General features: G+C 57.6%; 50 protein-coding genes and 2 tRNA genes (1 of these 52 running past the window's edge). 14 read left to right on the top strand and 38 right to left on the bottom strand.

The window, feature by feature from the left end:
• The 5 genes from KHU30_RS17730 to KHU30_RS17710 all read left to right on the top strand — a co-directional run.
• Positions 1 to 49, top strand: partial view of a type B 50S ribosomal protein L31 gene (locus KHU30_RS17730; protein WP_038486217.1) — the final stretch only. Its footprint begins 221 nt before the window's first position; the window shows 49 of its 270 coding nt (coding positions 222-270); the start codon falls outside the window, past its left edge; it ends in the stop codon at positions 47 to 49.
• 217 nt (positions 50 to 266) lie between these two features.
• Positions 267 to 1,985 (top strand): ArnT family glycosyltransferase, encoded by a 1,719-nt coding sequence (locus KHU30_RS17725; RefSeq protein ID WP_211443953.1) that lies wholly within the window; start codon positions 267 to 269, stop codon positions 1,983 to 1,985.
• A gap of 112 nt (positions 1,986 to 2,097) precedes the next feature.
• Positions 2,098 to 2,184, top strand: a tRNA-Leu gene (locus KHU30_RS17720).
• 88 nt (positions 2,185 to 2,272) lie between these two features.
• A tRNA-Asn gene (locus KHU30_RS17715) sits at positions 2,273 to 2,348 on the top strand.
• A gap of 179 nt (positions 2,349 to 2,527) precedes the next feature.
• Positions 2,528 to 3,934: a glycerophosphodiester phosphodiesterase family protein gene (locus KHU30_RS17710; RefSeq protein ID WP_407928101.1), complete on the top strand. Its 1,407-nt coding sequence runs from the start codon at positions 2,528 to 2,530 to the stop codon at positions 3,932 to 3,934.
• A 95-nt stretch (positions 3,935 to 4,029) separates the two neighbouring features.
• On the opposite strand, the gene KHU30_RS17705 is transcribed toward KHU30_RS17710, so the two are convergent.
• The 9 genes from KHU30_RS17705 to KHU30_RS17655 all read right to left on the bottom strand — a co-directional run bounded on the left by KHU30_RS17705 (position 4,030) and on the right by KHU30_RS17655 (position 9,147).
• Positions 4,030 to 4,617 carry a DUF6529 family protein gene (locus KHU30_RS17705; RefSeq protein ID WP_211443952.1) on the bottom strand — a complete coding sequence of 196 codons (588 nt, stop codon included), beginning with the start codon at positions 4,615 to 4,617 and terminating at the stop codon, positions 4,030 to 4,032.
• Between the two features lie 9 nt (positions 4,618 to 4,626).
• Positions 4,627 to 5,325 (bottom strand): CDGSH iron-sulfur domain-containing protein, encoded by a 699-nt coding sequence (locus KHU30_RS25780; RefSeq protein ID WP_230427448.1) that lies wholly within the window; start codon positions 5,323 to 5,325, stop codon positions 4,627 to 4,629.
• A gap of 30 nt (positions 5,326 to 5,355) precedes the next feature.
• Positions 5,356 to 5,739: a cupredoxin domain-containing protein gene (locus tag KHU30_RS17685; protein ID WP_211443951.1), complete on the bottom strand. Its 384-nt coding sequence runs from the start codon at positions 5,737 to 5,739 to the stop codon at positions 5,356 to 5,358.
• 3 nt (positions 5,740 to 5,742) lie between these two features.
• A complete protein-coding gene (locus KHU30_RS17680; RefSeq protein WP_211443950.1) occupies positions 5,743 to 6,642 on the bottom strand; it encodes a metallophosphoesterase family protein in 900 nt (299 codons plus the stop codon).
• Between the two features lie 78 nt (positions 6,643 to 6,720).
• Positions 6,721 to 7,110, bottom strand: a complete 390-nt coding sequence (locus tag KHU30_RS17675; RefSeq protein ID WP_230411230.1) for a c-type cytochrome — start codon at positions 7,108 to 7,110, stop codon at positions 6,721 to 6,723.
• Positions 7,111 to 7,217: 107 nt separating this feature from the next.
• A complete protein-coding gene (locus tag KHU30_RS17670; protein ID WP_211443949.1) occupies positions 7,218 to 7,910 on the bottom strand; it encodes an anti-sigma factor family protein in 693 nt (230 codons plus the stop codon).
• Positions 7,910 to 8,539, bottom strand: a complete 630-nt coding sequence (locus tag KHU30_RS17665) for an RNA polymerase sigma factor (protein WP_211443948.1) — start codon at positions 8,537 to 8,539, stop codon at positions 7,910 to 7,912. The genes KHU30_RS17670 and KHU30_RS17665 overlap by 1 nt, the downstream gene beginning before the upstream one ends.
• A gap of 172 nt (positions 8,540 to 8,711) precedes the next feature.
• Complete coding sequence (locus tag KHU30_RS17660) at positions 8,712 to 8,906, bottom strand: hypothetical protein (protein ID WP_211443947.1); 195 nt, start codon at positions 8,904 to 8,906, stop codon at positions 8,712 to 8,714.
• Between the two features lie 103 nt (positions 8,907 to 9,009).
• On the bottom strand, positions 9,010 to 9,147 hold the full coding sequence (locus KHU30_RS17655) for a hypothetical protein (protein ID WP_211443946.1): 138 nt from the start codon (positions 9,145 to 9,147) through the stop codon (positions 9,010 to 9,012).
• A gap of 332 nt (positions 9,148 to 9,479) precedes the next feature.
• On the opposite strand from KHU30_RS17655, the gene KHU30_RS17650 reads away from it, so the two are divergent.
• Entirely contained in the window at positions 9,480 to 9,737 is a 258-nt protein-coding gene (locus KHU30_RS17650) for a GNAT family N-acetyltransferase (protein ID WP_211443945.1), read from the top strand.
• Between the two features lie 82 nt (positions 9,738 to 9,819).
• On the opposite strand, the gene KHU30_RS17645 is transcribed toward KHU30_RS17650, so the two are convergent.
• From KHU30_RS17645 to KHU30_RS17635, 3 genes are all read right to left on the bottom strand, one after another.
• Entirely contained in the window at positions 9,820 to 10,419 is a 600-nt protein-coding gene (locus KHU30_RS17645; RefSeq protein ID WP_211443944.1) for a hypothetical protein, read from the bottom strand.
• A gap of 5 nt (positions 10,420 to 10,424) precedes the next feature.
• Positions 10,425 to 12,530, bottom strand: a complete 2,106-nt coding sequence (locus tag KHU30_RS17640) for a hypothetical protein (RefSeq protein WP_211443943.1) — start codon at positions 12,528 to 12,530, stop codon at positions 10,425 to 10,427.
• 524 nt (positions 12,531 to 13,054) lie between these two features.
• Positions 13,055 to 13,507, bottom strand: a complete 453-nt coding sequence (locus KHU30_RS17635; RefSeq protein ID WP_211443942.1) for an Lrp/AsnC family transcriptional regulator — start codon at positions 13,505 to 13,507, stop codon at positions 13,055 to 13,057.
• A gap of 133 nt (positions 13,508 to 13,640) precedes the next feature.
• On the opposite strand from KHU30_RS17635, the gene KHU30_RS17630 reads away from it, so the two are divergent.
• Complete coding sequence (locus KHU30_RS17630) at positions 13,641 to 14,258, top strand: LysE family translocator (RefSeq protein ID WP_211443941.1); 618 nt, start codon at positions 13,641 to 13,643, stop codon at positions 14,256 to 14,258.
• Between the two features lie 150 nt (positions 14,259 to 14,408).
• Here KHU30_RS17630 and KHU30_RS17625 read toward each other — a convergent pair whose 3' ends face one another.
• The 17 genes from KHU30_RS17625 to KHU30_RS17545 form a co-directional block, all read right to left on the bottom strand.
• Complete coding sequence (locus KHU30_RS17625) at positions 14,409 to 15,101, bottom strand: DUF2968 domain-containing protein (protein ID WP_211443940.1); 693 nt, start codon at positions 15,099 to 15,101, stop codon at positions 14,409 to 14,411.
• Positions 15,102 to 15,336: 235 nt separating this feature from the next.
• Entirely contained in the window at positions 15,337 to 16,704 is a 1,368-nt protein-coding gene (locus KHU30_RS17620; protein ID WP_211443939.1) for a sigma 54-interacting transcriptional regulator, read from the bottom strand.
• 11 nt (positions 16,705 to 16,715) lie between these two features.
• Positions 16,716 to 17,054 (bottom strand): DUF4282 domain-containing protein, encoded by a 339-nt coding sequence (locus KHU30_RS17615; RefSeq protein ID WP_211443938.1) that lies wholly within the window; start codon positions 17,052 to 17,054, stop codon positions 16,716 to 16,718.
• Positions 17,055 to 17,082: 28 nt separating this feature from the next.
• Positions 17,083 to 19,170 carry a TadG family pilus assembly protein gene (locus tag KHU30_RS17610; protein WP_211443937.1) on the bottom strand — a complete coding sequence of 696 codons (2,088 nt, stop codon included), beginning with the start codon at positions 19,168 to 19,170 and terminating at the stop codon, positions 17,083 to 17,085.
• A gap of 45 nt (positions 19,171 to 19,215) precedes the next feature.
• On the bottom strand, positions 19,216 to 19,671 hold the full coding sequence (locus tag KHU30_RS17605; protein WP_230427447.1) for a DUF3613 domain-containing protein: 456 nt from the start codon (positions 19,669 to 19,671) through the stop codon (positions 19,216 to 19,218).
• Positions 19,672 to 19,721: 50 nt separating this feature from the next.
• Entirely contained in the window at positions 19,722 to 20,624 is a 903-nt protein-coding gene (locus KHU30_RS17600) for a tetratricopeptide repeat protein (RefSeq protein ID WP_211443936.1), read from the bottom strand.
• Positions 20,621 to 21,577 (bottom strand): type II secretion system F family protein, encoded by a 957-nt coding sequence (locus tag KHU30_RS17595; RefSeq protein WP_211443935.1) that lies wholly within the window; start codon positions 21,575 to 21,577, stop codon positions 20,621 to 20,623. The genes KHU30_RS17600 and KHU30_RS17595 overlap by 4 nt, the downstream gene beginning before the upstream one ends.
• A gap of 39 nt (positions 21,578 to 21,616) precedes the next feature.
• Complete coding sequence (locus tag KHU30_RS17590) at positions 21,617 to 22,546, bottom strand: type II secretion system F family protein (protein WP_211443934.1); 930 nt, start codon at positions 22,544 to 22,546, stop codon at positions 21,617 to 21,619.
• Between the two features lie 2 nt (positions 22,547 to 22,548).
• On the bottom strand, positions 22,549 to 23,904 hold the full coding sequence (locus KHU30_RS17585) for a CpaF family protein (protein WP_211443933.1): 1,356 nt from the start codon (positions 23,902 to 23,904) through the stop codon (positions 22,549 to 22,551).
• A 119-nt stretch (positions 23,905 to 24,023) separates the two neighbouring features.
• A complete protein-coding gene (locus KHU30_RS17580; protein ID WP_211443932.1) occupies positions 24,024 to 25,328 on the bottom strand; it encodes an AAA family ATPase in 1,305 nt (434 codons plus the stop codon).
• 22 nt (positions 25,329 to 25,350) lie between these two features.
• On the bottom strand, positions 25,351 to 26,652 hold the full coding sequence (locus tag KHU30_RS17575) for a type II and III secretion system protein family protein (protein ID WP_211443931.1): 1,302 nt from the start codon (positions 26,650 to 26,652) through the stop codon (positions 25,351 to 25,353).
• A gap of 56 nt (positions 26,653 to 26,708) precedes the next feature.
• The gene (gene cpaB, locus KHU30_RS17570; RefSeq protein WP_211443930.1) at positions 26,709 to 27,716 is read right to left on the bottom strand and encodes a Flp pilus assembly protein CpaB; all 1,008 of its coding nucleotides are present in this window, start codon (positions 27,714 to 27,716) and stop codon (positions 26,709 to 26,711) included.
• A 152-nt stretch (positions 27,717 to 27,868) separates the two neighbouring features.
• Positions 27,869 to 28,354 carry a TadE/TadG family type IV pilus assembly protein gene (locus tag KHU30_RS17565; protein ID WP_211443929.1) on the bottom strand — a complete coding sequence of 162 codons (486 nt, stop codon included), beginning with the start codon at positions 28,352 to 28,354 and terminating at the stop codon, positions 27,869 to 27,871.
• Between the two features lie 79 nt (positions 28,355 to 28,433).
• Positions 28,434 to 28,976, bottom strand: coding sequence for an A24 family peptidase (locus KHU30_RS17560; RefSeq protein WP_211443928.1), 543 nt, complete (start codon positions 28,974 to 28,976; stop codon positions 28,434 to 28,436).
• Positions 28,977 to 29,047: 71 nt separating this feature from the next.
• Positions 29,048 to 29,236: a Flp family type IVb pilin gene (locus tag KHU30_RS17555; protein ID WP_211443927.1), complete on the bottom strand. Its 189-nt coding sequence runs from the start codon at positions 29,234 to 29,236 to the stop codon at positions 29,048 to 29,050.
• A gap of 549 nt (positions 29,237 to 29,785) precedes the next feature.
• Positions 29,786 to 31,504, bottom strand: a complete 1,719-nt coding sequence (locus tag KHU30_RS17550) for a ShlB/FhaC/HecB family hemolysin secretion/activation protein (RefSeq protein WP_230427446.1) — start codon at positions 31,502 to 31,504, stop codon at positions 29,786 to 29,788.
• 227 nt (positions 31,505 to 31,731) lie between these two features.
• Complete coding sequence (locus KHU30_RS17545) at positions 31,732 to 33,297, bottom strand: collagen-like triple helix repeat-containing protein (protein WP_211443925.1); 1,566 nt, start codon at positions 33,295 to 33,297, stop codon at positions 31,732 to 31,734.
• 360 nt (positions 33,298 to 33,657) lie between these two features.
• Here KHU30_RS17545 and KHU30_RS17540 point away from each other — a divergent pair, with 360 nt between their 5' ends.
• Positions 33,658 to 34,572 carry a 5'-nucleotidase gene (locus KHU30_RS17540; RefSeq protein WP_211443924.1) on the top strand — a complete coding sequence of 305 codons (915 nt, stop codon included), beginning with the start codon at positions 33,658 to 33,660 and terminating at the stop codon, positions 34,570 to 34,572.
• 26 nt (positions 34,573 to 34,598) lie between these two features.
• Here KHU30_RS17540 and KHU30_RS17535 read toward each other — a convergent pair whose 3' ends face one another.
• Together KHU30_RS17535 and KHU30_RS17530 are read right to left on the bottom strand one after the other, a co-directional pair.
• The gene (locus tag KHU30_RS17535; RefSeq protein ID WP_329956693.1) at positions 34,599 to 36,251 is read right to left on the bottom strand and encodes a 3-(methylthio)propionyl-CoA ligase; all 1,653 of its coding nucleotides are present in this window, start codon (positions 36,249 to 36,251) and stop codon (positions 34,599 to 34,601) included.
• Positions 36,252 to 36,427: 176 nt separating this feature from the next.
• On the bottom strand, positions 36,428 to 38,740 hold the full coding sequence (locus tag KHU30_RS17530; RefSeq protein ID WP_211443923.1) for an NADP-dependent malic enzyme: 2,313 nt from the start codon (positions 38,738 to 38,740) through the stop codon (positions 36,428 to 36,430).
• Positions 38,741 to 38,996: 256 nt separating this feature from the next.
• Between KHU30_RS17530 and KHU30_RS17525 the strand changes: the two genes are divergently transcribed.
• The 3 genes from KHU30_RS17525 (at position 38,997) to KHU30_RS17515 (ending at position 41,026) form a co-directional block, all read left to right on the top strand.
• Entirely contained in the window at positions 38,997 to 39,482 is a 486-nt protein-coding gene (locus KHU30_RS17525; RefSeq protein ID WP_211443922.1) for a rubrerythrin family protein, read from the top strand.
• A gap of 89 nt (positions 39,483 to 39,571) precedes the next feature.
• Positions 39,572 to 39,736, top strand: coding sequence for a rubredoxin (locus KHU30_RS17520; RefSeq protein ID WP_038485925.1), 165 nt, complete (start codon positions 39,572 to 39,574; stop codon positions 39,734 to 39,736).
• Positions 39,737 to 39,847: 111 nt separating this feature from the next.
• Positions 39,848 to 41,026 carry an FAD-dependent oxidoreductase gene (locus KHU30_RS17515; protein WP_211443921.1) on the top strand — a complete coding sequence of 393 codons (1,179 nt, stop codon included), beginning with the start codon at positions 39,848 to 39,850 and terminating at the stop codon, positions 41,024 to 41,026.
• A 92-nt stretch (positions 41,027 to 41,118) separates the two neighbouring features.
• Here the strand turns inward: KHU30_RS17515 and recQ are convergent, their stop codons facing one another.
• From recQ to KHU30_RS17490, 5 genes are all read right to left on the bottom strand, one after another.
• Positions 41,119 to 42,954, bottom strand: coding sequence for a DNA helicase RecQ (gene recQ / locus KHU30_RS17510; RefSeq protein WP_211443920.1), 1,836 nt, complete (start codon positions 42,952 to 42,954; stop codon positions 41,119 to 41,121).
• A gap of 28 nt (positions 42,955 to 42,982) precedes the next feature.
• Positions 42,983 to 43,855, bottom strand: coding sequence for an undecaprenyl-diphosphate phosphatase (locus KHU30_RS17505; protein WP_211443919.1), 873 nt, complete (start codon positions 43,853 to 43,855; stop codon positions 42,983 to 42,985).
• A gap of 81 nt (positions 43,856 to 43,936) precedes the next feature.
• Positions 43,937 to 44,794 (bottom strand): undecaprenyl-diphosphate phosphatase, encoded by an 858-nt coding sequence (locus KHU30_RS17500; RefSeq protein WP_211443918.1) that lies wholly within the window; start codon positions 44,792 to 44,794, stop codon positions 43,937 to 43,939.
• A 112-nt stretch (positions 44,795 to 44,906) separates the two neighbouring features.
• Positions 44,907 to 45,461: a DUF1439 domain-containing protein gene (locus KHU30_RS17495; RefSeq protein ID WP_211443917.1), complete on the bottom strand. Its 555-nt coding sequence runs from the start codon at positions 45,459 to 45,461 to the stop codon at positions 44,907 to 44,909.
• Between the two features lie 79 nt (positions 45,462 to 45,540).
• Complete coding sequence (locus KHU30_RS17490) at positions 45,541 to 45,810, bottom strand: YkgJ family cysteine cluster protein (protein WP_230411225.1); 270 nt, start codon at positions 45,808 to 45,810, stop codon at positions 45,541 to 45,543.
• Between the two features lie 227 nt (positions 45,811 to 46,037).
• Between KHU30_RS17490 and KHU30_RS17485 the strand changes: the two genes are divergently transcribed.
• Together KHU30_RS17485 and KHU30_RS17480 are read left to right on the top strand one after the other, a co-directional pair.
• Positions 46,038 to 46,757 carry a lytic polysaccharide monooxygenase gene (locus KHU30_RS17485; RefSeq protein ID WP_211443916.1) on the top strand — a complete coding sequence of 240 codons (720 nt, stop codon included), beginning with the start codon at positions 46,038 to 46,040 and terminating at the stop codon, positions 46,755 to 46,757.
• Positions 46,758 to 46,863: 106 nt separating this feature from the next.
• The gene (locus tag KHU30_RS17480; protein WP_211443915.1) at positions 46,864 to 48,546 is read left to right on the top strand and encodes a BBE domain-containing protein; all 1,683 of its coding nucleotides are present in this window, start codon (positions 46,864 to 46,866) and stop codon (positions 48,544 to 48,546) included.
• Positions 48,547 to 48,599: 53 nt separating this feature from the next.
• Here the strand turns inward: KHU30_RS17480 and KHU30_RS17475 are convergent, their stop codons facing one another.
• Positions 48,600 to 49,079 carry an Lrp/AsnC family transcriptional regulator gene (locus KHU30_RS17475; RefSeq protein ID WP_211443914.1) on the bottom strand — a complete coding sequence of 160 codons (480 nt, stop codon included), beginning with the start codon at positions 49,077 to 49,079 and terminating at the stop codon, positions 48,600 to 48,602.
• A 123-nt stretch (positions 49,080 to 49,202) separates the two neighbouring features.
• Here KHU30_RS17475 and KHU30_RS17470 point away from each other — a divergent pair, with 123 nt between their 5' ends.
• Entirely contained in the window at positions 49,203 to 51,269 is a 2,067-nt protein-coding gene (locus KHU30_RS17470; RefSeq protein WP_211443913.1) for an aminotransferase class V-fold PLP-dependent enzyme, read from the top strand.
• A 569-nt stretch (positions 51,270 to 51,838) separates the two neighbouring features.
• Here KHU30_RS17470 and KHU30_RS17465 read toward each other — a convergent pair.
• Positions 51,839 to 57,574, bottom strand: coding sequence for a putative adhesin (locus KHU30_RS17465; protein ID WP_211443912.1), 5,736 nt, complete (start codon positions 57,572 to 57,574; stop codon positions 51,839 to 51,841).
• Positions 57,575 to 57,671 lie beyond the last annotated feature (97 nt).

Genomic DNA, 57,671 nt, shown 5'->3' with positions numbered 1-57,671 from the left:
CAAGAAATTCGGTACTGTCGGTTCCAAAACAGCGATCGCGAATCAATAATTCGACCGTTTGTTCAAAAAGGCAGCTGCGGCTGCCTTTTTTTATTTATCAGGATTCGCGACGGCTGTCCCCTGCAACAGCTAACGCTTTGATAAATAGTAAATAATTGTATGTACGCTTGAGAACATCAAGAACAAAAATTACTCTCAGCAATAGCGAAGTACCCTGCTATCCGGCACAATACCCAGCAATTCAACATTGATCAAACACCATTGTGATGAAGCCCGTCCGCCTCCCTGCTTCCGCCACCAGCGCACTGCCGCGCTGGGGGCTGTGGGCACTGGGATTGTTGTATATCCTGCCGGGCCTGATCGGGCGCGATCCCTGGAAAAATGAAGATGCTTCCAGTTTCGGCATCGCCTGGACCATGGCCCACGGCGGCCTGGCCGATTGGCTCGCGCCGAACATCGTCGGCTTGCCGATGCCGGCTGAAAGCCCGCTGACCTACTGGATAGGCGCGCTGTTCATCAAACTGTTCGGCTGGCTGCTCAGCGATCCGCTGGCGGCCCGCCTCTCCACCGTGACGTTTTTTCTGGTCGGGTCGCTCTCGGTCTGGTACGCCACCTACCTGCTGGGCCGGCGCACCGAAGCGCAGCCGCTGCGGCTGGCCTTTGGCGGCCAGCCTGAACCGCTCGACTTCGGCCGGACCCTGGCCGACGGCGCTTTCCTGATCTACCTGGGCTGCCTGGGCCTGCTATCGCATAGCCACGAAGCCACCGCCAAGAGCCTGCAGGTTTCGCTGGTAGCGTTTTCCATCTATATCGCGGTGCGCCTGTTTGAAGCGCGCAATATCCGTAGCGCCGCCTTGCTCGGCCTGGCCTTCGGCTTGCTGATCCTGACGCGCGGCTGGGTGCTGCCGCTTGCCCTGCTGTGCGGACTGCTGACGCTGGCCCTGATACGGGAAAAAGCGATCATCAAAGACTTGCTGCTGGTGACCTTGCCGGTGACGCTGCTCGTCGGCGGCATCTGGCTGGCGGCAAGCTGCGCCCTGCTGCCGCACGGCGTCGACCGCAGCGTCGCCTGGGAAGCGTTCAATCTGCAGCAACTGAGCTGGCCGACCTGGACCGCCCTGTCGTATTACTTTAAATACGGCATCTGGTTTGCCTGGCCGGCCTGGCCGTTCGCCGGCTGGGCCGTATACGCCTGGCGCGAACAGCGTTCGACGCTGCATATCGCCTTGCCGCTGGCATTTTTCATCAGCCTGACGATAGTGCTGCTGCTCAATCCGCATCCGGAAGAAGGCATCTTGCTGCCCTTGCTGCCGGCACTGGTGATCCTGGCCGCCTTCGGCCTGCCGACCATGAAGCGCGGCGCCATCAATGCTGTCGACTGGTTCTCGGTGATGACCCTGACCGCCTGCGCCGCCTTCATCTGGCTGGCCTGGATCGCCAAGGAAAGCGGCTGGCCGGCGCAGCTCGCCAAGAACGTCTACAAGCTGGCGCCCGGCTTCAAGCCTGAGTTCAACCTGATAGCGCTGGCGATCGCCATCCTCGGTTCGGTATTCTGGATTTTGCTGGTGAACTGGCGCCTGTCGCGCCGCCCCTCGGTACTGTGGCGCGCCGTGGTGCTGTCGTCCGGCGGCGTGATCCTGTGCTGGCTGCTGCTCACTACATTGTGGCTACCGTGGATCAATTACAGCAAGAGCTATGCCGGCGTCGCCGCGCAGATCGACCAGCATCTGCCGACCGTCAAGCAGTGCGTCGACACCAACGTCGGCCCGGCGCAGCGCGCATCGTTCGCCTATTTCGGCGACATCCCATTCGGCGAATACGGTCAGCCGCACTGCGATTTCCTGCTCTACCAGGACAATATCTCGGTCAAGTCCGACGATGCGATCTGGCGCGAGTTCAAGGGCAACTGGAAACTGCTGTGGACCGGCCGCCGGCCCTCCGACAGGGATGAACGTTTCCGCCTCTACCAGCGCACCGCCAATTAAGGCCTGTTGCCAAGGGAATATCGGCGGTAGGCGGGATATTCCGGGGACAACAGGTTCATATACAAAGGCTATTGATCGCACCGCGGAATTAAGTCATAATAGCGGACGCGTTGCCGAGATGGCGGAATAGGTAGACGCACGGGACTCAAAATCCCGCGCTGGAGACAGCGTGCCGGTTCGATTCCGGCTCTCGGCACCAATGAATATAAGGCTCTCAGACTTGAGGGCCTTTTTTCATTGTTCCGGCAATCTGGTATTTTCCCCTGCAAGAAAATTAGTTGCCCAATTCCCTGATAGCTCAGTTGGTAGAGCGACGGACTGTTAATCCGCAGGTCCCTGGTTCGAGTCCAGGTCGGGGAGCCAGGATACATAAGGGTCAGCTACATGCTGGCCCTTTTCTATTTGCGCCCTCATCCCGTTTTTTCCCACAGGATCTGCTCGAAACCAGGCTCGACGGCCGCACTTGCATCGTCATGATTTTGTCATGTGCTTAGGCTACTATCGGTTGCTAGCCGTTCCCTACCATCTTGAAGAGACGACACATGCACACTCGCCTGGCTCCGCCGCTTGTCACAAAACTCCTTGCCCGCTTTACCCTACTCGGATGCGGCCTGCTAGTGGGCGCTTGCAGCAATATGAACGGGAGTTTCCCTGGCGCCGGGTCGGCCGCATCTGCTTCGTTCAAAACCCTTGACGGTGCGCCCCCCTTGGTTATCGGGCATCGCGGCCTGCCGGGACTGTATCCGGAAGAAACCCGGGCTTCTTACGAGAATGCAGCCGATGCTGGCGCAGATTCGCTCGAACTGGATCTGCACATGACCAAAGACTGCGTATTGGTGGCGCGCCACAACCCCTGGTTGAGCGACAACACCAACATCAGCGAAGTCGCAAAGACGAATGCCAATGTTGCAAGCCGTAAGCGCACTGTTCCAGGCGTATTGATCAATGCCGGATATCCGGCCACAACAGAAAATGGTCCAGCACAGTACCTGAGTGACTTGACCGATCCCAACGATCCAAAATCGGTATTGAAATCATTGGTCGTTGATGGCGAAGACCATACCAACGACTGGTCAATCAGCGATTTCACAATGGCCGAACTGAGGCAATGGATAGGCGGCACCACTTACGATGCCCGCGACCAGCGCCCAACCGAGCTTAACGGCAAGTTGCCGATTCTGAGCTTTCAGGAAGTGATCGACATTGCAAGAGCAAAAAGCGCGGCTACTGGCCGCGTCATTACGACCTATCCAGAAAGCAAAAATCCGATCTGGAATAATGCCCAGGCCATTGCAAACGGTTGCGGCGCACCGGGCAGCCATCCGTTTGAGGAGGCTTTCCTCAAAGCCCTCAAAGACAACGATCTCAATCGCAAGGATGCCCCGGTCTTTGTGCAAAGCTTTGACCCGGCCAGCTTGAAATACCTGCGCTCTATCGGCCTGAAATCCAAAGCGGTTCAGCTAGTCGATGGAAACGGCATGAACTTCAAGACCGGCGAAACCATTTTCATCACTGACAAACCCAACACGTTCGTCAGCGGCCGCCCATATAGCTGGACCGTAGCGGGCGACCCGCGCTCCTTCGGTGCGATGCTTACGCCGGCAGGATTGGCGGAGGTCAAAACCTACGCCGACGGCATCGGTCCGTGGAAGCCGCAGGCAATGTCGCTCACCGCTGCTCCAGCCCAGGATTCGTCGTCCAAAGCCAGCTTGGCCGAGGTCGACACCATCAAGCCAACCAGCCTGATCAGCGACGCTCATAAAGCCGGTTTGTTCGTTCATATATTCACCTTCCGCAACGAAGCGAAATACCTGGCAGGCGCTTATAAGGGGGATCCAACGGCAGAATACCTGGCATTTTACCGAGCCGGCGTTGACGGCGTATTTACCGATTTCACGCCCACCGCATTTGCTGCCCGCAATACCTATCTTAAGGAAGTAGCGCGCTAAGCAATTGAATCTATGCTCATCTGCTTCGTTCCTTAGCGAGAGGGTTGTCGTTGCTGGATAGAGATGCTGCCTGATACCGTATCCGTCGCGGGATTTTATATGCCAGTGCCAAAGGTACTGAAGTACCAGAATGCAGAAGTAAGCCACAGTCCCAGGAGAATGGAGAACAGCGCACTTCCCGCGAGTGGCAGCACCCAGCCACGAAAGCCGTTTGAGCGGACTATGAGAACCTTGGCGAGAACGGTCCCGTAGAGAAATGATCCCAGTAATGAGTGAATGTAGGCGCGGGTATCGTATGTCCCGAAGCCGAGCAGGAAGATGCAGTGATAGGCCACAGGCAGCGTCAGCAGGATGGCCGTACGCCCAGACCAGCGATGCACCACATGGTAGAAGCGCCCCTTCGGCGGGAAGCGCAGCACTTCATAGATACGCGACGCCGTCAGCAACTGGCCCAATGCCAGCAACAGCGACGCTGTTATCAGCCATGCCTTCATATGCAGGGTATCGCTGAAGAAGAGGTGAAAAAAGGGAGTTTCGTAGGGTTGCCTGACGGTCTTGCTTGCCACAAAACCGACGGTGATTGCGACGAATGCGACGAGCGCCAGTGGTAGCACAATACGTACTCGACTGAGAACGGTCTGCCTGGCGGGAGAAGGATTGTCGCCCAGTGTTCTATTAAACATGATGTCGACTCAGTTCTTGTCGCTGAACCCGATCGACGCATGCGTGCCGTCGCAGAAAGGCTTGTTCTGCGACGCACCACAGCGGCACAAGGTCACGCGGTTGCGTACTTCGTATTCGAAACCATCGCCCCCGATCAATTGCACTCCGCCGCGCAGCCATAGCGGCCCGGAGCACCCCTTGGCAGGGTCTTCGATCAGGCATATGGATGGCTCATACATCGGCTCGATCGGTTTGCCGGTCTGCTTGTCCCAAGCCACCAGACGCCCCGAAGGGCAGTCGCAAGCCTGGCTGACGAACTGCTTACTCGCTGCAGGGTCGTCCGTTGCGCTGACGAGATTCCACACCCCGCCATGCGGATCGCAAAAGCGCGCGAACGCGCACAAGCTCTCGACGTCAGTCAATGACATCGTCGGGCCTTGCATTACTTTGGCCTGCTTGAGATACGGCTGGCGGCTCGCGGTTTCGGTGCCGTCAAATCCAGCTTTCGCATGCGAGCCGTCGCAAAACGGCTTGTTCGCGCTATGGCCGCAGCGGCACAGCGCGTACTGCCCCTGAGATGGATATTTCTGTTCCTGCTCCCACTTTACCGACTCGCCATCTTCGTTTGCGCCGATGATCTCCTTACTGAGAGGCACATCGCCCGAGACGATATACGGGCCGTTCGTCGAAATTTGGACTTTCGCGCCTGCGCGTTTCTGCTGGTTCATCTGGGGCCTCCGATCAAGACAGAAAATGTATCAATCTATTACGGTTATTTTTCCACTCATTTCCTCATGGCCGCTGCCACAGAAATTGTCGCATAAAAAATCGTATTCACCGGCCTTGTCAGGTGTCAGCCTGACTTGAGTGACCTTGCCTGGCGGCAGGTCGGCGCGGATATTCATGTCCGGTATCTTGAATCCATGCACGAAATCCACGGAGGTGAACTCAAGCACGACTGGCTCGCCCTTTTTCAGGATAATCTGGTTCGGCGTGTAGACGAATTTCTTGGCCTGGATTTTGACTACCCTTTCTTTCGCAGCCGTCTTTGCCTGCCCCCGCGCGTTGATGGCCGCCCCCGATAGAAGCGCCCCGATGCCGTAGGCGGCACTTAAACATATCTGCCTTCTTGAATGATTCATGGCTTATGTCCTTGTCACAGGCAATTCAACGATCTTGTATTCACTATCCTTGCGTTCAGCTTCCACCTCGCGAAAACCGAGTCCTTTATTCGGCGCAGCGGCATCCCACGGCAAGGGGGTACGCTTATCTTGCGAGCCTGGCGCAGGCAACGGGAAAATGAGCGACTTGGCGGCGTGGTGCGCGATCTGCCCCGTCATGTGGTGATGCTCCTGGTGAATGTGGCCATAGAACACCGTGACATTGCTGTATGGCGTCAGTAACGCAATTGCTTTATCGCCATCGCGGGTGGACCAATCCCATTTAGGTACCAGATCGAACAGGGGCCGATGTGTGAAGACGACAATCCGCGCATCTTTCGCTTGTTTGGCAAGATCGTTTTTAAGCCAGTCCAGTTGGGCATCTCCAATGCTTGCGCCGGGATCGGAAACGTTATCCAAAGCGATGAAATGCACTCCCTTATGATCGAACACGTAATTCGACGGGCCAAAATTTTCCTTGAAGGCCGCGCCGTTATCGAGCGAAGCGTCATGCTCTCCCGGGATAAAACGCACCGTTTTCACCTTTAATCCGGCAGCAATCTCTTTGAACTCGGCCATGCGTTTCCGACGTTCCTTCGGATCATCCGTCGTGTGGGTCAGATCCCCGGTAAAGATAATAAAGTCTGGTTGCACTTCAAGTGCATTGACAGTTGCCACCGTTTTCTTGAATGTATTGAGCGCATCTGGATTGGCTGCGCCGCTATACCCCCAATGAACGTCGGACAACTGAACGAAATAGAAATCGTCGTAAGCGGATGCCGCCTTGTCGGTGGCTGCAGCTTGCACCTGGCCATATAGCCCGGAAATAAATACCGCGCCGCCGCCGACAGCGGTCAGTTTCATGAAACTTCTGCGATCAATCATGATGTTCTCCTTCAAATGGTTGGAATAGCTGCATGGCAGGCTGTTGCGGAACAAGTGTTCAACAGGCCGGTCGAGTGCTCAGGGCTTCTCTTCTCGTCCCGCCTCCTTCTTCAAATAGGCAATCAAGTCAGCGCGATCTTTTGCGGCCGGCACCATGAAACCCATTTTTTGCCCGGGAATCAGTTTCTCGGGATTTGACAGCCATTTATCCAGCGTCTTGTCGGTCCAGACAATGCTCGATGCCTTCACAGCTGGCGAATAAAGGTAATCAGCGTGACTGCCGGCCTTCCTGCCAAACAGGCCCTTGTGTGCCGGGCCAACGCCGTTATAGTCAATCGAGTGACAAGACATGCACATGGCTTGGTAGAGCTCCTGGCCGCGTATCGCATCGCCGGCAGCGGTTGCGGGGCCGCTGAAGCCCATCAGCATGGCTAGGCCCAGGCCAAGGAATAAGCGATTTTGTTTCATGTTGAAGTCCTTTCGATTTTCAAGTTTGCTGGCGTCCGATCAATGCAATCCGTTCTTGTAAACGGTATAACTCGGAATGAGAGGAAAATATTCCCGTCAGTCTCGATTTATTCCCGCAACGGGTTTTCGTCGTGATCTTCCTCTGCCTGCATCGCTTGCTCGAACGCGCGCAGGTGGGTAGATTGGGCATCGGTGATGGCCCAGTAAGTCATGCCGTTGCGCTGCCAGTGAGCCATCGCATAGCCGTCCGAGGCCCGTGCGGCGGAAGCAGGCATACCGCCGGCATCGGGAAATACGTACAGGTCGATGGGGTGCTTCTGGTAGCGATAGATCAGCACCGCGACGGTGCGATGACCCACATAATCGGTTCGTCCGCCGACAAGCGGAAAACCTTGCGCGGCGAGATCGACGACCGGCGGCGTATAGTCGAGCTTGCCATTGAACCACGGCTTGACAGTGTGCTGATCGGTCGACACAACGTCGATCGGGTGCTGCGACAACAACGCGCGCACGTGGCTCGACACAATCTCCTGGCCGATTGAGCCGGTTGGCGTTGGCCGCTGGATCAAGGTGGCCGCACTCAACGCCAGCGCACAGACCGCGATCCCGGTAACACCCCCGTTCAGCCACGCCCGCACGCCATCCGTCGTGAAGCCGCTCCATGCAAAGACAGTCCGGCGGGTAGACTCGCGCGGCAGCTCGGCGAGCACGCGCGCGCGCAGATGAGGTGGCGCGCGATGATAGAGCGATCCGTCGCGCAGCACACTGCCCAGCGAACTTAAGGTTTCTTTCTTGTCCATTACTTCACTCCTTTTTGTGAACCCGGCGCAGGCATCCTGAGCAGGTTGCCGTCTGTCTTGCCGTGCACGGGCGCAAGCTCCGAAGGCATCGCCCCCTGCGCCTTGCGCACTGCCGCACAAAGCAGGCCCCGGCCACGCGCCAGCCGCGACATCACGGTGCCGATCGGCACGCCGGCGACAGTCGCAATGTCGCGGTAGCTCATGTCTTCCAACTCGCGCAGGACCAGCACCTCGCGATATTCGACCGGCAATGCGCCGAGCGCACGATGAATCAAGTCCACATCGTCGCGCCGCACGGCGAGCGCTTCGGGATCGCTGCCGATCTCGTCGACCCATCCCGGGAGTCGCTCGTCGTCGTGCAGTGCGTCGTCATAGGGTGCGTCGTCAGCTGCCTCGCTCCGCCTGCGCCATTCGGTAAACCAGGTGTTCCGAACGATCGCAAGCAGCCAGGCGCGCGCATTGTCGCCGTGGAAACTATCGAAGAACCGGAAGGCGCGCAGGTAAGCATCCTGCACGACGTCGTCGGCATCGCTGGCGCTGCCGGTCAGCCAGCGTGCCAGGTTGTAGGCCGCGTCCAGATGCGGCAACGCCAGCTCTTCGAACCGGCGCGACTTGTCGGCCGCGATCACGATGATCTCCCGCTTTCCCTGAATTGCGCCTTGTCTCTTTGGCGACAGCTGCGCCAATCATATGGGGGGGTCTTGCGTTCGTTTTTCATGAGTTCCTCCATTGCCCGTCCGGTCGGGAGATGCTTGCAGCATCCGAGCGGCGCAAATGCCGACGCTCACATACCCATAACCGTCAGCGACCCGGATTTATTCCCGCGATATTTTTCAATTGCCGCGACAAATCCGGGAATAAAACGGAGAGTTCGGCGGTATACGCGGAGATCCTCACGCCGCTTGGCTTGCGGCAGCGCACCAATGCAGCAGCGGCGACGGGCACGCTGCCGGCGCTCAAGCATTGACCGTACTTCATGGCGCGGATGGGGCCCATGGTTTGCCTCCGACGAATAATCATATGAATGGGATCACGGCTGTCAGGAAAAATAACCGGGCAGCCGTCCTCGGACCGTGCCAACGGACTGTTGCAGCTCGCGTCACTGTCCGGAGTAAATGTTGCCCTGATCTGCCGCCATGCCAGGGGCCGTATTCATGGGATCCATCTGTGCGCATCCGGCAGCGGCAAGAGTGAGGAGCGTGACGCCAATGGCGAGAATGGTTTTTGCGAATTTCATGATGCTCTCCTATAAGGTCGCAATACATGACAAACCGGGAATAGCCTTGGTTTGCCTATCAAATGAACGCCAGGGTGTTATCTGGCGCTAACTGGGGCGGCACTGCACCGTTGCATCTCTTTTGCGCTGTGGGGGCTATCTACGTTTCCTGTTCTGGAAACAGTGGTGCGTGTCGTCACTTGTATAACTGCTTGTGGCCGGAAATTATTCTCACTATATTTTTCTGCCAGCGCCTCATGGCAGGGAATAAAACGAAGCGCGCGCATGTATACCGGCGAAACAAGGAAGCAGGCCGAGAAGCCGTTACGCGATGAACTGGGAGATACAACAGAATGGATATATTGCCGCTGGCGACAGAACGGCTTCTGCTAAGAAGCGTCACCCGGGACGATGCGCCGGTGTCTACCAGCTATCGCAACCAGCCGGAGGTGGCGCGTTATCAAAGCCTGGCCCGCCATTCGGCGGCAGACGCCGCAGCTTTCCTCGAACAGCAGCGCAAGCTGGCGTTCAATATTGACGACACATGGCTCCAGATTGCGACCAAACACAAGGAAGATACGGCGCTGGCGGGCGACGTGGCGGTAGCTTGAAAAATAGGGATTCCGGCGCGAGGCGCACTTTCGGAGATGGACGCCGCATCATATTGATCAACAGGTTTGCCGCACCGCTTCCTCAACATTCAGTATCTGCGCGCAGATACCAGTCGGCGCGCGGCTCGCCTTCCTGAGAGATCCCCTGCATTCCTTGCGGCTGGCGCACGGCAAGCAGACTGAACTGCCAGCAGTGCATGGCGGCATCCTGGAACTTGACGGCCTGGCCTGCCGCCACAGAGATATCGTTTTTCAAGCCGGTGATCCTGACGCCGCCGCCGGCAGCTCCACGCAGACGGATGCCGGGCAGCAGCCCCCAGTTCAATCCACCGTTGGCCACCAGCGTCAGCCATGGCTCCTTGCCTTCCGCTGCACGCAACAGCATCGACTGAACCGGACCGGCCGGATGCGCAATTTGCCTCAGCGTGACGTACTGCGCCTGCAGCTGCCCGGGCAAGGCGCGTGGCCAGGGCGAGATGGTCACCTGCCCTTGCGGGCCAAGATCGAGCGTCAGCCGGCCGGCCGGACTCACCGCGGCATGTTCCAGCAGTGTTTCCGTACTCTCCGGCGGCATGCCATCGAACCGCAGGCGATCGCTGGCCACGCTCTGGCAGGCGCAAGCCGCCAGAGCCGCAGCCGATAGCAGCAGGCCGAAGTGATGCATGGCGATCGTTATTTTCATGCTGCTTATTTCAGGCTGGTGAGTTCTTTCAGCAAATGCACGGATGGCGGCTGCTCCAGGGCGATCATGCCACGTTTCCTGAGTTCGTCCAGGCGCACGCCCGCCTTGGCTTCCACGCCTGCCGTGGCGACTTGATGAGGATTGGCCGCCAGGACCAGCTTGCTCCAGTCGTCATTGTCCCGCATCACAGTCCGGCCGTTGATGTAGTCATAGGCATAGCTCGCCGGATCCTGCATGCCGTTCAGGTTCCAGTCCAGATAGGCGCCATTCACGCTGCCGCGGCCGATGTTATCGGCTTCCAGCAGGTTGGCTTCATCCAGGCTCTTGCCCGAGCCGTTGGAATAGTCAATCTTGAACACCGCATTGCAAGGCCCTTCAGGAAGATCGCAGAGCCTGTAGGAGCCTGCCGTGGCATGGCCCGGGACCGATGAATTGAAATCGTTGTTGAAGGTGTAGTAGTAGCGTTGCAGCGGGTTGCCGCCGCTCGCATTGGCCGGCAGGCCGTTGAGCTGGTACATGTAGTTCATGATGCTGAAATAGTTCGGCTTGTAGTTCTGGTCCTCGAAGCCGCCGTGATGCAATCCCAGGGTGTGGCCGAATTCATGCATGATGGTGCCGCCCTGGAAATTGACCAGGATGGTCTGCAGCCTGGCGTTATTCGGCGCAAAGCCGGAGCCGCCCAGCGTCACCAGGAATTTATTTCCAGGCAGCTCGGCGATGCCGGACGAGCCGCCGGCGCCGCTGGCAAGCTGCGAGCTGGCCATCTGCATGAAGCGGTACACCGGCTTGCGGCGGACATCGAACGATCCGCTCGAATACTTGTAGATGCTGGAACAGCCGGCATCGGGCGTGAAGTCGGAATTGGACGTGGCGGTCGAAGAAAGGATCTGCGTGCACTTCTCAAAGGCGACTTTATGGCTGACGTCTCCCGACAGATTAAAGCTGGCCGGAGAAACCGAGCTGCTGAACAGATTGCCGACATCGAAGTGAATCTTGATGTTATGCGTACTGAACGCATCGACCACCATTTGCAAGGCATTCTTCTGCGGCGTCACCGCAATGTCGGTAGCGCTGCTCATGTAGTTGACGTGAATGAAAATATCGCGCTGGCCCTTGCGCGCGCCGAGGCTGTACAAATCCATGCCGCCGAATGTCCCGCCCTGGACTTTGGCGGAATCGGGGATGCCATCCTTGTCGCTGTCGATCGCATTGGCCGGCACGTCATTCGGTCCGCCCGGCGTCGAAAACGCCACCCTGCTCCAGTCGCTCTTGCTGCCGCTGGCCGTGAAACTGCTGCTCAGCCGTACGATCGAACCATCGTAACTGTCCAGCGGATCGGGCGTGGCTACCGTCACGTAATCGGGCTTGGCGGGAAACGCCGCTACATTGGCGCCGCTCCATGCCGATGTGGTCTGCGGGGTTACCGCAGAAGTGCCAAAGCGGACGAAATCCGCTGTCTTGTCGTCGCTGGCTGTCAGCAGTTCGACAAAGCCTTCCGTATCGCTCCAGTAAGGCAGATAGGTCTTGCTGCTGCCGTTGGCGACGACAGTCGTGGAGACATAGGCCGACTTATCCGTATTCGTCAGGAACGGCATGAATTTCCCGGCGATGACGAAATAGCCGCCGGCGGGAATATCCACCTTCGGCAAATCGAAATTCATCGGCGTCGTACTGATATCTTGCGTGGCGATATTCCAGCCGGTGGCGCGCAGGCGATAGTCGCTCAGATGGATCGCTTGCGGCGAATTATTGAAAACTTCCATCCAGCTGACGCCATCCGTGCGACGGTAGTTGGCCGCTACTTCGCTGATATACAGACCGGGCTTGGCGGCGGCGGGAGACGCGGTAACTGCGGGCGTTGTCGTGGTTGGCGGGATTGGCGTCGTAGCGACAGGCGTTGTAACTGCCGGGATCGGCGCTATCGGCCTTGCAGCCGCTGGGGTTGTAGTTGCCGGCGTCGCGGCCGGCTGCGCAGCGACCGTGGTTGAGGGCGTAATGGTCGACGGCCTGGCTTGCGGCTGCAGTGCCGCGGCCGAAGAAACCGCGCCCTGCAAGCCCGGACCGCCGTCGCTGCAAGCAAGCAGCAGCGTGCCGGAAATGACGATTGCCAAATTCGATGCGGCTTTCTTTAGCCGACGTGTTCGTAACGCATTCTTATCAAGCACAGGCGCCTCCAGGTCAAAGTGTAAAACGCGTCGAACAACGCATTGCCTGATGCGTTGTTTTCAACACGGCCTTACCTAGATGCCCGTCCAAACGAAAAAAGGGGCCATTTTTAATTATCCCCGGGGCGCGCGACGACATCGGCGCCATGAGCAACGCCGTACCTGCAATCGGCATGGAGCTATACGCGAGAGCGAAGGAGTGCCCGCTTTGCCTGCATCATCAGGCTGTGAATTTATACAGTTGACGCAAGCGGCGCGATGAATGTAAAGTAAACCTACCTCTTGAAAGGTAACAGTCGGAATGGGTTATGTCCAAAACGGGACATAGCCCATTTCTTTTTTGGGGTCTTGCATATATAACATCCCAGGCTTGCCGTGCGTATGCATCTGGATGGCTGCAAAGCGCCGCCTCGCGCCATGCGCGCCTTGTTTCCGTCGGCTTGCGCCAGGACGGCAGGCGAAATTTCATTTCACAATTCGGCAGGAAATTGTGCAATCGAACGCTGCTCGATCGGCGCCGACATGACAATCGAAGTCCGCGTTTCACCATAATGGTTGATGCTGCCGACGAAACGCTCAAGATGGCGGATATCCTTGGCGGCCACGCGCAGCAGAAACGAATCCTGCCCTGTCACATGCAGGCATTCGAGCACTTCCGGCATGGACTGCAGCTGCGCGATCAGGCGTGCCTTGTCCGGCTGCGCGGTGGTGATGCCGATCACCGCCATGACACCGTAGCCGACCGCTTCCGCATTGACCACGGCGCGATAGCCGCTAACGATCCCTGCTTCCTCCAGCCGTTTGAGCCGCTCCGATGTAGCCGGCAGCGACAGGCCGCAATGGTCGGCAAGCGCTTTCAGCGAAATGCGGCCGTCGCGCTGGATCGCGGCCAGGATTTTCCAGCCTTTGGCGTCAATTTCCATAATTAAGGAGAAAGGTAGGTTTGGCGAGAATAATAAAGGCAATATAGCAGCTCCGCCTGATTTTGCTTATTCAGCGGCAATGACGATCTTGAGATAATTTCCCTTCCGGAGTCCCTCTTGCAAAGGATCGAAAGTGGATATTGGCTTATTTTTGAAGGCGGCCCTGATCGGCCTGTCGATTGCCGCCCCGGTGGGACCGGTCGGCCTGCTGTGCATCCAGCGCACCATCGCGCACGGACCGCGCATCGGTTTCGCCAGCGGCCTGGGCGCGGCCACTGCAGATGCCGCCTATGGCGCTATCGGCGCCTTCGGACTGGCCACAGTGACCAATTATTTCGTCACACTGACGACACCGCTGGCGCTTTTCGGCGCCTTGTTTCTCGGCTGGATGGGAATCAAGCTTCTGCGCGCCGCGCCGCCTGCCGGCGCCGCCAGCGCAAGCAACGGCATCTTCGCCGGCAAAGCCTTCGTTTCAGTGTTCATACTGACCTTGGCCAACCCCATGACCATCCTCTCCTTCATCGCAGTATTCGCCGCCATCGCCGGCCCCGCGGCAAACGCGCCAAGCGCGGCGGCGATCATGGTGCTCGGGGTATTTTGCGGATCGGCGTTCTGGTGGCTGCTGCTGGCCTGCGGCGTGGCCACGGTGCGTCACAAGATAGAGCCGGGCGCCATGGCCTTGATCAACCGGATTGGCGGCTGCATCCTGCTCGGCTTTGCCGGATGGCAGCTGGTACGCATCGCCGGATGAGCCGCGGTGCAACGCCTGGGATGAGCAATCGCCGCATTTAAGGCCTGCTGCAGGCAAAAAAAATCGGAACACGTCAATTTACGCGTCCCGATTCATTTGCAAGCCGGCGCCAGGAACAATCGCCTGGCGCGAAATTCAAGCCATCACGTCTTACTTGCTGACGGCCTTATCGCTGCTGAAGCCGCTGTTATCCATGACGGTCTGCTGCGATTCCAGCACACGGATACGGTTTTGCAAGGCGCGCAATTCGTTGCGCGCGGCCTGCTGTTTGCTGCTCAGCACTTGCGTTTGCTGGCGCGCCTGTTCCTGTTGCGCATTCACATTCTGTTCCTGCTGCTGCTGCACGACCAGATCGTTCTGCAGCGCGCCGAGGCGCGTTTCCTGGCTGGCGATCTGTTGTTCGGTGTATTGTTTCTCGGCTTCCAGCTGGATCCGGCGGATGTCTATCGCCGCCAGCTTTTCGGTCTGGCCGACGAAGCTCTTGTAGATCTGCTCAGCCTGGATGTCGGAGGTGGTCTTGACCACGCGCCAGAAATTTTTCTGCTGGAACAAGGCGATGTAATAAGTACGGTTGTCAGGCTTGAACAGCAGGCTGGAACCGTAATTGCCGTTGTAGGTGGTACGCAATTCGCTCACGCCCTGGCTTTGCATCAGCTGCTGCAGTTCAGAGATGGTGCTGTTGCCGCTTGGAGCCGCTTTAGCGCTGGCGGCCGGAGTAGGAGCAACAGTTGCCGGCGCCGGGCTGACTGTAGCAGAGGGTTGCGCCAATGCGTTAAGCGACAAGCCGGCAAAGAACAATCCCAGTCCTAAACCGCGAACCGCATTGCGTACAGTTACTTTCATCCCCTGATTCCTTCGCTAACATTAAGTTTTATTGTCGACATGAGCATGCACCATGCAGTCAATTTTATCTGCAATTTTATTGTTGCTGGGCATTGTTTTTACGTAAAACACTATTGTTGCCTATTTTACCATCAGCATCAGGCGCATTGCCCCATGGACAAAGTTCAAAATAGCGTCCAAACAAAGAAAAGCCGGCGCTCGACTCGCCGTCGCGGCCGGTCTGCCTCCCGCTCCCCTATTCAGCCTCGCCGATCGCCTCGGTATCGGCGATCTGGAACTTGCGCATTTTTTCCCACAGCACCTTGCGGCTGATGCCGAGCGCGTGCGCGGTGTCCTGGCGGCGCCAGCCGTTGGCGTCCAGCACCGACAGGATACGGCTGCGTTCCGCCATATCCCATTTCTTGCGGACCGCGCTCAGGTCATTGCCCTCCACCAGCCGCTCCATCGTGCCCAGCGTATCGAACACACGGTCGATGCGTGCCCGGTCCCATACGCCCAGCTGGCGATAGATAATGCCGACCCGCTCGGCGACATTGCGCAGCTCGCGCACATTGCCGGCGAATTTTGCCGCGGCGACCAGCTCCAGCAGCCATTCAGGCGGCTGCGGAATGTCTTCATAGGTCTGCGCCAGCAAGGTGTTGAAAATCGCGATCTTGTCGGCGCTGCCGCGCTCTTCCAGATTCGGCACCCGCAGCTCGATCACCGCCAGCCGGTAATACAGGTCGGCGCGGAACATGTCCTGCTGCACCTGCTCGCGCAGGTTGCGATTGGTCGCCGCCACCAGCCGGAAATCCAGCTTGACCTCGGTTTGCGAACCCAGCCGGGTCACGGTGCTCTGCTCCAGCACGCGCAGCAGCTTGACCTGCTGATACAGGGGCAAGTCGCCGATTTCATCGAGGAACAGGGTGCCGCCGTCGGCCTGTTCAAAGTAACCTTTGTGGGCCAGCAAGGCGCCGGTGAACGCGCCTTTGGCATGGCCGAAAAACAGCGACTCGAACAAGCCGTCCGGAATGGCGCCGCAGTTGACCGCGACGAACGGCCCGTGCCGGTAGCGCCCATGGCGCTGATGCAGCAACTGGGCGATGCGCTCCTTGCCGACGCCGGTCTCGCCCATGATCAGCACGCTTGATTCGCAATCGGCAAACGCTTCGGCTTCCGCCACCAGCGTCTTCATCGATTCCGATTGCGCGATCAGCGGCTGCGGCATCCGATCCGCATCGGCGTTGGCATGCAGCTCGGAGGCCAGGCGGAACACCAGCTTGCGCAATTCGGCGCAAGTGAAATCCAGCATCAGGATATGCGAATACTCGACCGGATAGACGCGCGGATTGGCCGCCCGCCCCACCTCCGCCACCCAGATCACCGGCATGCCATGCGATTTCTGCCAGGCGTCGGCGGAAAACTCGGATTGCTCGATCACGGTCACCGAAATCACGGCTATCGAAGGCCGCGACGACACCTGGTCGCGCGTTACCGGCATGCCGTCGGCACGGATCACCTCGATATCGAAACTCGCCAGGCACAGCGAGATGCGATCGGCAATATCCGAATTGCCTTCCCATATGTAGATATCGAGGCTTTCTTGCAAAGGCTTGTTTTGCATGGTCATATCTTTCAGTCACCGTCGCGCAGTGCCGGCTGGATCACCGCCGGCGTTTGTGTCTGGCGCGCCATCAGGTCGCGGATTTCAACCAGTCGTTCGTAAATATTGAATGCCAGGATCCAGAGTTCGCTGACCAGGCGCCAGATCAACAGGGACAACAGCAATGCAAACAGGGTCAGCAGCATGCGGCCAATACCTTCGCCGCTGGCATTGACGAAACCGGTGGCGCCTGCGATCAGGATCAGCGCCAGCCCGACCCAGTAGATGAGTTTGATCAGGACAGGTGCGATGAGGCGCTCGAATCCCAGCAAATAAAACAGCCTGGCCGCTCCGCGATACTTGTTCGTCATAGTGAAATTATTTTGCATATCCATTTGATTAATAAACCAGCTTGACGCTGGCGCCGCCGCAATTCAAATCTATCAGTTTGACGTCGACCGTACCCAGCTGGACGCCGACGATATTGTTCAAAAGCGTCGCCAGGGCGCTGCCTAAGGTATTCAAGATGGGCTGCAGCAGATTGACCACGATACCCAGCAGCGAGACAAGCGCATTTGACACACTGGTGCCGCCGCTATTCTGGCTTCCTGCCAATTGCGTTGACAAGATGCATTGGCTGTTTCCAAGGCATAGAAGGCCGCTGACAAGTTGCCCGACGCTGGAAAGTACATTGCCGACCAATCCTCCCAAACTGTTAACAAGACCGGCAACCGGATTGGCGGCAAGTGTATTCAGCGCAGTCAAACCGCTGGTGACCGTGCTCTGCGCCACGGCCAAATTTTGGTTCGTGATCGACAATAGATTGCTCGCCAGATTGGTATTATTGACAGTAGCGCCGGTGCTCTGGTTTCCCAGCAAACTGTTGGTTAAAGCCCCGACCAGAGCATTGAACACATTGCTCAGGGTAGTGCCAATTGCTAAATTATTAGCGCCATATGTCACTGTCTGCCCTTTGACCATCGGCTGCCCAGGACTCGAATTCGGCAAACCGTCGATGGCAATTGGAGTATTAATCAAATGCATGCCAAGCACGGTGACCATATTCGGATAAGCGGTCAGATTCTTGCTGCAGGCCCCATTCGTTGAAAAAGCGGTACTGCCATCGACAGTCCCATTGAACTGGCCCGCGCATACGCTCAGTATCGGCGCATTCACTGAAATGACAGCTCTGTCATTGCCACTGGGATCTCTGTCAGCGATATTGCACATTCTCTCTATCTTGCCCAGGCCATTGACAACGTCAACGATGAGAGGCAAATCAATACTGAGCAGCGGCTGTAAATTAGCCTGGATACGGGTATAGAGCCGGACCTGGGAAGTAAAAGCGGTAGTGCCGACGCCTCCAATGCCGATCGATGGCGGCTCCACGATGCCAATCCGGGTATTCAATACGTTGGGCACAGAGACTGTTCCGGATACGGCGTGATAACCGTTGCCGACGGCGATAGCGGTGCTGACAATATCGAGTGCGCTGAGATTCAGATTCAAGGCCGATTGGCCATCCGCGGCGTTAATCATGGTAAACAGTCCGCCCTGCCCGCCGGTGCCGTCCGGGTTGGGGGGAATCGACAGCAGGCGCACAGGCAAACTGAGTTGCCCGGCGGTCAGGCCAAGTGCGCTGATCAGGTTTTGCTGGCTTCCCACAACGGATACGGCGCCAAGCAGCGCCTGCAGCGTGCATACGCCATTGCTGCAACCTGAGGTATTCGCATTCAGTAGTGTCGTAATGGTGCCGACGCTTGCATGCAGGGGGATTTGAAAGCCCAGCGCCTGCAATAAGCCATTCGGTGTCATCGAGACGTTGGCCAAACCGTTATAGGTGACTAGCGATGTCCCTGAAAGATTGAGCCCCAGCGCCGACAGAAAGACTGGCACCGCCCCGCTACTGTTCACTGTCAGCAGATTCGACCCGATCGAAAATGCCGCATAGGGATCGCTGGACGATGCAATTGCCTGGGCATTCAGTGTGCGTGATCCCAATCCAAAAAACGCCGGGACATTCTGCGTCAGAGCGACCTGGACAGCATTCAAGCTCGCCCCCGCGGCCGGCGCGGAAAAAAAGCTGGGCGCCAAGGATGCATTGGCCGCAGGATCCCATCTTCCGCAGGTCACAGTAATTGCATTTGCCATCGGATTCGGCGCTATCGTCGAAAAGCCGTTGATCTGAGCATTGCCGATCGCAGCCAGTACGGGCGCATCGGTCGCACTACAAGTCGTCGGACTGCCGGCCAGCGGCGTACTGACCAATTGCTGGGCTCCTGCCAGCGCAGCCAGGTCAGCGGCCTTTTGCAAATCCCGCTTCATGTAAAACATGTAACCGATGTCAATCGAAGACAGCAATATCACCACGAGCGACAGGAAAATTGCTGCCATCACCGCGACTGATCCACGAGCGCGGCGCCCGCCGTCCCGCCGCCAGGATGGAGCAGGAATCTGCGCTGCAGCGTCGCTCAGGAATAGGGACATGATAGGTTGGCCCGGTTTAGTGTCGCTTGTCGCAGTCCGTATTGATTAGTTTGATGTGCTCTTCGATACCGTATTTTCAAAACGCTCTGGCAATGAGTGCTTGAAACTATCCAGGTAACGCTGCCAGCTGAGGTCGGCGGTTGCGCCTAGCATGGGCAAACGAGGACCGGCGACACGACCGTCGGCTTGCGCCTGCAATAAAGTGCGCGTGACATCGCCGACGCGTATCCTGGACTCGCGCTCCACGGGCGTCTGATGGGCCTGCGGCTGCGCCGCAGCCTGGGTATTCGCTGCCGCCACTTGAACGGCTGTCGATGCAGCGGCCCCAGCAGGCGTCGCCGACGGCACGGATGGACTCGGCGTCGCAGCCACGGGCTCTTGCAGCAACTTGCCGGTAAGCGGTGTCATGCTCTGCGCAGACGCCTCGGAAATACTGCTTGCCATCAGCAGCAATGCGCCAATAAGCAAGATATGCTGCCGGAAAATTGCTCGCACTTCCATGATCTGCCTCGTCAACGATAATTAAATTGCATGGAAAAACCGTCTGGCGCCTAGCCGCCGTTGCCGAACCGGTCCAGCATCGACTGGAATGGCGTCGCGGGCAGCGATACCTGGCCTTTGTTTTTGCCGGCGGGGACGACTGCGCTATTCATCCCCGGCTTAGCCGCCTCGCCGGCTTGCAGCGCAACTACCGCTGGCTGCCGCTGGCCGATTTCCGCCGCCAGGCTATACACCTTGGCCCGGATGTCTGCCGACAAGGCGCCCTTGTCCATGACGGCGCGCGCTTTTTCCGGATCTCCCGAGACCAGCAGGAACAGCGCCAGGTTGCCTATCATCTTGCGATTGTCCGGCGCCAGTTCCGCCGCCTGCGCCAAGGGCACCCGGGCGCCGGCGATATCGCCGCTGCGCAGCAAGGCATAGCCAAGATCGCCCAGCATCACAGGGTTGGTCGGCTCGCGTTTCGCTGCTTCCCGCATTGCGGTGACGGCAGCCGGATAATCCCCGCTTTGGGCCGCCAGCAAACCCAGGCCGTGCCAGGCTGCAGCCGCTTCCGCGGATCCCAGCAGCTTGCGGTAGCTCGCATCCGCGGCTGCGGTCTGCCGGGTTTCACGCAATGCATCGGCGCGCAGGCGTTGTACATCAGGGCTGCTGCCATTTTGCTGTTCATAGGCATCGATATGGGCCAGCGACGCAAAGTACATGCCCTGCTCCTGCATTTGCCGGATCAAACCCAGGTACATGCCTTTGTTGTCAGGCGTCGGCGCTTTTTCCTCGGCTTGCTGGCGCAACTGCGCCGCTTCGTTTTGCTGCGCATAGACCTTTGCCGAATTGCTGGCGCATCCGGCCAGAACTGTCGCGGCAAGCAGCAAAGCCAACGGCAAAAGCCATGCCGTCCTGGTGCATTGCCACTGTCCGCGTGTTCCCGCATCCGGCAGCATCTCAAAACTCATCATGTTCCCGCTCCCATTCTCGACAAGGCGCGGATCACAGCCAGGAAACCCACGCCGCCAGTAATCACCAACAGGCCCGGTAACAAGGTCAGCACCATGACCCCTGTCATCTTGACCGTCAATTTCCCTACTTTCTCCCGCATGTCCAATTTTCGCTGCTCGCGAATCCGTTCGCTGAACTGCTTGAGCGGTTCCTGCACCGCGCCGCCATGATGTTCCACCTGCACCAGAAGACGCGAAACCGCATGCAAATCCTCGTTGTCGAACACCGTGGAAAAGCGCCGCATCGATTGCTCCCGGCTGCGCCCGGTGCTGTATTGACGGCCAGCTATGGCCAACTCTTCACCCAGCACTTGCAAGACGCTTCTGAATTCGTTTTCAATGACATGCAGGCTCTGATCGACCGACAATCCAACGCCCTGCAGCAGGCGCAGCAAATCAATCAGCAAAGGCAGCTCCTCCGCCGCCTGGCGCTGGCGCTTGCGGGCCACTCTCAACATTATCCATTTAGGCAGCATGTAGCCGAGGGCGATGCCGAAAAAAAGCGTCACCACCAGCCGCACCAGCCCTCCCCGATCTATCAATATGACGCCAAGCAGCGGCAAGATGGTCGCCAGCACCACCCGCGCAGCAAAAAACAGCGATTTACCTCGTACATCATTGACGTTGCACTGGTCCAGCAAATGCCGGTCTTCCTCCGCCACCAATTGCCGCCCTATTGGCGTTTCCAGCCAACTGGCGCTGATCGCAACCAGACGATCGCGCCAGCCAGACGGCGCACCGCGGACATCCACCGCCGCAGCAGGCCGCTCGCGAGAGGAGATTTTCTCGTCGATCGTGTCCTGATTACGCTGCAGCCGCCAGGCTCTTGCCAGCAGCGCCACACCAACGAGCAGCAAGGCAGCTGCCAGCAATATGACTGCCAGGATAATCAAGGTATGCTGAGTGGTATCCACGTTATTCCAGTCTGGGTCGCATCGCCGTCAATTGTTTCACTACACCGTTTTCGCCAACCGATACAAGCTATAGCCGCCAATTGCTTCAAGCACGACCGCAACGATCAGCATTTTTTTCCCCACCGGATCGTGCCACATGCCGGCGAACATATTATTGTTGAAAATGATCAGGAAAATCCCGATCGCTATCGGCAAGATACCCATGATCCATGCCGACAGGCGAATTTCGGCAGATAACGAAACCAACTCGTTCTGCGCATGTTCCAGGTCGCGCATGAAGGCGGCCATGCGCTCCAGAACCAGATCGGAACGGCCGCCAAAGCGTGCAGAAACACCGATTACCGCTCCCACCAGGTCCAGTTCCTTGAAGCGATAAATCACCGCCTGCTGACGCAATGCGTGTTCCAGGTCGACGCCGGCTTGCACCTGCCGGTTGGCTCGATCCAGGACTACCCGCAACGGTCCTTCCGTACTGAGTATGCCGGTTTGAAAAGCGGCGCCGATACTGTTGCCTATCGTGACCAGGCGCACCAGCGTGTCCAGAAATCCTGGCAGCTGCCGCAACATGGTGCTCTTCTGTTTCGAAGTCCTCAGCCAGAAATAAAAAACCACCAGCATGCAGTACAGCAGCAGCGTGCCCAACGCCGACAACCAGCCTCCCAATATCAATGCCAGCAATGTCAGAGCTATTCCAGGCCCAATCAATTGGGCATATAGCCTGCCGCTGGGATGCTGGATTCCAGCGCGCAGGAAGAAATTGCGCATGGTTTCTATCGACAGCTGCAGCTGCGGCGCGGCTTCGTCTTGCTTCTGCTCCGGCTGCTGGACCTGCTGCATGCCCAGAATCTGCCGATTCACGAACGCGGCGCTGACATCCTGCTGGCTGCGCTGCTGCGCACGCTGCCACAGCCATAGCCCGCTGCCGGTCAGCAGCAGGGCGGCAGCAAGCAGCCAGAGCACGATATGCATGGCTAGCGCCTCCCTGAAAGGCCGCCGCTGCTGTTGCCGGGGCCGCCGGTATTCGGACTGCCGCTGCTTTGCTGCCCGAGCTGGCGTTGCCGCTGCAGCTTGGGCGCATGCGGGAAGATTCCCAGCGACACCCAGCGATCGGCTTCTTCGCCATCCGGGCCGATGAAACTTTCGTGCCGATACAGTTCTTGCAAGGTGATGATGTTGTCCCCCATGCCGGTCACTTCGGTAATCGAGACGATGCGGCGGCGGCCGTTGGAGAGCCGGCCGATTTGCACGATGAAATCAAGCGCGCCGGCGATCTGCCGCCTGAGGCTGCTTTCGCTGCCTTGAAAGCCGGCAAATCCGGCCAGCATTTCAATCCGGTACAGACACTCGCGCGGCGTATTTGCGTGGATCGTGCCCATCGAACCGTCGTGGCCGGTATTCATTGCCTGCAGCATTTCCAGCACTTCGGCGCCGCGTACTTCACCGACGATGATGCGGTCGGGACGCATGCGCAGGCTGTTGCGGATCAGATCGCGGATGCTGACCGCGCCGGCGCCCTCAAAGCCGCCAAGACGCGACTCCAATCGCACCACATGCGGATGGTTGAGCGACAGTTCAGCAGTATCTTCCACCGTGACGACGCGCTCCTTTTCCGGAATGAAAAAGGCCAGCGCATTGAGCAGGGATGTCTTTCCGGAGCTGGTGCCGCCCGACACCAGGATATTGCAGCGCGCCTTGACCGCGTTATCCAGCAAAGAATAAATCTCGTCATTCATGGTGCCCAGATTGAGCAGATCGGTAGGCTTGAGCGGCTCCTTGCGGAATTTTCGGATCGACACCATCGGACCATCCACCGACAGCGGCTCGATCACCACGTTCAGGCGGCCGCCGTCCGGCAGGCGCGCATCAACCATCGGATTCGATTCGTCCAGACGGCGCCCCAGCGGCGCCAGGATCCGCCTGACGATGCGCAGCAAGTGCGCATTATCGGTAAACCGCAAGGTCTCGCGCTGCAAGACGCCGTGGCGCGATACAAACACATCGTTGTAGCCGTTGATCAGGATATCTTCAACCGTCATATCCGCCAGCAAGTCCTCCAGCGGCCCCAGTCCCGCCAACTCCTTGGTCAGGGCATCGGCGATCTGCCGCACTTCCGATTCATTCAGAGGGATGCGCTGCAGGCGCACGAAGCCGTCGACATCCAGATTGACGAATTGCTGGATCGCGCTGCGCGACCAGCGGCCGAACTCCGCCCCAAGTTCCTCGATCCGCGTCAGCAGATGATCGTAAGCCGCCGTCTTGATATCCTGGAATTCCTGGGTATTCGAGAAGGTCTGGTCGTCGTCCGCAAATTCAATCTGGTTGCTCACGTTTATATCTCCCGTCTTTCATCAGGGGCCGCTGTTTCCCTATCCTGTTGCCTTAACAGGTTTTCAAACACCGGCGCAGATCGGTCTAAATCACGCTTGAATCAATTCAAATTACCTGTCTATTTCCGCAAAAGGATTTTCGGCAGCCAGCGCCCGACTCCCAGCTTGTGCGGCACAGTCTCGGCATGGTTAAGCAGGCCGTCTATCAAGCCGTCAACCGCACGCACATAAGAATCGTGAGGGGCGACTTCATGCAACAGCTTGCCGCGATTGGCGCTGGCGGTCAGCTTCAGCGTGCGCTCAGGCAAAGTGGCGAGCAAGGGCAGCTTGAAGCGTTCTGCAATCTGACTGGCGCCCATGCCGAAGCGGTCGTCGTAGCGGTTCACCACCAGATGCCGCTTGCCGTCATCGGGATGGCGGCCATTCAATTCTTGCAAGGTGCCCGCCAGCGACACCAGCGCGCCGACGCTCTGATCGGTCACCAGCCAGACCTGATCGGCGGCGCCGGTCAGGTTGGCGATGAATTCGTGGTTGGTGAAGCCGCCCAGGTCGGCGATCAGCACATCGAAATACAGGCGCAGGCGATCCAGCAAGGCCAGCGCATCGTGATGCGATACGGTGCGCATCTCGCTCAGGCTATGCGGCAGTGAAATCACGGTAACGCCGCCGGGACTGCGCGGCAACGCGGTATGCACCAGTGTTTCGTCGAAACGACGCAGGTTGCGTACGGCTTCGGCGAAATCGAAATTGCCGCTGGCGCTCAGGTACAGCTTGCCGTCGCCGGCAGGCAAGCCAAGATCGAGCAGCGCCACCCGGCTATCGGCGGCGCCCCGCTTACCGCCACGATCGCCATTGCGTTGCTGGATCATGTCCGCCAGATGCGCCGCCAGGGTGCTGGTGCCTATGCCGGATCGAACGCCGAGCAAGGTCACCAGCTGGCCGCGCTTTACCGGCGCCGGGTTGCGAGCCGCCGCCTTTGCCAGCACGCGCTGCACCACTTCCCTGGCTTCGTCCTCGGAAGCGCTGACGTCAATGAAATCGCTGACGCCGGCGCGCAATGCTGCCACCGCACCTTCAGGAAACGCCAAGGAACCGACAGCCACCAGCGGCAAGGCCGGAAGGGTTTTATTGAACGCCCGCGCAAGTTCAATCGCGTGCGCAATGCCGCCCAGCGAATCGAGCGAAAGCACTCCTCCATGTTCATGCGCATGTTCGACGCCGGAAAAGTCCAGCAGGACCAGCAAAGGATTGAGCTCGGCTATGCGCGACAGCAACTCGGCCACATCGGCCTTTTCCTGCAACAAGGAGCCCCATTTCCCGAGGGCCCCGCTCAGCCATTCCGCCTGCGCGCTGTTGCGCGAGCAGAAGACAAAGCGGCTCAGCGACGTCAGTTCATTCAATGCTTTGTTACGAGCGTTCATCATGTAATCCAAAAATGGCTGTCGTCTATTTCGAAAACCCCGGCAACTCGTCCCGGCTTGCTCCGCCTAATAAATAACTTCCCCACGCAGTGCCGGCCGTGTTGCGGCGTTCGTTATCACCCGGCAACGGCAACGGCACACCTTTCGCGATCGGCCGCACCACGTGAGGGGTGACGATGATCACCAATTCCTTGTCGGCCTGGGAGTAGCTCATATTGCGGAAGAAACTGCCGATAATCGGCAAGTCTCCCAGCAGCGGTATTTTGTTGACGTTGGACTGCGTGGTGCGCGACACCAGGCCGCCGATAATGAAACTTTCGCCGTCGCCCAGCTCCACGGTGGTGTCTGCCCGCCTGGTAGTAATGGCAGGCACCGATACGCCGTCGGCCGTAACAGTTTTACTGTAATCGACGTCGCTGGCTTCTGGCGCTACTTTCAAGGCGATCCTGCCCTTTTCCAGTATGGTCGGAGACACCGTCAGGCCAATGCCGAAAGGCTTGTAGGCTATGGTGGTGGTGCCGAGCCCGCCGGACTGCGGAATCGGCAATTCCCCACCGGCCAGGAAACTCGCGCTCTGGCCGGACAGAGCGGTCAACGACGGCTCGGCCAGCACGCGCGCCATGCCGTTGCCTTCAATCAGGCGCAGATTGTTGGTCAGGCTATAGCTGCCGCGGCTAAACCTGGTGAGCAGGTTAAATGCCGACGAGGTCGTCGATAGCCCATTGGACGCTAGATTGCTGCTTAGGTTAAAGCTGAAATTGCCGCGGTTGACGAGAAGTCCGAAGTCAAAACCGATTTCCTTCAGTACCGATTTACTGAACTCAACAATCTTGACATCTATCTGCACCACGTTGCCACTGTCAATAGTAGAAATATCCAGGACCTTGCCTTTGCCCGCAGCGTCTGCCGCGACCGCACTGCTGCTGACATGCGCCAGCAGCGACGGCGCCTGGCCGCTGATCACGGCCGTGGCGCCGCGTACCTGGACATCGGCGCCGGGCTGGCCCGCCAGCGTCGCCTGCAAATCGCCCTGCACCTGCACCTTCCATGTCTTGGCAGGCAACCCTTTGGCCCATGCCGTCACGGTGGTGCTACCCGCCTTTTTCCCCACTAGAATGACGCTGCCGCTCCTACCGCTGGAACCGCGCACCATCATCACATCGGCCACTTCCGGATCGGCAATGGCGATGCGTTCCAGCATACCGGCTACCGGCAGGTTTTGCTGTTCATGCATGCCCAGCGAAATATCGGTAGCCGCGGTAATTGCCATGGCTGGCATGGCAGTCGTACTCAAGAACAAGGGTAGAAGTAAGTCTTGAATTTTCATGAGTTGCAGGTTATCCAGTTATTGATATTAGCCAGTCATTGAAAACCGTCGCGATGTCAGAAAGCCACCGACTCTCGCTGCGTACCGCGAATCACCTCGACCGTGCCGGCGCCACGCGCCGGCTCTCCGACTGGCGGCCTGGCGGCCATGACATTATTTGTCGGCGGCTTGCGGCTTGGAGACTTAGCATCTCCGGCCAGTCCAGTCATTTCCATGCCGGCGAAAGCCAGATTGTCAGGCTGCTTCAGCGCATCCTGTTGATCGCGCGTCAGCTCTCTTTTCCCCGTCAGTACAGCGGGAGGTTGCGGGAACAGGGCCACATCGGAAATTGTTTCATCGCTGGGATTGCGCAAGGCCAGCGTCAGCTTGCCATTTTGGGTTGCAAGCAGCAGCCGGTTTACATCAGCTACCGGGGTCGCCAATACGGCAGTACGGGGAGCTTGCTGCGCTTGCGGCTGCACGGTCGCAACTTGCCCCGCCTGCTGCGCCTGCTGACTTGGCGCCGCTCCCGCGCTGCCTCCGCCGGTAGCAGTGCCAATCACGGCGGCGCCGTATGACAGTACATGTACACGCGACAGCAACAGGCGCGACTGTGTCGTGGCTATGTCTTGGGCTTGCTTGAGGCTAAAGAAGACATCCACGTAGTCGCCTGCCTGAACCCGGTTTCCAGCCCCGACAATTTCATCGACGGGAATCGCCACTGCCCGCTCGCCATCCGCCAGTTTTATAGACAGGCCGCTAGCCAGGCCGCTCTCCGTGATGGGCGTGCCGATCCCTATGTCGATCAGCGGCACCTTGCCGACCACTGAACTGGCCTGGTCGTATGCGCCGGCCGGATTGATCGGCAAGGTCACCAGGCTGATATCGCTGGTGGTGATTGCCTTGCCGGCCTCCAGTGCGCGAGCGGCGACTATCACCTCGTACTGTTTCGATGACTTGGCGGCTACCGCCGGCGCAGCGACAATAGTCGGCGGCGGCCGGCTACCCAGCCACCATGCCACAAACGCCAGCCCGAGCGCCGCCACAACCAATATCGCTGCAACAATTTTTGTCAGGTTATTCATAGCGCGTACCCGATGCCTATCCGAACGAAGATATTGTTCAAGTGGTTTCCAAGTCAAATTCCAAACAACCAGGGTTAAGCCATTGGCTCAATGATTCGCGGTCGATAAATATGCAGATGCTCTCGAAAAACTCAGACGCATGGAGCCGCTGCTCAATTTATTTGAACCGTGGCTGAACTCGCTAATGTGGTAGGCACCGCAACACTCATTAACGATCCCAGCAATAACGGCACTAACGGCTGCGTACCATACGGATAAGAGACTTTGACAGTGATGCACTGTGCTGTGGTGCCAGCAGGAAGAGCGCAGGTAACCGGTCCGGTCGGCGTGCAAGTTGCAAGCGGGGCACCGCCGGTGCCGCTGCCCAGCCAGCTAACCAGTTGGGTCGCGGTAGAGCACGCGATTGTGCCGCGATCCGCCGTTGTATAACGCAACGCAGCCCGCGCACCTTCTTCTGCCGCCAGCGCCAGAGATTGTTGAGCAAGGAAGATCAAGACATATGTAATGATCCCGTACATCAGCATGAAAAATACCGGGAACACCAGTGCAAATTCTATGGCTGCCACGCCCCGCTGCGCGTGGGTCCAGGCTCCTTTTCCGATATCCGGACGGGCCTTGTATTTATATTTCTTATACATCCCTGCTCCCGATCTTTACAGTCAAGCAAAACCGATCAGCACATCACCGCCACTTGTCACGCCGGCATGCGTGAAGCATTCAAGTAAAACCCGGCACCGCTCCAGAGTTGCGAATACAGATCAGTGCCGCTGCCAAAGCCAGATACGCCGCATAAGGAATGCCGACACGATTGCCGCGCTTTCCCAGTATCCGTTGATACCACGCCCGGCGCGCCATGCGCATTGCAACCAGCTGTAAGCCAGGCGCTAGTCCCATACGCGAGGCATACAATAACAACGCGTGCAGAAATGCCATCCCCGACGCAATCAAGAAGACTGGCAGCAATGCCTGAGGTCCGCTCAACAAGCCGAGTACTGCAAAAAACTTAACGTCTCCGGCTGCCATCGCGCGCAGTACATACAAGGGCAGAAAAAAAACCAAGCCAGCTGCAAAGCCCGATAGAGCAGATAACCATCCTGTCCCGTTTAGTCCGCTATCCAGCACCAGCAGGCAGCACAACTGCAAAGCGATAGCAATTAATAAAAATACGTTTGGAACTCGCCGGAATAAATAGTCGTACGAAAATATCGCGCCGCAAAACAGCAGGAACAGGATCAACAGGAAAAAATTCGTGCTCAGCATTTTCCATTCCGTTCAACTATCCTTTGAGAACAACTGAACGGTCCGTCGCACTGAATCTGCATGCAGTCGTCTTAGGTGCCAATCTTGGTGCCGAGGTTTGTTAGTTTGGTGCCGAGGTCAGTGAATATGCTACCCAACCCGTTAGTCATTGCGCCGACCGCAACAACTAGTGCTACAGCCACCAGCCCGGCAATCAGGCCATATTCAATAGCCGTAACGCCATCTTCATCGCGAAGAAATTTCATTAATTTGACGTTCATTGTGATCTCCCAAAGAAACACTCATCGCATCAAAGAAGTAGCCTGCTGTATCGCAATCTGCAGGGAAATAGACTCACGTTCTACCCCCAAATCGCGAGACCTGATTTCGGACTACGCGGTATCAGCATAGCCCTGATTAAAAATTACCTCAAGATAAATTTTTCCCTTAAGAAACATATTAATAGAGTTATTCCTCTAGTGAAATTTTCATAGGTAAACTGCGATTTTGTTTTGAAATATTGTTTTACATTATGAAAAAAATGCTTGCATCTAAGCAAGTAAAAATTTCCCATAAGTAACTCGAAAATGACTATCGGCGCGTACTTTCCATAGCTTTAATTGGGATAAAAACGCAGAGCGATCCCCGGTCCTTCAATCGATTGAAAGGGATGCAACAAACGCTTCGAAGCCGCAGATTTGCTAGTGTTTGCGTAACAGTTGCTGGACATTCATTTGCACGGAAAGGGAGTCATCCAATGACTCATGGCAACTAAAAATCTGCATGACGGGTCCCGGTCAGGAAGCGGTCATGCCCTCATGCATCGGCATTCAATCCATCTGATACGAATAAGCCGCATTGATACGCGGCGACCGTGAACTGGAGTTGACAGGAATATCGGCCACCGGCTTGGCTATCGACAGGTCCAGAGTGTAGTAATGACCATCTGAAAAACGTACCCCCAGCGCAACAGAGCCTAAAGTGTCATGACTCAAAGGACCTGCATTGGAATACACTCGCGAATGGTCCACCAGAAAATACGGTTGCACTGTTTTCAGGTAGGTGTAACCCATGGGAAACAGACGATTGATTTCCGCCGATACCCCCCAGCCTTTATCGCCGGCCAACTCACCCGCCGGATAAGCCAGGCCGAATAATTTCCCGCCAAAACCAATCTGCTCCGATGTCGGCAGGATGTTGCTGCTGTACTGGGTGCTGGCAGCTACCGCGACGCCGAAGCCGCCGGGCAGCTGGTTTGACTGTGCCGCTTGCAGGGTGACTTTGGTAAAGCCCAGATCGACATTGCTCTTCTCGCTTCTGGTACCGAGCGAGCTTAAGGCCTTATAGACACCGACATTCAACTGACGCGTCTGCTGTAACTTGTCCGGTCCTGTCTTGACATCGGTCCACGACGCTTCCGCGCTCAATACCCGCACCTGCGAACTCAGTTCCAAGGTCATCGGCGTCGCCGGCACCGAACGGGTAAACACCTGGCTGTTTTCGGCCGAGTAAGCGCCGCCGGCAACGGTCAAGCTATGCGTGTTATCCAGGATCACCGGATAGCTGAGAGACGCACCAACGCGCGTGGTCTTGGTTTGATATTGATTCAGGTAATCGACCGATGACAAGGCGGCATTTTGTGGCTGCGCACGATAGTCAGACCAGTTCGCTTTGGCCAGCAAGCCGTCAGTGCCGACCGGCTGGACATAATTCAAGGCATAGTATTTCTCATGCTGTTCGCCGCTCGGCTGCAGCGTGCTCACCGTCACCTGCTCGCCCAGCGGCGTCAGGCCGTTGCTGCTGGCGGTCAGCAGGCCGCGTATCCCGGGCTGCCGGTAATCGGCGCCGACGCCCACGGTTACCGGATTCCGCTTCACCGTCAGCACCATGTCGGCGGCGCCGTCGGTGGTGGTCGGCGGCGCCACGTTGGCGACAATCTTGACCCCTGGCTGCAAACTGAGAATGCCGGCAACGCGTTCGAAAGTGGCGCGCCGCAAGGGCCGGTCCTGCTGCAGCTGTTCGGCGATCAGTTTCAGGCGCTCTTCGCCGCCGCCCGGATTGCCTTCGACCTTGACGTTGCTGACATAGCCTTCCACCACCGTGACCACGACCACATTATTTTCGAAAGTCTGGGCCGGGATGAAGGCGAAGGAAAGCGGGTAGCCGCGATCCTGGTACATCTGCGTGACCTTGTTGGCAGCCGCCAGCAATTCCGCCACGGTGGTGTCGCGATTGGCCATTGGCGCGAACAGCGCGGCGATTTCTTCGAACGGCAAGGTCTTGATCCCGGCGATCTGGAAACGCGATGGCGTCAGATGACTTGCCAGCAGTTTCTGCATGGCCGGATCAACCGGCTGGGTCTGCACATTGATGGTCACTGTCGGGCTGGGTGGGGCTTCGGCCTTGGGCAAGGTGTCGGTCGGATTACCTTGCAGCGGACTGCGCGAGTCGGCATGTACAGGCAAAACAGTCATCGTCATCAGCCAATAGGCGCTGCCGGTCAGGATCAGTCCGGCGCGGCGGGAGCACTTCGATTTAAATAGTTGCATGCGGCTACGGCTCTCGTTCGTTATCGAAGGCAAACCTGTCTATTCATCGCAGTCGGTAAGGCACGACCTGAAGTCACTGTTAAAGTACGGCAATAATTCACTGGGTGCAACTATTTTATTCAGCAGCGCACCGCCGCCTCGTTCCAACAGGACTTGACGGCCTGGCCTCTCCAGCAAACAAAAAGCCTTGGTAAAAACCAAGGCTTTTTGCGTATCGCTACCGGCATTTATTTTTTGCCTGTGACGCCCAGCAAGCCACCCACTACGCCGCCGGCCTGGGCGCTGCCGCCAGTGCCGCCGGTGCCTGCTGCCACCCCGCCGGTCAAGCCGGCAACCAGATTAAGCACCGGGGCCAATGGGCTTGCTGCGCTGCCGCCCGCACTGCCACCGGCGCCCGCGGAAACCGTACCGCCCAAACCGCTCAATAAACCGGTCACAGGAGCCAGAGGACCGCTGCCTCCACCGCTACCGGCTGCACCGCTCACGCCGCCCAGCAAACTTGTAACCGGAGCCAGAGGACCACTCCCACCGGAGCTGCCGACTGCGCCGGTCAAACCGCCCAGCAAGCCGGTGACCGGCGCCAACGGACCACTGCCGCCGGAGCTGCCGACTGCGCCGGTCAAGCCACCCAGCAAGCCTGTAACCGGAGCCAGCGGACCGCTGCCGCCGGAGCTGCCGACTGCGCCGGTCAAGCCACCCAGCAGGCCTGTAACTGGAGCCAGCGGACTGCCGGCGCCGGCTGCGCCGCTAAGGCTGCCGGTCAGGTTGTTCACGACGCCGACAACCGGCGCCAGCGGACCGACGAGAGCGCTCATCGCTGCGTTGTCAGCAGGTTGCAGGATGCCGCCGGTTTTGTTTCCCAGCAGCGGCTGGCCGGTGCCGGTAATGCCGTTGGTCGACAGGCCGCCCACCAGATTGCCGGTATTGGTCAGCACAGGACCGAGGTTGCTGACGACCGGGACGCCGGAACCGGTCAGGCCGCCGCCGACGCTGGCGACGGTATTGCCGACCACGCCCAGCAACAAATTAGCCGGCTGGTTGAGCGCCGTCGCGTTGCCGGTTGTTTGCAGCAAGGTGGCGGCAGTGCTGGTCAGCGGCACAATCGCCGTGCTGGCCGTCTGCGTCAACTGCTGCACCGGGCCGGTAGTCAATGCAGTGGTGACGATAGGCGCGACGGTGCCGGAAACGGTGTTGCCGACAGTGCTGATCAGCCCTCCCACCGGCGTAGTGACCGGCGCCAGGACGCTAAGCGGTCCGCTGCTGCCGAGACTGGAGACGGCCTGGCCGGCACTGTTCACGGTAGCGCCGACCTGGGCGACGACGCCGCCAGTGCTGCCGACAGTGATGCCAACCGGATCTTGTGCCGTGCCGATCTGACCCAGGCCGTTGGCCAAGCCGCCGCCGAGTACGGTAACGATGCCGCTGGCATTATCGACCACGCCGCTCAATGCCGCCTTGGTGGAGGGGCTTACCAGCGGCAGCTGGCTGATTACGGTATTGCCCGCGCCATCAACCGCTGTGCCTACGGATGACACGGTGGTGCCGAGATTCGACACCAGGTTGGCGGCGCTGGCAGTCGGTGTGACTGGCGTGACTGGCGTGACCGGCGTCACTGGTGTGGTTGGCGCGGTTGGTGTAGTTGGGGCGGTCGGCGTGGTGCCGCTGATGCCGGTGCTTGCAGTGGTACCTTTACCGCCGCCCAGCTGCAGACCGCCGCTGCCGCCGCATCCCGTGAGCAGTACCGTCAGTAACAAGGATGCCGTGAGCAATCCGGTTTGTTTCGATGCTTTCATGATCTATCTCCCTTTTTGATGACTCAGATAACAGCTATGCCTACCGTCTTTCCGCAAAGAACGTGCCAGCCGGAAAGTTGCTCAATCAGGCTGGTGCCGCAGGTCATCAAAAATCTTTGAAAAATAGAAAAAATCCTTAAAAATCAATGACTCACACAAATATAAAAACTTTCCAAAATATTCATTCCGGGGAACTCTTCCCCTTCCGCGATACGTAACATGTAACGTAACGCCCGGGAACATCGATCCCGCCGCCAACGGAAAAAATGGCAAAAACGCCACTTGCCCGGCGCCTGCGGGAACGCAGCCACCTCAGCCTATAATGAGCGCTGTCGATATTCACCTGAAGACCGCCCATCCATGCCTCAATCCCTGGAAAATTTACTGGTAGTGGGAATTTCATCCCGCGCACTGTTCGACCTGGAAATCGAGGAAGCCATCTTCCGCCAGGAAGGATTGGAAGCCTATCGCCGTCACCAGCTGCTCAATGAAAACCAGGTTCTCAAGCCGGGAGCCGGTTTTGCCCTGGTAAAAGCTTTGTTGAAACTGAACCAGCTGACCGGCCAGCGTTTCGTCGAAGTGGTCGTGATGTCGCGCAATTCCAGCGAAACCTCGATGCGCATCTTCAATTCGATCAAACACTACCAGCTCGACATCACGCGTGCGGTGCTGTCCGGCGGCGCTTCGCTGGCGCCCTATCTGCAGGCCTTCAATGTCAGCCTGTTCCTGTCGCTCCATGAGGACGACGTGCAGGCTGCAGTCAACTCAGGCACGGCAGCCGCGCTGCTGTACCAGATGCCTGACAATGCCATGGAGGAGCTGGACCAGATCCGGATCGCCTTCGATGGCGACGCCGTGATTTTTTCAGATGAATCGGAAAAGATTTACCAGAGCGAAGGAATCGAGGCATTTGAAAGGCATGAGCGGGAAAACGCCCTGCTGCCCTTGCCGCAAGGGCCGTTTGCGCGGCTGCTGCTGGCGCTGTCCTATATCCAGAACAATTTCAAGAATCCGGATGGCCACGCGGCGCCGATCCGCACAGCGCTGGTCACCGCGCGTTCCTCGCCGGCCCACGAACGGGTGATCCGCACCCTGCGCGCCTGGGACGTGGCGATCGATGAAACCTTCTTCATGGGCGGCATCGTCAAATCGGATGTGCTGGCGGCGTTCAGGCCGCATATGTTTTTCGACGACCATCCGGATCATTGCGGCCGCGCCGCCATCAAGGTACAGACCGCACGCGTGCCATGGAAGCAGCCAAACGAGTTTGAATAAGCACGCCTGGACGGCAGGCCCGCGGCTCAGGCGGTCGGCAAGGTATAAGCCTTGAACTGCTCGCGCAGCTTGTTTTTCAACAGCTTGCCGGTGGCGCCGATCGGCAAGGCCTCGACAAAGGCGACGTCATCCGGGGTCCACCATTTGGCGATCTTGCCTTCGAAAAATGCCAGCAGCTCGGCGCCGCTGACTTCCATGCCGGGCTTGCGCACCACCACCAGCAAGGGCCGTTCATCCCACTTCGGATGAAAGATCCCGATGCAAGCCGCCATCTGTACCGCCGGATGCGCCATCGCGATGTTTTCCAAGGCGATGCTGCTGATCCATTCGCCGCCGGACTTGATCACGTCCTTGCTGCGGTCGGTGATCTGCATGTAGCCGTCGCCGTCGATGGTGGCGACGTCGCCGGTGGGAAACCAGCCGTCCTGCAGCACCTCGCCGCCCTCGTTCTTGAAATAGCCGGCGACGATCCACGGGCCTTTGACCAGCAGATTGCCGTAAGTGACGCCATTCCAGGGCAGTTCCTTGCCCAGGTCGTCGACAATTTTCATGTCGACGCCGTAGATGGCGTGGCCCTGCTTTTGCAGCAACAGTTCCTGCTGCTCCAGCGGCAAGGAAAGATGTTTTGTCTGCAGGCAGCCGGTGGTGCCCAGCGGCGACATCTCGGTCATGCCCCAGGCATGCACCACCTCCACGCCGTAGCGATGGCGCAAGCTTTTCATCATCGCCGGCGGACAGGCGGAACCGCCGATGATGGTGCGCCTGAAGCTGGAGAAGCGCAGCTGGTTTTGCTCCATATGGTTGAGCAGGCCGAGCCAGACTGTCGGCACGCCGGCGGAAATGGTGACCTGCTCCTGCTCGAACAATTCATACAGGGATTTGCCGTCCAGCCCCGGTCCGGGAAACACCATCTTGGCGCCGGTCAGCGGCACCGCGTACGGCAAGCCCCAGGCGTTCACATGAAACATCGGCACGATCGGCAGCACGGCGTCGCGGCCGGAAATGTTCATGGTGTCCGGCATAACCGATGCCAGGGAATGCAGCACCGTCGAACGATGCGAATACAAGGCGCCTTTGGGATTGCCGGTGGTGCCGGAGGTGTAGCACAGACTGGAAGCGGAATTTTCATCGAACTGCGGCCACTGATAATCGTCCGAGCTGGCAGCCAGCAGCTCTTCGTAGCACAGCAAATTGGGCAGCTTGCTGTCCTGCGGCATGTGCTCGCGGGCGCACAGCGCGACATAACCTTTGATGGTTTTGCTGAGCGGCGCCACCGCTTCCACCAGCGGCAGGAAGCAGGTATCGAAGAACAGGTACTGGTCTTCCGCATGGTTAGCGATATAGCCGATCAGATCCGGATGCAGGCGCGGATTGATGGTATGCAGCACCGCACCGGCGCCGGAGACGGCGTAATAGGTTTCCATGTGGCGGTAGCCGTTCCAGGCCAGCGTGGCGACCCGCTCGCCCATCCTGACGCCGAGGCCGGCGAGGGCATTGGCGAGCCGGCGCGCGCGGCCGTGGCAATCACTATAGGTATAGCGATGCAGGTCTCCTTCCACCCGCCGCGAAACGATTTCATTGGCGCCGAAATGGCGGTCGGCGTGCTGGATAATGCTGGAGATGAGCAAGGGCTGGCTCATCATCTGCCCCATCAGCGGGCTTTGCTGAAAATCGGTCATCGCGTCTCCTGATAATGATCGTGCAGCCGTTTTCGCTACGTTACACGTTTTTACCCGCTCTGTGATGAACAAGAAAAAAGCACGCCATGGCTGCCGCGATAAAAAAAAGCCCCGTTTTTCCGCCGATGATCCGGCGGTAAAACGGGGCCTTTCGTTTCTTGCTGCTGATTCGGATCTTAACGCACCGAGATCGCATCCACCACGCACAAGGCGGTCATGTTGACGATGCGGCGTACGGTCGCCGACGGCGTCAGGATGTGCACCGGCTTGGCGCAGCCCAGCAGGATCGGGCCGACCGCGACACCGTTGCCGCAGGTGTTCTTGAGCAGGTTGTAAGCGATATTGGCGGCATCGATATTCGGCATCACCAGCAGGTTGGCGTCACCCGTCAAGGTCGAGTCCGGCATCAATTGACGCCGCAGCTCGATGTTAAGCGCGGTGTCGCCATGCATTTCGCCGTCGACTTCCAGCTCTGGCGCCAGTTCCTTGATGATCGCCAGCGCATTGCGCATCTTCTGCGCCGAAGCACTGTTGCTGGAACCGAAGTTGGAATGAGACAGCAGGGCCGCGCGCGGCTTGATGCCGAAACGCAGCATCTCTTCCGCGGCCAGGATCGTGATCTCGGCCAGCTGTTCGGCCGTCGGTTCTTCATTGACGTGGGTATCGACCAGCACCAATTGGCGGTCCGCCAGGATCAGGGCATTCATCGCCGCGTAAACATTGACGCCTTCGCGCCGGCCGAGGACTTTGTCGATGTAGTTCAGATGCAGGCTGGTGGTGCCATAGGTACCGCAGATCATGCCGTCGGCGTGGCCCTTGTGGATCGCCATCGAACCGATCAGCGTGTGGCGGCGGCGCATTTCCAGCTTGGCGTACTGCTCGGTCACGCCCTGGCGCTTGGTCATGGCCAGGAAGGTCTGCCAGTAATCGCGGTAGCGTTCGTCGAAATCCGGGTTGATCACTTCAAAATCGACATCCGCTTTCAGGCGCAGGCCGAAACGTTCGATGCGCTGCTGCAGCACCGCCGGACGTCCGACCAGGATCGGACGCGCCAGGTTTTCGTCGACCACCACCTGCACCGCGCGCAGGACGCGTTCTTCTTCGCCTTCGGCGTAGACGATGCGTTTCTTCTCGGCCGGGGTCTTCTTGGCGATCTGGAACAATGGCCGCATGAAGGTGCCGCTGCGATAGACGAATTGCTGCAGCTTGTCGATGTAGGCTTCCATGTCCTGGATCGGCCGGCTGGCGACACCCGAGGCCACTGCAGCCTTGGCCACTGCCGGCGCGATCTTGATCATCAGGCGCGGATCGAACGGCTTCGGAATGATGTATTCGGGGCCGAACGACAGGTTGGTGATGCCGTAAGTGGTGGCGACGATGTCCGACTGCTCGGCTTGCGCCAGTTCAGCGATCGCGTGCACCACAGCGATTTCCATCTCGCGCGTGATGGTGGTGGCGCCGCAATCGAGGGCGCCGCGGAAAATGTAAGGGAAGCACAGCACGTTGTTGACCTGGTTCGGATAATCCGAACGGCCGGTCGCCATGACGGCGTCGTCGCGCACTGCCTTGACTTCTTCCGGCAGGATTTCCGGGGTCGGATTGGCCAGCGCCAGCACCAGCGGCCGCGGCCCCATCGCCTTCACCATGTCTTGCTTGAGCACGCCGCCGGCTGACAGGCCGAGGAAAATGTCGGCGCCTGGAATCAGCTCGGCCAGGGTGCGGGCATCGGTCTCGCGCGCAAAGCGTTCCTTGTCCGGATCCATCAGTTCAACCCGGCCCTTGTAGACCACGCCGGCCAGGTCGGTGACGAAAATGTTTTCAATCGGGAAGCCGAGATCGACGATCAGGTCCAGGCAGGCCAGCGCTGCAGCGCCGGCGCCGGAGACAACCAGCTTGCAGTTCTTGATATCCTTGCCGACCACTTTCAGGCCGTTCAGGATCGCCGCGCCGACGATGATGGCGGTGCCGTGCTGGTCATCGTGGAAGACCGGGATCTTCATGCGGTCGCGCAGCTTGCGCTCGATCTCGAAGCATTCAGGGGCCTTGATGTCTTCCAGGTTGATGCCGCCGAAAGTCGGTTCCAGCGAGGCGATGATGTCGCACAGCTTTTCCGGATCGTGTTCGTTGATCTCGATATCGAAGACGTCGATGCCGGCGAATTTCTTGAACAGCACGCCCTTGCCTTCCATCACCGGCTTGGATGCCAGCGGCCCGATATTGCCCAGGCCCAGCACGGCAGTGCCGTTGGTGATGACCGCCACCAGGTTGCCGCGCGCTGTGTAGCGGAAGGCATTGGCCGGATCGGCCACGATTTCTTCACAGGCCGCGGCCACGCCCGGCGAGTAGGCCAGCGCCAGATCGCGCTGGTTGGTAAGCAATTTGGTAGGAGTTACGCTGATTTTCCCGGGGGTCGGAAACTCGTGATATTCAAGCGCCGCTTGGCGTAATTGTTGGCGGAGCTCTTCTTTTTTATCGATCATCGAATCCATATGCCTCTGTCCCCAAGTGTAACAAGTGAAAGTCCTTGATTTTATCAGACTGCCCGCAACCAGCTATGCGAATTTCGCATGGTGAATAGCAATTTCACATAGATGCATGCCCATAAAAATCGCTCGATATCAAAACGACACAATCTATCATAGCTATTAAGATATTCAATTTCCAATTTCAATAAATAAAATCTATCATCTGTCTCACGGTAATCAACAAAACACCCTTCCCGGAACAACTGAGAGAGAGCACACCATGGCAAACCAAGACAGCAACAAATCAGTCACTATCGAAAATCTGGAAGCCGCCTTTGCCGGTGAATCCATGGCCCATATAAAATACCGCTATTTCGCCAAGCTGGCGCGCGAAGCCGGCGCCGATGACGTCGCCAGGATTTTTGAAGATACAGCGGACCAGGAAGTCATGCACGCCTTCGGCCATCTCGACCTGCTGTATCCGAAAGCACAGCTGACGCCGGCCAAATCGCTGGAAATCGCGATTGAAGGCGAGACTTACGAATACACTGAGATGTATCCGAAATTCCGCCACCTGGCGGTTGAAGAAGGCAACCAGGCCGCGGTCGCCGAATACGACGAGCAGATTGCCGAATCGAAAGAGCATGCAGAGAATTTCAAGCGCACCCTGGAAAAGGCGGCCAAGCGTTTCGCCGCCCTGGCCAAGGTGGAAGAGCGCCATGCCAATCATTACCAGCAAGCGCTGGATGCATTGAACGCTGCGTAACTCCGCGTAACCCATATAAGCAGCCTGGCGGCGGGGCAAAACGCCGCCGGGACGGAAAACCGACACAACACACACAAATAGGAAACAACATGAAAACTTACCAATGCATCGTTTGCGGCCTGATCTATGACGAAGCGGCCGGCTGGCCGGAAGACGGCATCGCCGCCGGCACCAAGTGGGAAGACGTGCCGGCGACCTGGGAATGCCCGGATTGCGGCGTCGCCAAGGCCGACTTTGAAATGGTTGAAATCTAAGCATATGTTGTAGAATCAGCGGCCGCAGCGCAAGCGTCTGCGGCCGCCGGCAAGACACCCTCAACCACATTCCACCGCTGAATCTTCACCGCTATCATTCCCAGGACATCCATGAAACCCATTATCATCATCGGCGCCGGCATGGCTGCTTATACGCTGGCACGTGAAGTGCGCAAGCTGAACAAGACTGCCGCCCTGCTCATCATCACTGCCGACGATGGCGGTTTCTATTCCAAGCCGATGCTGTCGAATGCTTTCGCGCAAAAGAAACTGGCGGCCCAGCTGATCTCGCACAGCGCGGTAGCCATGGCGGAACAGGTCGGCGCCAATATCATGACCAAGACCCGGGTCAAGCATATCGATACGATAGCCAAGGTGGTGGACACCAGCAGCGGCGCTTTCGAATACGAGCAGCTGGTGATCGCGGTCGGCGCGCAAGCGATCCGGCTGGGCATCGCCGGCGACGCCGCCGAGCGCGTGCTGTCGGTCAACCATATCGACGATTACGCCACCTTCCGCGAGAAGCTGCTGCCGGACGTGCAGGCATCGGCGCGCGTGGTCATCCTCGGCGCCGGCCTGATCGGCTGTGAATTCGCCGACGACCTCGCCGCCCACGGCCACCAGGTGATGCTGATCGATCCCAACAGCCTGCCTTTGGCAGCCCTGGCTGCGCCGCCGCTGTCGCAAGGCTTGCACGCCGCCCTCACCGCGCGCGGCATCGACCTGCGCCTGGGCACCACGGCCAGCAGCATCGACCACGCCGACGGCGCGCTCAAAGTCACGCTGGCCAATGGCGATAGCGTAGTGGCCGATGTGGTCCTGTCGGCCGTCGGCCTGCGCCCGGACCTGACGCTGGCGCAAGCCGCAAACCTGGCCAGCGGCCGCGGCATCCTGGTCGATTCCCATGGCCGCACCAGCGCGCCGGATGTCTATGCGCTCGGCGACTGCGCCGAATACCGCATCGACGGCGAAGGCCGCACCAGCCCGCTGCCGTATATCGCCCCGATCCTGACCGCGGCGCGGGCGATCGCCAAGACCTTGAATGGCGAAGACACCGAAATCGATCTCAAGCATTCGCCGGTGATCGTCAAGACTCCGAGCTATCCGCTGGCGCTGGTGCCACCGCCTGCGCATGCGGTGGCAACCGGCCGCTGGGAAACCGAAGTCGATGGCGGCACCACCATTTGCCGCTTCTTCGATGCGCAAGGCGTGATGCTTGGTTTCGGCGTGGCGCCGCAGGAAGCGAAGATCAGGCAAGCCTTGATGGCGGCCCTGGGGACCAAGCCTTAAGCAACTCACTTGCTTCCCGGCAGATGAAAAAAATCCACGAATATTGTCGTGGATTTTTTTTTGCGCCGCCCCGGCAATGACCGCTCGCCGTACTACGCGAATTCCGCAATCAGCTCGACTATCTCTGCGCCATAGGTTTCCAGCTTCTTCTCGCCGACGCCGCTGACGCCGCGCAGATCGTCCAGCGAAGCCGGCTGCGCCTTGGCGATTTCGCGCATGGTGGCGTCGTGGAAAATCACATAGGCCGGCACATTGTGCTTGCGCGCGGTTTCCACCCGCCACCAGCGCAGCTTCTCGAAGATGGCCTGCTCCTGCGCCGACAGATCGGTTTCGACATAGCCCTTGGATTTGCCGCTGCTGCGCTTCTGCTTGACCGGCTTCTGGTATTGCCGCAGCTGCACCGGGTGCTCGCCCTTCAGCACCGGCCGCGCGGCGTCGGTCAGCTTGAGCGCGCTGTAGGCTTCGTGGTCGACCGTGATCAGGCCGAGCGCAATCGACTGCCGCAGAATGGCGCGCCATTCCGCTTCGCTGCGGTCACTGCCGATACCGAAGGTGGAGAGCTGATCGTGGCGCCACTGCTTGATCTTATCGGAATCGATGCCGCGCAACACATCCATCACGTGCATGGCGCCGAAACGCTGGTCAACCCGGTAGATGGTCGACAGCAGCTTTTGCACCACCACCGTAGCATCGAAGGAAACCGGCGGATTCATACAGGTATCGCAGTTGCCGCAGCGTTCGGAACTCTGGCCGAAATAGTCCAGCAGCCGCACGCGCCGGCAATGCAGGGTTTCGCAGAGGCCGAGCATGGCGTCCAGCTTGATGCCGAGCACGCGCTTGAAAGTCTCGCCGGCTTCCGATTCATCGATCATGCGGCGCTGCTGCACCACATCCTGCAGACCATACGCCATCCAGGCATTGGCCGGGCCGCCATCGCGGCCGGCGCGGCCGGTTTCCTGGTAATAGCCCTCGATGCTTTTCGGCAGGTCCAGGTGGGCGACGAAGCGCACGTCCGGCTTGTCGATGCCCATGCCGAAAGCGATGGTGGCGCACATCACGATGCCGTCTTCGCGCAGGAAACGCCCCTGGTTCTTGGTGCGCTGCGCGTAGTCCATGCCGGCGTGATACGGCAAGGCGGTGATCCCCTGCTGCACCAGGAATTCCGCGGTTTCTTCCACCTTCTTGCGCGACAGGCAATACACGATGCCGGCGTCGCCGACATGCTCGCTTTCGATGAAATCAAGCAGCTGCTTGCGGCCGTTGCCTTTTTCTACTATCTGGTAGCGGATGTTGGGGCGGTCGAAGGAAGAAACAAAACGCGCCCCGTCTTCCAGCTGCAGGCGCAGCGCGATTTCTTCGCGGGTCTGCTGGTCGGCGGTGGCCGTCAGCGCAATCCTCGGCACTTGCGGAAAGCGCTCGTGCAAGATCGACAGCTTGATGTATTCCGGCCGGAAATCATGCCCCCATTGGGATACGCAATGCGCTTCGTCGATGGCGAACAGGGCGATCTTCGACGACTCCAGCAGCTCCAGGCAGCGCGGCGTCAGCAGGCGCTCCGGCGCTACGTAGACGAGGTCGAGGTCGCCGTTGCGCACGCGGCGCTCGATCTGCGCCGCTTCTTCGTAGGTCTGGGTTGAATTGAGGAAGGCTGCGCGCACACCAACTTCCGCCAGCGCATCGACCTGGTCCTGCATCAGCGCGATCAGCGGCGACACCACCACGCCGACGCCGTCGCGCAACAGGGCCGGGATCTGATAGCACAGCGACTTGCCGCCGCCGGTCGGCATCAGCACCAGCGCATCCCCGCCGCTGGCTACATGGCTGACGATTTCAGCCTGCTGGCCACGAAACGAGGGATAGCCGAAGACCGTTTGCAGTATATGCAATGCTTGCGGATCGGCCGATGCTGCTTGTGCTGAATTTGGCATTAAATACGTTGACTTTGCTTTACTTGATTTAACTTAGGAAACCGTTGTTGACCGCCAGCAGCAGGAAAATCCCGAGGGCGATGCGATAGACGATGAACGGCCAGGTAGAGAATTTTTCCAGGAATTTCATCAAACCCCAGATCGCGCCGAAGGCGGAAACGCTGGCCACCAGCAGGCCGAAAATCAGCAGCATCCAGGTTTCCAGCGGCATGTGCAGATGGAACAGCACCAGCAGCTCTTTCAAGCCGGCCAGGGCAATCGCCGGCAAGCCGAGCAGGAAGGAGAAGCGCGCTGCTTCCTCGCGCTTGAAATTCAGGAACAGGGCAGCTGTCAGGGTCGAACCGGAGCGCGACACGCCTGGAATCAGGGCGCCGACTTGCGCCAGGCCGACGATAATCGCATCGCGCAAGCGCATTTCGCCGACGGTGCGGCGATGCTTGCAGCTGACTTCCGCCAGCGCCAGCAGCACGCCCATGGCGATACAGGCATAGCCGATCACGCTCAGGCTGCGCAGCGGCGAACCGCAAGCGTTCAGCACGTGCGACAGCGCCAGGCCGGCAATCCCGATCGGGATGGTGGCCAGGATGATCGCCACGCCGAGACGGAACGACGGACTGCTGAAATCGCGCTGGCGCACCGCATTGATGCTGCCCATTGTGACTTCGCGCACATCGCGCCAGAAATAGCTCACCACCGCCGCCAGCGCCGCCAGCTGCATCGCCGCCGAGAACGCCGAGCCCGGATCATGCCAGCCCAGCACTGCCGGCACGATGCGCATATGCGCGGTGGAAGAAATCGGCAATAACTCAGAGATGCCCTGAATCACGCCCAGAATCGCGACCTGTAAATAGTCTAGCGATGCAAACCCGATATCGGTACCAGCGGAACATACACTTGCCACAACATTCTCCTGTTCAGGATTGGATGATTACAATTTTTTACTGTACTAAAAACCGGTTCAGCACTGCCTTCCCGGATGGCGTCAATGCACCCAGCTGACCCAGCCGGTATAACCCGTCACGATCACCACCAGGCCGAAGACGATGCGATACCACGCAAACGCGGTGAAATCATGGCTGCTGATATAACGCAGCAGCCAGCGCACGCACAGGAAAGCGGAAACGAAGGCCGCCGCGGTGCCGATCGAAAACAGCGGGATATCGCTCGCCGACAGCAGCGCGCGGTCTTTATACAGGGAATAGATGGTGGCGGCAAACAGGGTCGGGATCGCCAGGAAGAAGGAAAATTCGGTGGCGGCCTTGCGCGACAGCCCAAACATCATGCCGCCGATAATCGTAGCGCCGGAGCGGCTGGTGCCGGGGATCAGCGCGAAAGCCTGGGCGAAGCCGATCTTCAAGGCGTCCAGCGCCGTCATGTCGTCGACCGAATCCACCCGCGCGACGCTGCTGCCGGCCTTGCCGAGGGCGTTGTTGCGGCGCTCGACCCAGAGAATCACGAAGCCGCCGACGATCAGCGCAATCGCCACCGGCAGCGGCGCAAACAGCTTTTCCTTGATCATCTTGCTGAACAGCAGGCCCAGGATCGCAGCAGGCATGAACGCAATGATCAGGTTGAGCACCAGCTTGCGCGCCTTGGGATCGCTGGACAAGCCGCGCAGCACGGCGGCAATGCGCGCGCGGTATTCCCAGCAGACCGCGAAAATGGCGCCGGCCTGGATGGCGATTTCGAATACTTCAGCTTTCTCGCGGCCGATATCGGCGGTAAAGTCCAGCAGGCTGCCGGCCAGGATCAGGTGACCGGTGGACGAGATCGGCAGGAACTCGGTAAAGCCCTCGACCAGGCCCATGATCAGGACTTTTAACGCGAGAAATATATCCATGTAGTGTGGGAATGATAAGAAAGTAATAAGAGAGTAAGAAAATAGCGCGGCAGGACGAATGATACCGTTGCGGCCGTAAGCCTGTAACGAACGTTTTCTTAAAGAAAGCGCACTATTTTACCGGTTCGAAGGTAACCACCAGGTTTTCCGGCCTGGTGGCGATGCGGGTCGGCATGAACGCCACGCCGGCATAGCGCAGGTCTTCCGGCTTGAAAGTATACAGCGGCAGGCTGGCCAGCAGCTGGCGCGCCAGCAGATTGCCGACCTGCGTGACCTGTGCGGCATAGCTGCCGTCCAGGCCATTCAATGCCAGGCTGTCCAGTTTCGGTTCGGCCAGGGTTACCGCATTGTGCGGGTTGTCCAGGGTCAGGATGCCGGAGATGGCCATCGTACCGCTCCACGACTTGCCCAGCAGCGGCAGCGCCACCGTGACGTCAGTATTCATGGCCAGGCGGTTCTGCTCAGGCGGCAGGGCGAGCACGGCCCTGCTGGCGGTAATCTCGAAAATGCCCAGGTAGCGCTGCGAAAACGGCAGGCGCTTGTCCACCGATTGCTGCAGTTTGGCCAGCGGGAAAGCGACATCGCGCGGTCCTATCAAGGCGGCGCAGGACGCCAGCAGCAGTGCGGCAGACAAGGCCAGCAGCAGGGAAACAGCCCTGCCAGACATAGACCGGTTTGATTTCATTCAGATTTCCTTGTTTTCGGGCAATAGGCAAATGCGGCAGCGAGATGCAACCGCGTCGATTCTACCCCGCTGTCAATTGCTCAAGCGTTGCCAGGTAATGCATCGCTTGCTCGCGCGAGCTGCCGCACATGTCCGGAGCAGGCTGCAAACTGGCGCACACCGCAGGCCGTTCCGGGCTGCCGAAAATCCGGCACAGGTTGGCCGGATCCAGCTGAATGCAGCGCACGCCTGCCGGTTTGCCATTCGGCATGCCGGGAATGGCCGAGGAGATCGACGGCGCCGTGCAACAGGCGCCGCAATCGGGACGGCAGCTCAAGCCCGGCGCGCTCATGCGGAGGCCTCGGCGGTCAGTGTGAATTTAACAAACATGGGAAGGTGTGCAGCCGGCAGCAACGCAGATTGAAGCAAAGGCTGGATTCTACTTGCATTCGCGTTTTGCATCACCCTTTGCACAATAGCGGAATGCTGCTGCGCTCATGCCGACCTGCCAACTGTGACAGTGACGCCGAAACGAAAGAAGCAGTGTAATGACCGTTCTCAACTCAAAAAGGAGTCGGTATGAAAATTCGTCACATCGCTTGCGGACTGGCTTTTCAGGCGCTTTGCCTGGGCGCGCACGCCGAGGCCAGGCATGGCGCGGTGGAATTTCCCATTGCACGGCAACTGAACTGCTACAAGGCCCAGGATTTCAACTGGCCGGCAGACGGCTCGGGCATCAAGAATCCTGCCTGCAGGGCTGCTTATCAGGAAGTGTATAAAAAACACGACAACAATCAGAGTCAGGCCACAATCCAGTTCAATCAATGGAACGAATACGCCAAGAACATTCCGAATTACAACGATTTTGAGGAAGTCAAAAAAGCCATCCCTGATCATCAGTTGTGCTCCGCCGGCAACAGCGTTCCCGGCAACGACAAATCCGGGATGGACCTGCCCTCGCCTGACTGGCATACCAGCACCGTCACCAAGGACCAGAACCAGGCGATGCGCCTGAAATTCAAGGCCACCATGGCGCATGATCCCAGTTTCTGGGTGATTTATCTTTCCAAGCCGGGCTACGACCCGACCAAGGCCAGCCTTACCTGGAACGACCTGGAAGAAGTCGGCCGCTTCGACGACGTCAAGCCGGTGGCCGGTTACTACGAGATGAATGTGGATCTCAAGGACACGCTGGGCAAACGCGTTCTGTATACCCGTTGGCAGCGCGTTGACTCGGCCGGAGAGGGATTCTACAACTGCAGCGATGTCAATATCGTTGCCAGCGCCGCGAAAAAGTAAGGCGGCGAATCCGCACAGGCGGCTGGCCGGAATCCACGGCCTCAGGCATTCCCGCCGGCAGCCATGAAAATCCTCGCAGCACAATCCAACCTGACGGAGAACAAGCATGTCTGATTTTGTACAGGTAACCAATGAAGATCGCCGCCACGAGGCCTTGCAGAAGGGCTTCAATCTGCGCTTCCCTGCCGCTCCCGATGCGGGCGCCGGCAGCATTTACGTGTGCAAGACCTGGCAGGAAACCTTGCAGGCTGCCAATGCTGCGCTCAAAAACGGCAATCGCATCACGGTGCGCAGCGGCGGCCATTGCTACGAGGGCTTCGTCTCCAACAAATTATCCGCAGGCGAAAAACTAGCCATCATCGACGTCGGCCTGATGACCGGCATGGATTACTCCCGCAACGAAGACCTGGCGTCCCAGGTCCTGCCGGCCAATCCGGCCCGGTACAAATTCAGGGTGTCCGCCGGCAATCAAAACTGGGACGCTTATGTCGACCTGTACAAGCGCACCGGCAAGACGCTGCCGGGCGGCACCTGCTATTCGGTCGGTTCCGGCGGCCACATCGTCGGCGGCGGCTACGGCTTGCTGTCGCGCCTGCATGGCCTGACCGTCGACTGGCTCGCGGGCGTGGATATCCTGGTGCCCGACAGCACAGGCACAGGGCTGACAGCGAGGCACGTGAACCTGGCCTCCGACGGCGTCGAGCGCGACCTGTTCATTGCCTGCCGCGGCGCCGGCGGCGGCAACTTCGGCATCATCCTGAACTATTACTTCAAGGATTTGCCGGAAGCGCCGAAAGAAGCTTACTTCCTCGCCTTGAGCTATGCCTGGGACGACCTCCAGCAAGCCGGCGGCGCCAGCGCGCTGAAACGCTTGCTGGATACTTATGGCGAATGGTTCGCGCGGCACGACAGCGAGTGGAATGCGCCGCACAACGGCAACGGCGGCCTGTTCACCCTGTTCAAGCTGAATGCGCGGGCAGCCGGCAATATCGGCCTGGTGATCCAGTACACCGACGTCGACGGCAATGTCGGCAACGGCAAGGACGGTCCGTTCATCGATTTTGTCAACGCCATGACCCATATCCCCGGACTGCCCGCGCGCCTCAACGATGCCTTCATGGAACCGAATATCGCGCCGAAACGCCACAAGAATGCAGGCATGGATATGCGCGTCCAGGATGCCATCAGCAATGCGCGCCGCATGGACTGGATTGCGCTGACGCAGATGTTCAACGGCTCCGGCGACAACCGCCGCGGCAAGTACAAATCGAGCTATCAGGTCAAGCCGACGCTGGCGGCGCCGGTCGCCGGCAGCGACCAGCTGTGGGAAGTGCTGTACGTCTACGGCAACGATCCGCGGCTCAACGCCTCGCTGGTGCAGATCGACTCGTATGGCGGCGCCGTCAATGCATTCATGGGCAGCCATGAAACCTGCGTACCGCAGCGGGAGTCGATCTTGAAAAGCCAGTTCCAGACCTACTGGACCGATGCCGCCGACGATGAATTCCACATGGCCTGGCTAAGCCGCCTGTACCATGCCTACATCCTGGCTTATACGCCCGAAGCCGGCTCCGGCAAGCCCTACCCTTCGCGCGACTGGCAAGGCTGCTACATCAATTATCCCGATATCGACATGAAATACAGCGACCCGGCACACACCAGGGTCGATCCGCAATGGCCTGCCCTGTACTACATGGACAAGGCGCAGTTCCTGGTTGCGCTGAAACAGAAAATCGATCCGGGCAATCTGTTCCGCCACGAAATGTCGATTCCCCTGCAAATGCCTTGACGGCCGGCGCGTTCAAGCTGCGGCAGGCAAAGGCCGGATTCACCGCAATCCGGTCATCCGGTCTTCGCTACCAGCCCCAGCGGCAGCGCCGTGGTGGATTTGATCTGTTCCATCGAGAATGCCGATGACACGCTATGCAACTGCGTGATCTTGATCAATTTTTTGTAAATGGCGTCATACCCCTGGATGTCCGTCGTGACGACTTTCAATAAATAATCGACATCGCCGCTCATACGGTGGAATTCCTGGACTTCCGGCAAGGCCATCACCGCCGCCGCGAACTTCGACAGCCATTTCTCGTCGTGCTGGCCGGTGCGCACGCTGACGAACACTGTCACCGGCAAACCGATCTTCTCGCGGTTGACGATGGCGACGCGGCGCTCGATATAGCCCTCTTCTTCCAGCCGTTTCAGGCGTTTCCAGCATGGCGTGCTGGACAGGTCGATCTTTTCGCTGAGTGCGGCGACGGACAGGCTGCCATCGATCTGCAGCGCCGCCAGAATGGCGTGATCAAACTTATCAAGTGTGTTCATGCTGTTTTGTAATATATATAGGTATAAATATTCTCCATTTTAGCAAAATTCCGGTATTTTTAGAATGTCTTCATTCATCGGAAACAGTAGACTATTGACAAGCTTACTGTCCGATGAAAAACGATGACTGAAATATATCTCGATGCCAACGCCACCACAGCAGTCCTGCCCGCCGCGATTGACGCAGCCGCCCGGGCGATGAAAGAATGCTTTGGCAACCCAAGCAGCAGCCATGCCACCGGCATCCGGGCCAAGACCCTGATGAGCCAGGTGCGCCAGCGCGCCGCGCGCCTGCTCGGCGCCGGCGACGGCCGCCTGATGTTCAACAGCGGCGCTACCGAGGGCATCCAGACCGCGGTGCTGTCCGCGCTGTGCGCCTTGCGTGAACGGCAGTCGGCCGGCCAGCGCATCGGCAAGTTTTTGCTCTACGGCGCCACGGAGCACAAGGCCGTGCCGGAAAGCCTGATGCACTGGAATCGTTTGCTGGGATTGAACCTGGAATTGAAGAAACTGCCGGTCGACCAGGATGGCCAGCATGACCTCGAAGCCCTGCGCCTGCTGGCCGGCGATGCTGCGCTGGTATGCACCATGGCTGCCAACAATGAAACCGGTGTCATCTCCGAGCTGGCCCAGATCGAAGCCATATTGCAGCAAAGCGGCAGCGACGCTTACTGGCTGGTCGACTGTGTCCAGGCGCTGGGCAAGATGCAGCTGGACTTGGCGGCGACACGCATCGACTATGCGACGTTTTCCGGACACAAGCTGTATGCGCCAAAAGGCGTAGGCATGCTGTACGTCCGGCCGGGAGCGCCTTTCACGCCATTGATCATGGGCGGAGGCCAGGAATCCGGACAACGCTCCGGCACCGAAAACATGGCTGGCATCGCCGCCCTCGGTGCGGTCCTGGGCGCCCTGGAAGACGGCGTCACCTTCCGCAGCCACCAGCAGCTGCATGGCTTCCGTGCACGCCTGATCGCCAGCCTGCGGCTTGCCTTTCCCGACATCGTGTTCAATCAGCCGCTGGAAAAGACCCTGCCGACCACGCTCAACTTCTCCGTGCCGGGGCTGGCCAGCAAGGAATTGCTGGACCTGTTCGACGCCGCCCAGCTGCGGGTCAGCTCGGGCAGCGCCTGCTCCGCCGCCAAGAGCGCCCCCAGCTATGTGCTGGACGCGATGCAGCTGCCGCTCTGGCGCAGCAGTTCCGCGATCCGCATGTCGTTCGGACCGCTTGCCGACGATGCCTTCATCAGCGCTGCCTGCGCGCGCATCGAACATTGCGGCCTCGCCTGGCGCCAGGGCGCTGCCGCCGCGCCATCGGCTGCCGCCGACCCGGTAGTCCGCTTCAACCTGGACGGCGCCAATGCCTGGCTGGTGGCGGATGACGCCAGCCGCAGCTGCGTCATCATCGATCCGTCGGCATTGCTGGCGCCGCGGCTGACCGCTTATGTGCGCAACCACGGTTATCAGCTGCGCGCCATTCTCAGCACCAAGGCACTGCCAATGCAGGACAGCGCCCGCTGCGAACTGGCCCGGGCCCTGGGCAGCGATGCCGGACCTGGCGCTGGCAACGATGCCTTTGGCTGGCCGGCACCGGGCAGTTCCGAGCTGAGACTGGGTGAACGGAAATTCCTGTGCAAGAGGCAGGGTGAGCACCAGGCCTATTTGCTGGGAAGCGCCGGAGAAGAACCGTTTGCGCCGCATTTTGCCTTCATCGGCGAATTGCCGGCGGCGGCGATCGAGTCCACGCTGATCGAGCCGGACACGCTGTTATGCCCGGCGCGCGATGAAACCGGCCGGCTGTGCACCAGCCTGCGCGCGGAGCAAAACCCTGCGCATGAAGAAAGCGCCAGCGGCATGCACCTGGAAGCTGCCGCACTTGCGCAATTCCTTGCCGCCCATCCGGGGGCACTGCTGGTTGACGTGCGCGAAGCTTATGAACATGCGGCAGGAATGACTTCGGCGCCCGGCCAAACGGTCCTGCATGTGCCGCTCAGCCGCCTTGCCTCTCATCTGAGTCTATGGCTGCGTGGCGCTCCCGTGCCTCTGGTGTTTTTCTGCCGCAGCGGCAACCGCAGCGACAAAGCCGTCGCTTGCCTGCGCCGGCTCGGCTACCGGAACGCCTGGCACGTCAGCGGCGGCCTTGCCCTGGGCAATCCGGTGCTGAGGCTGGACTATCCCAAGGCAGCCTGAAAACAGCCGTTTTACACTGCCTGCGGCCTTTGCTTCAAAGACCGCGGGCGGCTTCCTTGCCCCGCCCCAAAATTCCCTCCCATTATTTCGTCAGAATAAAGTCTTGAATGAGATCTCAACCAAAACAAGGACTTACAATTCTAAATAAGACAAACGATATAACATTGGGCCTTGAACATGATGAGAAGCCCGCCGGTTCTGCTAATGCCAAAATAATATAATTCCAAACAGGTTTCGGGTCATAGCAACGTTTCTATGTTAACAACTTCCGAGCGGGGCTGCCATTTTCCTGAATTCAAACTAGATAGTCGCCCCGGGGGATTACCCCGTCATGCTCCAGGCCGACGGGCACGTCGGAATGCTGACAGGAACGTTGGCTCGGTCAGTTTGTTTTTAAGACCTGCGGAAAAATATGGTGGCAATAGGGCGGAGCGCGATTCCCGATCTGTACCCGTAGCGAGTAAGACTCTTTCAATCATCGAAAAATTGCTCGTCACATCTACGGTGTCATCTTGACCTGTGGAGCGGGCCTCATTGCTTAGCATTTGTTCTCTGTCCAAGTTTTCGAATTATATATTAGGTGAACCATTATCCAACTGAGAGGATGATGTACTCAACTGAGAGGATGATGTACTCAACTGAGAGGATGATGTGCTAAACTGAGAGGGTGAATTTTCACTATCCTCAATGAGGGCATAGTCATCCAAATCAATCTCCCCACTTTCATCATTCAAAAGATCGGAAAGGGAGCCTTGAGTGGTGGTGTTCATCATGTCATCTTCACTCTCCTCAATGAGAGTATATTCATCCAGGTCAATCTCCACACTTTCATCCCCCAATGGTTCATGTGTGGCGGATGGTATTCTAATAAGCGTTACAATTGGAGTGCTGGACAACAACTTATACGGTGGACCACTACTAATGTCGTAGGTGCGTCTCTGTCCGCGGACCGCATATTTACCCGGCGCAAGTCCAGTACGAGTGCTACCAGGAAATGCCCGAAGATAATTGGATCGACAGAAATTAGCAGTAAATGTGGTGGGGGGATTAGGGAGTGTCTTCAGTGTCTTAATTACGCTTTCAAAAGTCGGTTCGTTTACTTCGCTATACCAGCGATTTCTGATCGTTACGATATCGTATTTCGTCACGCCCGGTGCTCCTTGCCCAACCAGCGTTCGATTATGAGTTAAAGCCCCTGCAATACCAGCCTCAGTGTCATTCTCGTAATGCATCAATTTATAATTCCGAACTCGTCCTTGTTGGGAGGTCCCCCGCGCATTATATTCAGTTACAGGTGGAGGGTGTGAGCTACCAGGGGACCTAGGATTTGAGCGTTGATTCCAATCTATGCGAGTGGATCGCGCCGTCACGACTGAATGTGGCCTTGCACCAGTATTTGGCACGCCGACACCAGCATCGATTAACTCATCGCCATGAGGGGCCCGAAATTCTATGGTTTCTCCCTGACGTACTCGCATTGTATTCGTATGAGGGTAAAATCCGCCATGAGCGCTCACCTCGACCTTTCCAGCCGGGTCCCCTTTAACGGAGTACACTATGACATCCCTACCGACATACTTCCTGGTGACTTCCTGTTTTACGCCCGAATAAGTTGTCCGCGTATGAATAATTTGTTCTGTCCCATCTCTGAGAATTGGATTAGTTCCCAACCTTCTAGGATGCTGATGATTAGCGTTAAGCAAACCTCTAGTGTGTGATCCTCCACTTCTCCCTTGGCCTTCCGTACCCCCGGACATCGTTCCACGTGCGCCTTCCCACGGCTCTTCCGTTACTCGCGGTATTTCTTTAATTGGCATATCCTCGGGCATCGTTCCACCCGCACCTGGCCATGGACCTGTTTTACTCCCATCCGATCGAGGTTTTGAAAGCGGATTATCCTGACCGTAGAGATCACGTCCGAGAGTACCCCGAATGGGTTTGCCGCGCATATCACCCAGTGGTATACGCGATCCTGCCCAACTCCTCCCTCCCCCTAGCCCACTGGGCTCCTTCCTTATAAAGCCCTGGTTTGTATGTATTATTTCTGGGCCAGTATGAGATGGCTGGCCAGGTACTCGAACTCTTAACGTTCTGCCTCCATGCCTTGCGTCCAGTTCGAAAATTCCATCGTTCCTTCTAAGATATATTTTTCCGTCTTTTGTAAATAAATTTTTCGGGGCATTGACAGAATTATAACCAAATGGCTGATAGCGTTGTGCGTCGGATAGGTCGACATTAACACTGTTTTGAGGCCTGAATGGCGTATTACTCAGAATGGATTGGCTCCCCTCAGCCATACTCTGAAGCCCATTGATATTACCAGTTCTCGTGAATGCGCGTCGTGTATACCCGACACCCGCACGAGCCGCTCTGACCAAATCCAGTGGAGGAAACGCTTCACTGGCTAGCTGTGTTGCCATTCCCTTTAGCGCTTCACGAAGCCCAGGCGCAGCGGCCTGTGCGCCCCGACCAATCATTGCCTGCATGGCTCGCGCACTAGCGGGCCTGCCGTTACGAAGTACGCCTGACGTTGCCCTGCCAGCTCTTGCTAGGCCAGTACGGCCCGCAGCACCAACAGAGAATAATCCAAATAAACTCATTAAATCGTTATACGAATCTTCATCGCTGTGTTTATAAGTCGGATCTTTAGAGGAGCGGCTCCAGCGCTTATAAAAAGGGATTATCGCATCACGAAATTTTTCCCAACTATTCAGCTTAAAATTCTGTTCCCTATGTTGAGCTACTGTGCTGCGAAGGTAGGCTGAGTTCAAAGTATCTAGCTTTGTTTTTAAATTACCATTACTTTCAATTGTTGCACTGAAATTATACTTACCTCGGCTTGATTCACCAGGTCTCTTAGTTTTATTAAATGATTCATATCCACCTTGAGTGCTGACATCATCCAGTGAGATTTCTTCACGGAACAGGCTCTCCAGTTTTATCCCCGATTGGGGATCAATTGTCCCATTTAGCATGTTCTCCAATTCAGTTTCAGTAAAGGTATCCTTCACTTCTTTCAGGAATACCGATCCGCCTACTGAACTGTAGATAAAATAACGTCCGCTATCGGTCTTAAATAAATGAATATCACCAGTCGCAGGGTGATTCCTTTCTACTCTCTCGTAGCTATAAGAGGATTTGTTTTCGACATAAACCGGCACCTTCATATTTATTTTCACACTTTTACTGACCGAGCGATTCATATCAAAGCTATTGATACCAGATTGACTTCCCAGCAGCTGGGACGTCCTTTTAGCCACATCATCAAGATTATTTTTAATGTAATCAGCATACTGCTTGAAATATTTTTCATCCGTTCCAGATTCTTCGCGAGATTTAAAGTTATCGGTGATTGAATCTGCGTTACCGAATATATGTTTCGAGACTGCGGTCTCATAATCCGTAATCACTTCCTCGCGGAGTGCGAATAAATCAAGAGTCGTTCCCGTCGTCAGGGTAGAAATCTGGTTTTGAAAACTGGAGTCCGTTGCAAGCTTCCAATTCAATGCAGTAGCGAAAACAAAATCATTTTGTTGCTCAATAGTCATATTTTTATAAATGGAATTCACTGCCTCCAGTAATTGATGCTGGTCGGTTGTAGTTGATGAAATGCCAGTTCCCCCCGCCAGATTCGGGTATTTATTCAAGAAATAACGAAGGGCATCTGTTTTAGCTTTGGCAAAAGAGGTATCCTCTGCAGGCGAACCCGCCGACAATGGCTTGCTGGTTCTAAATGTAACAATATCATTAATAAAATTTTTCTCTTCATCAATCCACAACTCATTATTAAGCATCTGCTGGGTCGAAAGATCAGGGCTTCTTAATTCTGTTTCTATTTGTGAAATTTCTCCAGGCCGGTCGTTATCGCTCATTGTTAGCAATCTATTTATTTCAGCACGATCCAATGCAGTGTATGGATGATGCTTTCCATAAGCAAAAAACGCTCGAGTTTCTGCAGGATTTTTGTGGATCCGACTCAGGAGTTGATGACGCTGTTGTAATTGCAAGTTTTTATCAAGGGTCTCTACAGGAACCAGGGCATACTTGACGACATAATTCTCATCATCCACCCAGAAAATATTATCCTCGACGTAATTCGAGGGGACAATCTTTCCCTGAGACAGTTCACCAACCCGAAGATGACTGGCACGCTTATTAATTTCGTCACCCAATTTCTCTCCATCTGGGTCTTGAATAGCTGGGACCTCCAGCCTCTCAATTAATGTACCGCTATTTTTATCTTCAACCCAAACAACCAGTCGCTCATCAGAGTATGGCGGGCGCGGAAAAGCCAATCTGGATGGAGTTGTCGCCCCGGTGCCACTGGCTGGAACTCGCCATTGCACGTTATTCCGTGCTGGCAGAGCCGCAGCTGTTCCTCCTTTGACGACTTGCCATTCCGCAACTTCACCGTTCGTGGTCCACAAATAGTTACCACCAGCAGTTTTCAGGCCAATGGGCGCTGTCGGATTCTGACTATCAATATCCCCTACCCGAGCGCGTTCCATGACGCTGTTTATTTTTGAGGCAACATAAGTCGGCCATTTACTCTTATCGAGATTCTCAGCAGGAATGGTAATTTCCGTATACTCCACAAGGCCCTGTCCATCTGTAACTGATACCAGTATTTTTTCACCAGCAACCAGATCTCTTTCTCCTTGTAAGGAAAATGTCTGCTGATTATCAGACTCCCAGATTTTTGTCCCCTGAATATGCGTTTTTTCTACCACTTTTTTACCAGACCCGTCCGGGGAACTCACTTGCGGCGCCTGCTGCTGAGCACCTCCTTCAGCACCCGATGCATCCTCGCCAAGCGCTTCATTTCTTACCGGAGCTGTTATAGTGTTATCAGTTGCATTCACGAACTCAAAATTTGCAGTTGAAACCAGGCTATTTTGTCCGGCGACAAATATATTACGACCATTCTTAGGTATGGCACCTGATTCAATAACAGGCTGAGTACTATTATAACTACTTGTTATATGAGAAATGCTAATACGTTTATCCTCCGGAAGGGTATTCATATCAGCTTCTATTTGTTCAAGAATATTTTTATGCCACACCCCGTCGCTGTTGATATCATTGCCACTTCCTTGTGGGAAATATGTTTTAGAAAATAAAACATTCCCTTGTTTATCCTTAAGGGTGAATAAAAATCCCTTTCCTGATGGAAAATCAGCCGGCGACCTGGGGTCACGAAGCAGACCCACCACTCTATTGTCTCTCTGAAAATTAACGGGCCATTTCTTAAAATCGCTCACCCACTTAAAATAATCAGATCCTGAAATCATTTCATCATAAATAAAATATTGTTCAGCAAGATAAATTTTAAGATCTGTGTCAAAATCATTTGCAAAGCTACGCGAGGAAAACCATTGACCTCTTGAATACCGAGTGAGGCCGGCAAGCCATCCGACCAATTCATCACGCGATGCACCGGATATTTTATTACCATCAAAGGTGGTCCAGTTGGCGGCACTTGCCCTGGTCGGCGGCTCGGAAGATATTTTCTTGGCAGGAGCAGAGGGTCTACTCCGGGCAGAGGCAGTGTTTTTAAAGCTTGTGGTTCCCGACGAGGGGCCTGAAATGAGGTATAATTTCCCCTCTTCCCTTTCGTCTGCTGTAGCCAGTGGTGTACCCATTACCTTATCGGTCAATCCCATTGCCCGGGTCAGGGCAGTCTCGTGCTCCGTGGTAAGACCCAGTATCAGACAAATGGCCTCCATCACCAGCGACAACAGACTCCTGCCTTCTGTATCTATGGCGCTCAGATGGTCGATGAAGTCGCTGTTGCCGGAGTACAGCCCGGCCACGAACTCATCCATGTCTTTCAGGTAATACAAAGTATTTTTATCAGTACCCTTATAAGCGTCCTTTGCTTTCTTGCGCAGGGTATCGAGCTGCGCGACCTGTTGCCCCAGCTCTGACGACGGGTTCTTCAGTCCGTACCGCAATTTATGTGCGGTCAGACTGTGGGTCATTTCGTGCATCTTTTCCCAGTCCGACGCATCAGCGCTCAGTTTTATCCAGCGGCCGGACAGGTCATAAAAGCTACGGTCGTTGAGATTCGACTGCCACAGCCGAATATCCTCAACGCCAGGCTGTCTCAGCAAGCGCGCAGCGAGTGCCCGAAGCTTCGGGTCAGAAGAGTCGGCCGCCATACGCGACAGCTCCTCTCTGGCATTCAACGGTCTGAGCGTTTCTCCGTGTGTCGCTGTAGGGCCCTCGTCACTGACTGACGTAGCAGCTTCCTCTCCCTTTTCTTCCAGCGCGGCATCGAGCGATGCACTGACATACGCTTTCATTGCCTCTCTGCTGCCTGCACCCAGTGCGAGCCAGGGAGCCTCCCCCACAATCTCCTTCGCTATTTTTTCCGCCGCACCAATCAGCCCTCCCTCGTAA

The organism is Collimonas humicola, assembly GCF_018304945.1.
GTDB lineage: Bacteria > Pseudomonadota > Gammaproteobacteria > Burkholderiales > Burkholderiaceae_D > Collimonas > Collimonas humicola.
The sequence above is the reverse complement of the archived record's forward strand: the minus strand, read 5'-3'. Positions and strand labels throughout refer to the sequence as shown.

Excerpts from the sequence above, each read along its gene's own strand:
- KHU30_RS17725 (WP_211443953.1), top strand. The coding sequence starts at position 267 with ATGAAGCCCGTCCGCCTCCCTGCTTCCGCCACCAGCGCACTGCCGCGC.
- KHU30_RS17710 (WP_407928101.1), top strand. The coding sequence starts at position 2,528 with ATGCACACTCGCCTGGCTCCGCCGCTTGTCACAAAACTCCTTGCCCGC.
- KHU30_RS17705 (WP_211443952.1), bottom strand. The coding sequence starts at position 4,617 with ATGTTTAATAGAACACTGGGCGACAATCCTTCTCCCGCCAGGCAGACC.
- KHU30_RS25780 (WP_230427448.1), bottom strand. The coding sequence starts at position 5,325 with ATGAACCAGCAGAAACGCGCAGGCGCGAAAGTCCAAATTTCGACGAAC.
- KHU30_RS17685 (WP_211443951.1), bottom strand. The coding sequence starts at position 5,739 with ATGAATCATTCAAGAAGGCAGATATGTTTAAGTGCCGCCTACGGCATC.
- KHU30_RS17680 (WP_211443950.1), bottom strand. The coding sequence starts at position 6,642 with ATGATTGATCGCAGAAGTTTCATGAAACTGACCGCTGTCGGCGGCGGC.
- KHU30_RS17675 (WP_230411230.1), bottom strand. The coding sequence starts at position 7,110 with ATGAAACAAAATCGCTTATTCCTTGGCCTGGGCCTAGCCATGCTGATG.
- KHU30_RS17670 (WP_211443949.1), bottom strand. The coding sequence starts at position 7,910 with ATGGACAAGAAAGAAACCTTAAGTTCGCTGGGCAGTGTGCTGCGCGAC.
- KHU30_RS17660 (WP_211443947.1), bottom strand. The coding sequence starts at position 8,906 with ATGGGCCCCATCCGCGCCATGAAGTACGGTCAATGCTTGAGCGCCGGC.
- KHU30_RS17655 (WP_211443946.1), bottom strand. The coding sequence starts at position 9,147 with ATGAAATTCGCAAAAACCATTCTCGCCATTGGCGTCACGCTCCTCACT.
- KHU30_RS17650 (WP_211443945.1), top strand. The coding sequence starts at position 9,480 with ATGGATATATTGCCGCTGGCGACAGAACGGCTTCTGCTAAGAAGCGTC.
- KHU30_RS17645 (WP_211443944.1), bottom strand. The coding sequence starts at position 10,419 with ATGAAAATAACGATCGCCATGCATCACTTCGGCCTGCTGCTATCGGCT.
- KHU30_RS17635 (WP_211443942.1), bottom strand. The coding sequence starts at position 13,507 with ATGGAAATTGACGCCAAAGGCTGGAAAATCCTGGCCGCGATCCAGCGC.
- KHU30_RS17625 (WP_211443940.1), bottom strand. The coding sequence starts at position 15,101 with ATGAAAGTAACTGTACGCAATGCGGTTCGCGGTTTAGGACTGGGATTG.
- KHU30_RS17620 (WP_211443939.1), bottom strand. The coding sequence starts at position 16,704 with ATGCAAAACAAGCCTTTGCAAGAAAGCCTCGATATCTACATATGGGAA.
- KHU30_RS17615 (WP_211443938.1), bottom strand. The coding sequence starts at position 17,054 with ATGACGAACAAGTATCGCGGAGCGGCCAGGCTGTTTTATTTGCTGGGA.
- KHU30_RS17610 (WP_211443937.1), bottom strand. The coding sequence starts at position 19,170 with ATGTCCCTATTCCTGAGCGACGCTGCAGCGCAGATTCCTGCTCCATCC.
- KHU30_RS17605 (WP_230427447.1), bottom strand. The coding sequence starts at position 19,671 with ATGGAAGTGCGAGCAATTTTCCGGCAGCATATCTTGCTTATTGGCGCA.
- KHU30_RS17600 (WP_211443936.1), bottom strand. The coding sequence starts at position 20,624 with ATGATGAGTTTTGAGATGCTGCCGGATGCGGGAACACGCGGACAGTGG.
- KHU30_RS17590 (WP_211443934.1), bottom strand. The coding sequence starts at position 22,546 with ATGCATATCGTGCTCTGGCTGCTTGCTGCCGCCCTGCTGCTGACCGGC.
- KHU30_RS17580 (WP_211443932.1), bottom strand. The coding sequence starts at position 25,328 with ATGATGAACGCTCGTAACAAAGCATTGAATGAACTGACGTCGCTGAGC.
- KHU30_RS17575 (WP_211443931.1), bottom strand. The coding sequence starts at position 26,652 with ATGAAAATTCAAGACTTACTTCTACCCTTGTTCTTGAGTACGACTGCC.
- cpaB (WP_211443930.1), bottom strand. The coding sequence starts at position 27,716 with ATGAATAACCTGACAAAAATTGTTGCAGCGATATTGGTTGTGGCGGCG.
- KHU30_RS17565 (WP_211443929.1), bottom strand. The coding sequence starts at position 28,354 with ATGTATAAGAAATATAAATACAAGGCCCGTCCGGATATCGGAAAAGGA.
- KHU30_RS17560 (WP_211443928.1), bottom strand. The coding sequence starts at position 28,976 with ATGCTGAGCACGAATTTTTTCCTGTTGATCCTGTTCCTGCTGTTTTGC.
- KHU30_RS17555 (WP_211443927.1), bottom strand. The coding sequence starts at position 29,236 with ATGAACGTCAAATTAATGAAATTTCTTCGCGATGAAGATGGCGTTACG.
- KHU30_RS17550 (WP_230427446.1), bottom strand. The coding sequence starts at position 31,504 with ATGCAACTATTTAAATCGAAGTGCTCCCGCCGCGCCGGACTGATCCTG.
- KHU30_RS17545 (WP_211443925.1), bottom strand. The coding sequence starts at position 33,297 with ATGAAAGCATCGAAACAAACCGGATTGCTCACGGCATCCTTGTTACTG.
- KHU30_RS17540 (WP_211443924.1), top strand. The coding sequence starts at position 33,658 with ATGCCTCAATCCCTGGAAAATTTACTGGTAGTGGGAATTTCATCCCGC.
- KHU30_RS17535 (WP_329956693.1), bottom strand. The coding sequence starts at position 36,251 with ATGACCGATTTTCAGCAAAGCCCGCTGATGGGGCAGATGATGAGCCAG.
- KHU30_RS17530 (WP_211443923.1), bottom strand. The coding sequence starts at position 38,740 with ATGGATTCGATGATCGATAAAAAAGAAGAGCTCCGCCAACAATTACGC.
- KHU30_RS17525 (WP_211443922.1), top strand. The coding sequence starts at position 38,997 with ATGGCAAACCAAGACAGCAACAAATCAGTCACTATCGAAAATCTGGAA.
- KHU30_RS17520 (WP_038485925.1), top strand. The coding sequence starts at position 39,572 with ATGAAAACTTACCAATGCATCGTTTGCGGCCTGATCTATGACGAAGCG.
- KHU30_RS17515 (WP_211443921.1), top strand. The coding sequence starts at position 39,848 with ATGAAACCCATTATCATCATCGGCGCCGGCATGGCTGCTTATACGCTG.
- recQ (WP_211443920.1), bottom strand. The coding sequence starts at position 42,954 with ATGCCAAATTCAGCACAAGCAGCATCGGCCGATCCGCAAGCATTGCAT.
- KHU30_RS17500 (WP_211443918.1), bottom strand. The coding sequence starts at position 44,794 with ATGGATATATTTCTCGCGTTAAAAGTCCTGATCATGGGCCTGGTCGAG.
- KHU30_RS17495 (WP_211443917.1), bottom strand. The coding sequence starts at position 45,461 with ATGTCTGGCAGGGCTGTTTCCCTGCTGCTGGCCTTGTCTGCCGCACTG.
- KHU30_RS17490 (WP_230411225.1), bottom strand. The coding sequence starts at position 45,810 with ATGAGCGCGCCGGGCTTGAGCTGCCGTCCCGATTGCGGCGCCTGTTGC.
- KHU30_RS17485 (WP_211443916.1), top strand. The coding sequence starts at position 46,038 with ATGAAAATTCGTCACATCGCTTGCGGACTGGCTTTTCAGGCGCTTTGC.
- KHU30_RS17480 (WP_211443915.1), top strand. The coding sequence starts at position 46,864 with ATGTCTGATTTTGTACAGGTAACCAATGAAGATCGCCGCCACGAGGCC.
- KHU30_RS17475 (WP_211443914.1), bottom strand. The coding sequence starts at position 49,079 with ATGAACACACTTGATAAGTTTGATCACGCCATTCTGGCGGCGCTGCAG.
- KHU30_RS17470 (WP_211443913.1), top strand. The coding sequence starts at position 49,203 with ATGACTGAAATATATCTCGATGCCAACGCCACCACAGCAGTCCTGCCC.
- KHU30_RS17465 (WP_211443912.1), bottom strand. The coding sequence starts at position 57,574 with ATGAAAGCGTATGTCAGTGCATCGCTCGATGCCGCGCTGGAAGAAAAG.